Genomic DNA, 55,587 nt, shown 5'->3' with positions numbered 1-55,587 from the left:
CCACGGTGGCAAGGACCGGCGCAGGCGCGGCCGGAGCCGGCGCGGGTTTGGCCGCTGCCTTCTCGCGCAATGCCGGCTGATGGCGACGCGGCTCGGGTGTCGTGGCCGCCTCGGGCTTTTCGATGCTGGCCTTCTCGACCACTGGCTTATCGCCGGCCTTGGCCGGGGCCGATTCGGGCAGATTGGCGAGGTCGGCAGAATTCTCGGCGGGCTTGGCTGTCGCTGCCTTGGTGTCAGGCTTCGGCTCCGCAGACGTCGATGCGACAGCCGCAGCGGGGCGATCCGGGCTCGCCTTCGGGATGATGTAGTGATTGACGATATAGGCACCCACGATCGTCGCCAGAATCGACGGCAAGATATCGATGGTGAACTTCGAGAGATACTTGTGCAGCATGAACCGGCCTCTTCCCCAAGCTGCTTCATGCTAGGAATTTGAGGCTGATTCAGGGATCAATCGCGACGGATCGAAGGCAAAGTTCCAATCCGTCGCATTGAATTGTTTCAGGTCGTCCTCAGCAGGCTAAGCACGATGAACCGGCAGCCGCTGGAGGCAGACAAGGTTAAGCTTTCTTAACCTCGACCTCGAGAAACACGATTTCCTTGTCGGTTTCATTCAGAACGTCATGCTCGACGCCTGCCTTGCGGAAATAGGATTTGCCGGTCGTGATCGGCGCCTGCGAACGGGTGCCGTCCGGCGCAACGATGGTCATCACGCTCGTGGTGATCGGAACGATCACATAGTCCATCCCATGGGTGTGGTGACCAGTCGCCGCGCCAGGCGCGAGTCGCCATTCGGTGACGCGAACTTCGGGCGTGTCCTGCTGAACGTCGGACTGGGCAGCGAGCATCGTCTCATTCTCCAAAGTGGTCACGGCACAAACACCATGAAGATGAATACCGCAAACACTACCAAGTGAACCAGCCCGAACAGGATGTTTGTGCGTCCGGTGCCAAAGGTCAGCATGCTCAGCACGAAGGTCATCACCAGCAGCACCATCTTCTGCGCACTGAGACCGAGCACCAGTTCCTTGTTTAACGCATAGGCTGCCACCGCAACCGCAGGTATCGTCAGTCCGATGGTGGCGAGCGATGAACCGAGTGCGAGGTTGATGCTCTTCTGCAGATCGTTGCCACGCGCGGCAGAAATGGCGGCGACGCTTTCCGGCAGCAGGATCAGCAGCGCCACGAGAATACCGGCAAAGGCTTCCGGCGCGCCGATCCGTTCAATGCCGGCATCCACCACCAGCGAGAATTTCTTCGCCAGCAGCACCACCGCCAGCAACGAGACCAGCAGCAAAACGGCGCTGACGGCCAGAAGACGGTTGGAAACATGCCCGCCTGCGGCACCTTCGCTACTTCCGTCTGCAACGAAGTAATCCTGATGTCGGATGGTCTGTGTGTAGAGAAACACCGCATAGAGCATGATGGTGGCAACGCTGACGAAGGCGAGCTGTGCGTTCGAATAGAAAGGTCCCGGAGTGGTCAGGGTGTAGTTCGGCAGGATCAGTGTGATCGTCGCCATCACAATCAGTACGCTGAGATAAATATTCGACCCCGTGACCTGAAAATCCTGCTCTCGGTAACGCAACCCTCCGACGAGGATGCAGATGCCAACCAACCCGTTGCAAACGATCATCACCACCGCGAAGACAGTATCGCGCGCCAGCGTCGGGACGGCCTTGTCACCCAGCATGATGGAGGCGATCAGCGCCACCTCGATGATAGTCACGGCCAGTGTCAGCAACAGCGTGCCGAACGGTTCGCCGATCTTGTGTGCGATGACTTCGGCATGATGCACGGCGGCGAACACCGTGCCGAACAGGATGACCAGCAGAACGACCGCGAACACAATGCCAGCAGTCGTCTCCGTGAATCCGATCCCGAGCGAAGGAATCGACGTCGCGACAAAAAGCAGAACGGCCAACGTGGGGAAAATCCAGGACGATCTGGGCATGGGATGTGCTGACATCAAGCAAGTGTCCTGATTGAAAACGGGTTCGGCAGCAAGCGACACGCCGCTATTGCAGACCCATAAAACCGATTGCGCGGCGGGATCATGCCGTCTCGCCAAACTGCATATGATGCGTATAGTTGCGTATCACCTGAAGGTGAGTTTGCAAGAAAGTGGGAGAGGAAGCGAGATGTTTTCACATGTCATGATCGGCACCAACGACCTCGAAGCCGCGAAGTCGTTTTATGACAAGCTGCTCGGCACGCTGGGCGTCCCGCCCGGCGCCGTCGATCGCCACCGGGTTTTCTGGCGGACCAAGACCGGTACTTTCTCGGTGTCGAAGCCGATCAATGGCGAGCCTGCTTGCGCTGCCAATGGCGGCACCATCGGCTTTCTCGCCAAATCGCAGGAAGAAGCCGATGCCTGGCACGCCGCCGGCATCGCCAATGGCGCCACCACCTGCGAAGAACCGCCGGGCATCCGCGAAGGCGGCGTGAAGCTTTATCTGGCCTATCTGCGCGACCCCGACGGCAACAAGCTGTGCGCGCTGTATCGCTTGCCAAAGGAAGACGCTGCGAGCTGACCTTTCAAACAAAAAACGCCCGGCTTGTAGCCGGGCGTTTTGATGAAGGTCATCAGGGTGGGACTTACATCGCCTTCACGATGTTCTCCGTCACCTTCTTCGCGTCGCCGAGCAGCATCATGGTGTTGTCGCGATAGAACAGCGGGTTATCGATGCCGGCATAGCCGGACGCCAGCGAGCGCTTGATGAACATCACGGTGCCGGCCTTCCACACCTGCAGCACCGGCATGCCGTAGATCGGCGAAGTCTTGTCGTCTTCCGCCGCCGGATTGGTGACGTCGTTGGCGCCGATCACGAAGGCGATGTCAGCCTGCGCGAATTCCGAATTGATGTCCTCGAGTTCGAACACCTCATCATAAGGCACGTTGGCTTCCGCCAGCAGCACGTTCATGTGGCCGGGCATACGGCCTGCCACCGGATGAATGGCGTATTTCACCTCGACGCCTTCCTTCTTCAGCGTGTCGGCCATCTCTCTCAAAGCATGCTGCGCCTGCGCCACCGCCATGCCGTAGCCGGGCACGATGATGACCTTCTGCGCATTCTTCATGATGAAGGCCGCGTCGTCCGCCGAGCCGAGCTTGGCCGGCTTCTGTTCGCCCGAGCCACCACCGGCCGCCGCGGTCTCGCCGCCGAAGCCGCCGAGGATGACCGAGATGAAGGAACGGTTCATCGCGTGGCACATGATGTAGGACAGGATCGCGCCGGACGAGCCGACCAGCGCACCGGTGATGATCAGCGCGGAATTGCCCAGCGTGAAGCCAATGCCCGCGGCTGCCCAGCCGGAATAGGAGTTCAGCATCGAGATCACGACCGGCATGTCGGCGCCGCCGATCGGGATGATCAGCAGCGCGCCGAGCACCAGCGCGATGACGGTGATGAGCCAGAAGTCGACGGCACTGCCCGAACGGACCAGACCGAAGATGAAGAACACTAGCGCCAGGGCAAGCGCGATATTGATGATGTGACGCGCCGGCAGGATGATCGGCGAGCCGCTCATGCGGCCGGAGAGCTTGGCGAACGCGATCACCGAGCCGGTGAAGGTCAGCGCGCCGATGGCGACGCCGAGCGACATTTCGACGAGGCTGGCGCCGACGATCTTCTTGGTTACCGGATCGAGAATGCCGAAGGCTTCCGGCGCATAGAACGCGCCCGCGGCAACCAGCACAGCGGCCATGCCGACCAGCGAGTGGAAGGCCGCGACCAGTTCGGGCATCGAGGTCATCGGCACGCGCTTGGCGATGACCGCGCCGATGCCGCCACCGATGGCGATACCGAGGATCACCAGGACCCAGCCGAGCCCATCGGCCGGCGGATGCGCGGCCAGCGTGGTGCCCACGGCGATGACCATGCCGGCCATACCGAGGAAATTGCCCTGGCGGCTGGACGCCGGGCTGGACAGCCCGCGCAGCGACAGGATGAAGAGGATGCCCGCGACGAGATAGAGCAGTGCGGCGAGATTGGCGTTCATCGGGCTGCCCTTACTTCTTTTTCTTCTGGTACATCGCAAGCATGCGCTGCGTGACCAGGAAGCCGCCGAAAATATTGACGCATGCAAAGATCAGCGCGACGAAGCCGAAGCCGCGCGCCAAGGCGCCGCCACTGCCGACCATATTGACGCCGACCGCGAGCAGTGCGCCGACCACGATCACCGAGGAGATCGCGTTGGTCACCGACATCAGCGGCGTATGCAGCGCGGGCGTCACCGACCACACCACGAAATACCCGACGAACACGGCGAGCACGAAGATCGAGAGCTGAAAGACGAACGGGCTGACCAGCGAGGCATGATCCATGGCAGCGCTCCTTAAGCGGTCTTCGGCTGAAAGTTCGGATGAATGACGGCGCCGTCCTTGGTCAAAGCCGTTGCCTTGACCAGTTCGTCGTCCCAGTTCACCGCGAGCGCCTTGGTCTCTTTGTTGACCAACGTTTCGATGAACGAGAACAGATTGCGCGCATAGAGGCTCGACGCCGAGGCGGCGACGCGGCCGGCGACATTGGTATAACCAACGATCTTGATGCCGTTGACGTCAGCGACTTCGCCGGGCTTGGCGCCTTCGACATTGCCGCCGCGTTCGACCGCAAGATCGACCAGCACCGAACCGGGCTTCATGGACGCCACCATCTCGGCGGTGACCAGACGCGGCGCCGGACGGCCCGGGATCAGCGCGGTGGTGATAATGATGTCCTGCTTCTTGATGTGCTCGGCGGTGAGCGCGGCCTGCTTGGCCTGATATTCCTTGGACATTTCCTTGGCGTAACCGCCGGCAGTCTGCGCGTTCTTGAACTCGTCGTCTTCCACGGCCAGGAATTTCGCGCCGAGGCTCTCGACCTGCTCTTTGGTGGCCGGACGCACATCCGTCGCGGTGACCACCGCGCCCAAGCGGCGCGCGGTCGCGATCGCCTGCAGGCCGGCGACGCCGACGCCCATCACGAATACCTTGGCGGCCGGAATGGTGCCGGCCGCGGTCATCATCATCGGGAAGGCGCGGCCGAAGCTCTCGGCGGCCTCGATGACGGCGCGGTAGCCGGCGAGATTGGCCTGGCTGGACAGCACGTCCATCACCTGCGCACGGGTGATGCGCGGCATCAGCTCCATCGCGAAGGCCGACACGCCGGCATCCGCCATCGCCTTCAGCGCCGCGTCGTTGCCATAGGGGTCCATGATCGCGATCACCAGCGCACCGCGCTTGTAACCGGCTAGTTCGGACACCTCAGGACGCTTCACCTTGATGACGATGTCGGCATCCTTCACCGCATCGGCGCTGATGGTGGCGCCGACGGCCGTGTATTCCGAATCCGGCAGGCCGGACTTGATGCCGGCGCCAGGCTCAATCGCCACATCGACGCCGAGCGCCTTGAACTTCTTCACCGTGTCGGGCGAGATCGCCACGCGCGGTTCGGACGGATCGATTTCCTTGGCAACGGCAATCTTCATGGGGCCTCCGGCGGCGCAAGGCACGCGCGTGAGCAAACAGGACAGGACGCCACCCGAGTCGGGCGGCGCAATCGGCGATAGATCAGGTGAGGAAGATGCCCATCAGGGCCACGATGGCGATGACGCCGATGGTGCCCCACTTCACCAGCATGAGAAAGCCCTCATAGGTCTGCTCATGCGCCGGATAGTCGTTGCCATCGGCCGTGGTGTAAGCGACTTCGCTGTGATCGGACATCAGGGTCTCCCGCCTCGTATTTCGTATGTTGCCACGGAATTAGCGCAATTGGATATGGAGAGCAACGGTTCGTGGCATACCACGGCAATCTTTACATACCGCAGTGCATTAGGCGGGCCAGTTGTCCCGAATCCAGCGCGTGAGCGATTGCTCGCTGACTTCGCCGGCAGCAAGGGCAAGGATGATCTCTGTAGCTTCGCCGGGATCTGGGGCGAACGAGATATCATTCATGCGCAAGAACACCATCATCGCATGAAAGGCGATGCGTTTGTTGCCATCAACGAACGCATGATTTTTGGCGAGACCGTATCCATAAGCTGCAGCAAGCGCCGCCATATCAGTCTCGCCGTAATGCCATTGATTGATCGGCCGTAGCACTGCCGACTCAAGGAGGCCGTGGTCCCGAACACCTTCGGGACCACCAAACATAGCAAGCTGTTCCGCGTGCATGTCGATTACTTCATCGACATCAAGCCACAATGGCTCGAATGTCGCGTTCATTTGGCCAGCGCGGCGAATGTATCCCTGTATTCGTGCATCACCTTGCGGGCGATTTCCATCGTCCGCGCATGCTTCGGATTGAAGGGAGACAGCCGCAAGCTTCCGTCTGGCTGTTCAACCGGATAGAATTTGTCGCCCTCCTTCAAATTGAGGCGCGCGAGCAATTCCTTCGGCAAAATCACTCCCACCGAATTACCAATTTTACGAATTTGAAGCGCCGTTGCCTCGAATTCGGGATTCCGGGCAGCTCCATTCATAGGTCCAGCTCCCTGTTGTACGGAATGTATAACAGAAAGCTCGCGTACGTACAACAAATGTTTTACGTACGCCTACCCCATCGCTTCAAGCTCATCGATCATCCCGGCGATGACTGACAGGCCGCCGTCCCAGAAGGTCGGGTCCTTGGCGTCGAGGCCGAAGGGCTTGAGCAATTCGGAATAGTGCTTGGTGCCTCCAGCGGCGAGCATCGCGAGGTAGCGATCCGCAAACCCTTCCTGGGCGTTCTCGTAGACCGCATAGAGCGAGTTCACCAAGCAATCGCCGAAGGCATAGGCATAGACGTAGAACGGCGAATGGATGAAGTGCGGGATGTACATCCAGAAGTTCTCGTAACCCGGCTTGATCTCGATCGCGGGCCCGAGGCTTTCGGTTTGCACGCTGAGCCAGAGTTCGCCGAGCCGCTGCGCCGTGAGTTCGCCGTGGCGACGCTCGGTGTGAACAGCGCGCTCGAATGAATAGAACGCGATCTGCCGCACCACCGTGTTGATCATGTCCTCGACCTTCCCCGCCAGCAGCGCCTGACGCTGCTTGGCGCTCCTGGTCTGCGACAGCAGTCGCTTGAAGGTCAGCATCTCGCCGAACACGCTGGCGGTTTCGGCCAGCGTCAGCGGCGTCGGCGCCATCAGCGCGCCGTTGCGGGCGGCGAGCACCTGATGCACGCCGTGGCCGAGTTCGTGGGCGAGCGTCATGACATCGCGCGGCTTACCCTGATAGTTCATCAACACATAGGGATGCGCCGACGGCGTGGTCGGATGCGAGAACGCTCCGGGCGCCTTGCCCGGGCGCACCGGCGCATCGATCCAGCGATCGGTGAAGAAGCGCTTGGCGATATTGGCCATGTCGGGTGAAAACGCGCCATAGGCGGTCAGCACCATGTCCTGCGCGTCCGACCATGGAATCGTGCCGGTCGGTGCGAATGGCAGCGGCGCGTTGCGGTCCCAATGGGCGAGCTTCTTCTTGCCGAACCAGCGCGCCTTCAACTGATAGTAGCGATGCGACAGCCGCGGATAGGCCGCGCGCACCGATGATACTAGTGCGTCCACCACTTCGCGCTCGACGCGATTGTTGAGATGGCGGGAATCCGCAATGTCCTGGAAACCGCGCCAGCGGTCGGAGATTTCCTTGTCCTTGGCCAGCGTATTGGTGATCAGCGCGAAGGTGCGCTCATTGGCCTTGAAGGTTTTCGCCAGCGCTTGCCCGGCCGCCTTGCGCTTGGCCGGAGCGCGGTCCTGCAGCATGGTCAACGTTGGCTCGATCGCCAACTCCTTGCCGCCGAGCTTGAAGCGAAGCCCCGCGATTGTCTGATCAAACAGGCGGTTGAAGGCGCCATAACCGGTCTGGGACTTTTCGTGAAACAGCTGCTCGACGCGGTCTTCGAGCTGATAGGGCTTGTCCTTGCGGCTGTCTTCGATCCACGGCCGGTAGTGGCCAAGCTCGGGCGTCTGCATCGCCTGCTCGATCACGGCATCGTCGACACGATTGAGTTCGAGGCCGAAGAAGAGGAGATGCACCGACGCCGCGGTGATGCGCTCGGAGACGTCGCCGTAGAATTTCGAAATCGCAGGATCGACGCTGTCGCCGGCATGGACGAGACCGGCATAGGAGCCGAGCCGGCCGGCCAGATCGTCGATCGCCTCATAACGGCGAACAGCGCCCGCGAGCCACACACCGCCGCCGGGCTTAGCCGTCTCTTCCGCGAGCTTGCCCTTGTAATCGGCTTCGAATGCCGCGCATTCGGCGTCAATCTTGTCGAGATCCCCGGCAATCTCCGGCGCGTCGATCGCCGTGTAGAGATCCGCAAGATTCCATTCCGGCAGCTTGCCCCCCGGCGATTTGGCCGATGATTTCGACGCCAGCTTGCTCACCGCTTTTTTGGCCGGAGCGGATTTGCGCGAAACAGTTTTGCGAGAAGCGGTCTTTCGAGCAGGCTTGGCAGTCCGAGCAGTCGCAGATTTCGTCATGAATACTTTCGGTTGGATGCAGCCGTCACACGAAAGCAGCGAGCTGCGGAGCGAAATGGACAAGCAGTTCTTCGCCCTCGGTCATCAAGGGTTCGATCTCGTCATGAAGCATATGGCGAATCGTACACCACACCATGACAATCCGTGCGACAAGCCACCATCGCGTCCCGCGCAGCGCAGTGCGGGCATGCGCCGCCACCAGCGGCAGGCTGCGATGCTCGAACAACAGGCGCCCGGTGCCGTCTTCGAGAATGTACTGGCCATCCACGCGCGATACGCACAATTCGCAGGCCTGCTCCGGCTGCGGTCCCAGCAGATAGAGCTGCGCATCGCCGTTCTCAGTGATGCCAGTCTCCCATTCGCGGCCGCGATGCCCGAGATTGATCGTGTCGGCAAGCGTTGCGAGCTCGGTCTCGCTCCACGCGCCCTGCAGCGGTTTGCGCTGAAATGCGATGACGTTCATTTGGGTGCTCCAAACAGCAGCCGGTGCAATTCCGGCTCGTAATAGACCAGCAAATGTTTTGCGAAGGCGGCCGGCTCCAGACCGAGCTGAATGGCCCATGCTTCCATCGTTTCGGTGGGCACCCGACTGAAGCCGTTCTCAACCTGCGAGATGAACGTGTAATATTTGAGACCAAGTTTTGCGGCGAGATCGACCTGCGACAACCCGGCTTCCGCTCGCCGCGCCTTCAGCCAATCCCCAGCCTGTTTTCGCAACTGCCGCGCTTCCGGCAAGGCTTTGCCGCGCTGCACTCCAGCGAAATCCTCTTGATTTTCGCCACGTTTCATGATTACGAAACTATCCAGTGTGAATTAAAGATCTGACGACTTCCTGTAGCACGACTATCGAGCTGCAAGAACGTTGCGGACGGGATGAAACGATACCCGACAGGACAACGATGGCCTTTACGGATCGCAACAGCATTGGCCGCAATTATGCGCCTCCTGCCCCTCACCGGGTCAAGGAGCTGTTTGCCGCAACCCTTTTGCTGGCGCTGACCGCGGCACTGGCCTTGCGCGCATTTGTCTCGCTCGATGCGCTGGCGCCGATGGTCGCCACCCTGCTATTCGCACTTGCAGCATTGATGGCCGGTGGCGCGCTGATTCCGCGGAACTTCGCGCGGCGCGCGACCTGGTTCGATGTCGCCGGCGTCCTGACCTTCATCGGGGTCGGAATCAGCATCTTCATTGAGCCCGACCAGATGGTTCGGCTCGTCACCCTCTCCGATCAACCCGAGTAACGGATCGGATCAAGCGCGGGATCAAACCCGCATGTTTTGCAAAGTACGACTTTTAACAAGCACGTCCTGGCCCGGGCCCCTCTGGCAGTTCACCCGAACTGTGATGTCGGACTGGACGTTCATACGGAGTGGCCCACATGACAGACTTCTTCACCGCTGAAGCTATGACTGCACTTTTCCAGGTCGTGATGATCGACCTGGTCCTCGCCGGCGACAACGCCATCGTGATCGGCCTTGCGGCCGCCGGCCTTCCCAAGGAACAGCGCGGCAAAGCCATCCTGATCGGCATCATCGCCGCCACCATCCTGCGCATCGGCTTCGCCAGCATCACCGTCCAACTGCTGCAGATCATCGGCCTGCTTCTGGCCGGCGGCATCCTCTTGCTGTGGGTGTGCTGGAAGATGTGGCGCGAATTGCGCGCCGGCCATGAGCACGATCTCGACGCGCTCGAGAACCAGCTCAATGCCGATGGCACGGCCAACGGCCCGCGCAAGACGCTGGGCCAGGCGATCTGGCAGATCACCGTCGCCGATGTGTCGATGTCGCTGGACAACGTCCTCGCGGTCGCGGGTGCTGCGCGTGAGCACCCGAGCATCCTGATCTTCGGCCTCGTGCTGTCGATCGCGCTGATGGGTCTCGCCGCCTCCTTCATCGCCAAGCTGCTGCAGAAGCACCGCTGGATCGCCTATGTCGGCCTCGCCATCATTCTCTATGTGGCGGGTGACATGATCTATCGCGGTGCCCGCGAAGTCTGGCCCTATGCGACGGCTTACCTCGCCCCGGTGTTATGAAAGCATTAAGGCTTTGATCGCCATGGTGGCTCAAATCGGGACATACCCGCTCTGGAGTTGCCATGGCCGAACGAATCCTCATCGCAGATGACGACGCCGTCCAGCGCCGCCTCCTCGAAAACATGGTGCAGCGCTGCGGCTATGAGGCCATCACGGTCGATAGCGGCGACGCTGCCATGGCCCGGCTGATTGATCCCGAAGCGGCCGCCATCGATGCTCTGGTCCTCGACCTGATGATGCCCGGCCTCGACGGCATGGGCGTGCTCGACAAGATCCGCGATAGCGGCCTCAGTATCCCCGTCATCGTCCAGACCGCCCATGGCGGTATCGAGAATGTTGTGTCCGCCATGCGTGCCGGCGCACATGATTTCGTCGTCAAACCTGTCGGCGTCGAACGTCTGCAGGTGAGCCTGCGCAATGCGCTCAATACCAGTGCGTTGAAAGGCGAATTGCAGCGCATCAGGCACAGCCGCGAAGGCAAGCTCACTTTTGCCGACATCGTCACACGCAATGCCGGCATGGACGCCGTGCTGCGCACCGCACGCAAGGCGGCGACCTCCACGATCCCCGTGCTGATCGAAGGCGAGTCCGGCGTGGGCAAGGAATTGATCGCGCGCGCCATCCACGGCTCGGGCGAACGCAGCAGCAAGCCGTTCGTAGCTGTGAATTGTGGCGCCATTCCTGACAACCTCGTGGAGTCGATCCTGTTCGGCCACGAGAAGGGCGCCTTTACGGGCGCTACCGACCGGCATCTCGGCAAGTTTGTCGAGGCGCACGGCGGCACGCTGTTTCTCGACGAAGTCGGCGAGCTACCGCTATCGGCACAAGTGAAGCTGCTGCGCGCGCTTCAGGAAGGTTCGGTCGAGGCCGTGGGCGGGCGCAAGCCGGTCAAGGTCGATGTCCGCATCATTTCGGCTACCAACCGCAAGCTGCTCGATCTCGTCAAAGCCGGGCAATTCCGCGAAGATCTGTTCTATCGCCTGCATGTGCTGCCGCTGACGGTGCCGCCGCTCCGGGCGCGCCGCGAGGACATTCCATATCTGCTGCGGCATTTCCTGGCGCGTTTCTGCGCCGAGGAGAACAGGCCGATTACCAGCATCGCCGGCGACGCCATGACGATGCTCACGCAGCTCGACTGGCCGGGCAATATCCGGCAGCTGGAAAATGCCGTCTACCGCGCCGTGGTGATGAGCGAAGGCGATCAACTCGGACTGGCCGACTTCCCGCAAACGACCGCGTACGCTCCATCGATCGTGGCATCGGCGGTCGCGCCGCTGATTGTAGACCCCGTCTTCCACACGATGGCGCCGACCATGGTACCGGGCATCGACGCAGCCCCGATATCGCTCGCCGCCGGAAGCCTGTCCATGCTGACAGCGGAGAACGAGGTAAGGGCACTGGAAGAGCTCGAATCCGAGATCATCCGCTTTGCCATTGCGCACTATCGCGGTCAGATGTCGGAAGTTGCACGGCGCCTCAAAATCGGCCGGTCGACGCTCTACCGCAAGCTCGATGAGGCAGCGGAGAAAGATTCATCGATTGCGGATTCCGCACCGTCGAACTGAACTTCTCGCCTCCCACGCGATTGAACATGTTGTTGCGATCGCTATGGAACTTGAACCGTTGCGGTCTGGTGACACACAAAGTCAAAAGCATCGGTGAAACCTCGGTATGCGTTGCAAACCGGGGAGGTTGAGGTCAGTTTGTTGTGACTTGTCCGACAAGCGCTAGCGCTTGTGCCGGGCGCGTGTATCGTCTGCACAGGAAGCGCTCTGAATCGGAGCGAGCAGGCAAAACAGCGCGACTGCTTCAACCGAAGCTGATGATGTCAGACTAGAACTGTTCCATGCCGGAACAGCTCACCTAACGAGGTGCGAGAATGCGAGACTATTCCAAGGGCCGCTCGGGATTCGACCGCGTGCTGATGGCCGTGGCCGCGACATTCCTGACGGTTTCCGCTGGCGCCGCAGCTGCTGCCCAGAGCGCAGCGCCCCGCGACAGTGTCTCCGAACTCGCCATCGATGCGGCGGTGCCGCGCCCCGAACCCGCCAATGTTGCCCCGCCGACCGCTGCCGACTTCAAGGCCGAGGCGCCGAAGGCCGACACCACGGCGTCCGTGCCCGATGCAACCAAGGCGTCCGAGAAGACCATTGGTTCGGTCTCGACCGATACGCCAAAGGCAACCGAGGCCGTGCAAGCGCCTGCGGATGTGAAGCCGAGCGAGGCTGTAACCGCGCCCGCCGCTGCGACACCGCCGGCCGCGACTGCTGTGGCACCTCCTGCGCCCGCAGCCGAGCCGCCGAAGGATGTCGCCAAGGACATCGCCAAGCCCGCGACCACCGTTGCGTCCAGCGATCAGCCCGTCGCCGAGAAACTGCGCGATATGTTCGGCGCCAAGTCCACGCGCTATTTCGACCGCAAGGGCGAGCGCGCCGCGGTCGAGAAGTTCTACACCGCACGTGACTTCGCACCGCTCTGGACCCAGGCTGGCGCAACGACCCCTGCCGCCAAGGGCGTCATTGCGCGCCTCAAGGACGCCGCTTCTGACGGCCTCGACACCGCCGATTATCCCGTGCCGGATTTCACCGCGGCGAATACGCCCGATGCGCTCGCCGAGGCGGAGCTGAAGCTCACCGCCAGCATGCTCGATTACGCCCGCCAGGCACAGAGCGGCCGCATGCACTGGTCGCAGGTGACTGGCGACATCATGTATCCGGAGCATCCGACCGATCCGGCGGAAGTGCTCGCCAATATCTCGACGGCGAAGAACGCTTCGGCAACCCTCGACGCCTACAACCCGCCGCACAAGGGCTATCAGGAGCTGAAGAAGAAGCTCGCTGAACTGCGCGGCGAAACCGCAATGCCCGTACAGCCGATCGGCGAAGGCCCGGCGCTGCGTTTCGCCAAGGCCACGAAGAAAAATCCGAACCCGACCGTGACGGACGACCCGCGCGTGCCGTTGCTGCGCGCTCGCCTCAACGTCGAAAATCCGGCCGAGACCAAATACGACGCTGCCGTCGCCGAGGCCGTTCGCAAGTATCAGGCCAGCAACGATCTGAAGGCCACCGGCGTGCTGGACGAGGCCACCGTGCGCGCGATGAATTCGCCGAAGCGCGACCGCCACATCGATACGGTGCTGGTCAACATGGAGCGTTGGCGCTGGCTGCCACGCCAGCTCGGCGCGTCCGCAGTCGGCAATGCCTATGTGATGCTGAACATCCCGGACTATACGCTGAAAGTGATGCAGAACGGCGCGCAGGTCTGGACCACACGCGTCGTCGTCGGCAAGCCGGGCAATCACGCCACGCCGCTGATGACCGAGACGATGAAGTACATCACGGTCAACCCGACCTGGAACGTGCCGCCGTCGATCATCTACAACGAATACCTGCCCGCTCTGCAGCAGGACCCGACGGTGCTTGACCGCATGGGCCTCAAGCTGACGCGCAATTCCGACGGCAGCATCCACATTGCGCAGCCCCCTGGTGAAGCCAACGCGCTGGGCCGCATCCGCTTCAACTTCCCGAACAAGTTCCTCGTCTATCAGCACGATACACCGGACAAGAACCTGTTCGGTCGCGACGAGCGCGCCTTCAGCCACGGCTGCATGCGCGTGCAGAATCCGGATCAATACGCCGCGACGCTGCTGAACATCACGATGCCGAACGAGCACTACACGCCGGAGAAGGTTCGCGGCATGTATGGCCGCAGCGAGATCGATCTGAAATTCCCGACGCCGATCCCGGTGAACATCACTTACCAGACAGCCTTCGTCGATGACGGTGGCAAGCTGCAGCTGCGCAAGGATATCTACGGACGCGACGCGCAGATGATGCAGTTGCTCCGCGGCGGCAAGAACAAGGATCTGGAACAGGTCGTCGCCCGGGCCCAGCCGAGCTATTCGCGCCCGCGCGCGGATATCCCGCAAGGCGTGGCCTTCAACGACAACGGCTCGCGCATGGCCAGCAATGGCGGCCTGTCCTTCTTCGAGCGCCTGTTCGGCGGCGGTGCCCCGGCACCTCAACCGGTGGCACCCGGCCAGAAGCCGCGCCGCACGGTAACCCGCTAAACTGCGACGTCGGCGCTAATATTCTGAAGACTTATCAAGGGCTTCACCTTCCGGTGGAGCCCTTTTTACGTTTCGCCCTTTATCCAGATTAACCATCGTCCATCTGGAACCCGGCAGAGGACTATTTTTCGCCATACTCAATGGGTTAAGTTTAATGGCTGGCTGAAAAGCCCGCTTGGGGGGATGGGTTGTAAATCTCGGTTAACCCTCCCGTTTTAAGAGTACGTTCACTCTCTGTCGCCGCATGGGGTAGCGAGAGAGTTGTCGACTTGGGTGGGTTCATACGTGCTGAGCGGTTTCGCACGCAAAACGAGATTGCGGACATCGCGCGCTGGCTTTCATGCCGGCCTCGCTTCTGTCCTGCTGATCGCAGGCGCCAGCTCTGTCCATAACGCCACCGCTCTCGACGAAACCCGCACCCTCTCGTTCCACCACACCCATTCAAGCGAAGACCTCACCGTCACGTTCAAGCGCAACGGCCGCTATGACGACGACGCGATGAAGAAGATCAACTACTTCCTCCGCGACTGGCGCAGCCAGGACCAGACCAACATGGATCGTCGCCTGTTCGACATCCTCTGGGAGGTCTATCGCGACGTCGACGGCAAGGCGCCGATCCAGATTATCTCCGCCTATCGCTCTCCCACCACCAACGCCATGCTCCGCCGCCGCTCGTCCGGCGTCGCTCGCGCCAGCCAGCATATGCTCGGCCACGCGATGGACTTCTTCATTCCCGGCGTGGCGCTGGAAAAGATCCGCTTTGCCGGTTTGCGCCTGCAGCGCGGCGGCGTCGGCTTCTATCCGACCTCCGGCTCGCCTTTCGTGCATCTCGACACCGGCAGCATCCGTCACTGGCCGCGCATGACGCATGACCAGCTGGCGCGCGTCTTCCCCGATGGTCGCACCGTGCATCTCCCCACCGACGGCCGTCCATTGGCAGGCTATCAGCTGGCGATGGCTGAGATCGAGAAGCGCGGCGATGGCGATAGTGCAGCTTTCGCCAAGAGCAAGCCGGGCCTGTTCGCCTCGCTGTTCCGTGGTGGCAAGTCGAATGACGACGAAGACGAGAGCGCAGCGGCCGCGATCGCACCCGCCAAGCCGTCGCCTGTCGGCATGATGGCCGCCGCGATGCCTGCGAAACCGGTCGATACGAAGCAGGCCGAAACGAAGCTGGCTGAGGCGAAGTCTTCGGACCCCGTTCCGATGCCGCGCTCCAAGCCGGCCGCAGCGGCAACCTATCAGCTCGCATCGGCTGACACCGAGACCGTTCCGGTACCGCGCCCGAAGGCACCGATTCCGGCGCCCGCAGCCAAGACCGACAACCGGCCGCAGACGCCGGCCGATATTATCAATGCCCGCGGCTTCTGGGATGATATGCCGGCGCCGAAACAGGCCACGCCGCAGCAGGTCGCCGCGATCACCGCACGGCAGGCCTTGGCCAATGTGGTCGATCCGCAGCCGGCCGCCACCGAGTCCAGCTTCGCCAAGGCGATGGCCTATGCGCCGCCGGCTAACTCCCCGGTCGATCGCGCCAATGTCGTTGCCGCCAGCGCGCCAATCCCACGCAGCATGCGTCCGGCCTCCGTGGCCAAGAACCCGATGGCGGTGAATAACATCACGACCGTCGTCGCGAAGGGCGCTCAGGGCCAGAACAGCACCGTCACCGTAGCGACCCGCCTGACCGCAGCAGCCATTCCCGACAACCATGTCTGGATGCGCGCGATGATCCTCGCGCCGAGCGCCACCACGTCGATGTCGGCCTCAGTAATGGGCGACGGCGACATGACCATCCTGCGCGCACACTTCGTCAAGCCGCAGGCGGTGGTGGCGATGACTTTCTCGGATGATCCGCAGCAGGGTCTGGTCTGTGAGCGCTTCACCGGCTCGGCAACAGCCTCGCTTGCGACGACAGCATTTGTGATGCGCACGGCGTCGCTGCGTTAAGCGCACGAATTTCTCAGACTACAATGGTGTCATGGCCGGGCTTGACCCGGCCATCCATCGCTATTTTTGGGCTAGATGGATACGCGGGTCGTTTAGCGCGAAGACGCGCTTCGCGCTTTTGCCCGCGTATGACACCTGAGTGTTTGGCTGAGTATTGGCGCGCTAAGCGCCTTACAGCATTCCCAAGGCCTGCAGATAGGTCTCGAGGATCGTCTCCTGCTCGGCACGCTCGTTGGCGTCCTGCTTGCGCATGCGGATGATGGTGCGCAGCGCCTTCACGTCGTAGCCGTTGCCCTTGGCTTCGCCATAGACGTCCTTGATGTCGTCGGAGATCGTCTTCTTTTCTTCTTCAAGGCGCTCGATACGCTCGACGATAGCCTTGAGCTGATCCTTGGCGAAAGAATGCGTCGCCTGATCGTCCAGCACGGACGCAGCAGAGGTGGCCATCGAAAACTCCTGGTGAACTGATGTTGCTTTAAGCGGATATGGGGTGGGTTTAGTGCGCAGCGTTATGCGCGCATTAATCTTAAGGAAATGACACTCAAGACCACGGCGCCTTGCGTCAAGGCGCCTTCGCGGTCATCCACAGCGCCCCCACAGCTTTGATTTCATGCCTCAAAAAGACCAGAAATCGTCAGTGCCCGCTGTGCACTTTCTTCATGGCCTCAATTTGTTCGGGTTTGGCCTCGGCCTGATGCAGCGATTTCCAGGTCTCGTAAGGCATGCCGTAAATCGCTTCGCGGCTCTCATCCTTGGTCATCGCCACGCCCTTGGCGTCGGCAGCGTCCTTCAGCCAGTTTGACAGGCAGTTCCGACAGAAGCCGGCCAGATTCATCAGGTCGATATTCTGCACATCGGTGCGACCGCGCAAATGGTCAACCAGCCGGCGAAAGGCGGCGGCCTCGAGTTCGGTCTGGATCTTGTCGTCAATCGCCATGAATGGTCTCGCTGTTGCACCCGATACCGGCCTGTCGTCTTCGTGTAACATGGGCGCTGTCACAGATTTTGCCATATCACAACGCAAACCGCCTGGCGGGACAGAATTGGTTCCGCGACCGTTGACAGGCCCGCCGGGTCAAGCGAAATCGTCAACGAATTGAGATAGCTTCGCCGCATGACCGCAAGAGATTCCCATTCCCGCCCCTTTCGACCCGTCCCCCTCGCCGGCCTGTTGCCGGTGCTGGCGCTGGCCCTGTCGTGCCTGTGGACGAGCCCCGCGGCGGCTGATTTCCGGCTGTGCAACAACACCTCGAGCCGGGTCGGGATCGCGCTGGGCTACAAGGATGCCGAAGGCTGGACCACCGAGGGCTGGTGGAATGTCTCATCGCGAGCCTGCGAGACCTTGCTGCGCGGAACCCTGGTTGCGCGGTATTATTATATCTACGCACTCGATTACGACCGGGGTGGTGAGTGGTCGGGTCAGGCCTTCATGTGCTCCCGCGACAAGGAATTCACTATCAAGGGCACCGAAAACTGCCTCGCACGCGGCTTTGACCGGACCGGTTTTTTTGAGGTCGACACCGGCGAACAGCGTGCCTGGACGGTGCAACTGACCGAAACCAACGAACAACCGCCGAAGCTGCCGGGCATTCCGGGGCCGACCGGACCGCCTCCGGGCGCCCCCGGCGCGGGCTTCCCCGGTCTGCCCAACACGCCAGGTGGCGCGCCCCCGGGCGGGTCAACGACCCTGCCGCCATCAGTACCGCCGGGAGGCAAACAATGAGACGTCAACGCCGCATCAAGATTCTGGCCACGCTCGGCCCCGCCTCCTCCGACAGCGCGATGATCCGCAAGCTGTTCGAGGCTGGTGCCGACGTGTTCCGCATCAATATGAGCCACACGCCGCATGACAAGATGCGCGAGCTGGTGAAGACCATCCGCAATGTCGAGAGCAGCTACGGCCGCCCGATCGGCATTCTGGTCGATCTGCAGGGCCCGAAGCTGCGCGTCGGCGCCTTTGCCGAAGGCGGTGTGCAGCTCAAGAACGGCGAGAGCTTCGTGCTGGATTCCGATCCTGCGCCCGGCGACGCCACCCGCGTGCACCTGCCACATCCGGAAATTCTCGCTGCACTTCGCCCGGGCCATGCGCTGCTGATCGACGACGGCAAACTGCGGCTGATTGCCGAGGAGACATCGAACGACCGCGCAGTGACGCGCGTGGTGGTCGGCGGCCGCATCTCCGACCGCAAGGGCGTCAGCCTGCCCGATACAGACCTGCCGGTGTCGGCAATGACGCCGAAGGACCGCCTGGATCTGGAAGCCGCACTCGAGACCGGCATCGACTGGATAGCCCTGTCCTTCGTGCAGCGCGCCGAAGACGTTCATGAAGCCAAGCGACTGGTGCGCGGCCGCGCATCCATCATGTCGAAGATCGAGAAGCCGCAGGCGATCGACCGTCTCGATTCCATCCTGGAAGCGTCCGACGCGCTGATGGTGGCGCGCGGCGATCTCGGCGTCGAACTGCCGCTGGAACGGGTACCAAGTCTACAAAAGCGCATGACGCGCATGGCGCGCCGCGCCGGCAAACCGGTCGTCGTCGCTACGCAGATGCTGGAGTCAATGATCCAGAGTCCGGTGCCGACGCGCGCCGAAGTCTCCGACGTGGCAACGGCCATCTATGAAGGCGCGGACGCCGTCATGCTGTCGGCCGAATCCGCCGCCGGCAAATTCCCGGTCGAAGCCGTCTCAACGATGAACCGCATCGGCGAGGAAGTAGAGCGCGATCCGACCTATCGCACCGTACTGATGGCCCAGCGCCCCGAACCCGAGCCGACCGTCGGTGACGCCATTGCGGACGCCGCACGACAGATCGCCGAGACGCTGGACCTGTCTGCGATCATTTGCTGGACCAGCTCAGGATCCACCGCCGTGCGCGTCGCCCGTGAGCGGCCGAAGCCGCCGGTGGTAGCGATCACGCCGAACCTCGCCGCCGGTCGCAAGCTCTCGGTCGTGTGGGGTGTACACTGCGTGGTGGCGGAGGATGCGAAGGACCTCGACGACATGGTCGATCGCGCCGGACGCATCGCCTTCCGTGACGGCTTCGCTAAAGCCGGCCAGCGGGTCATCATTGTCGCTGGCGTGCCGCTCGGCACACCAGGTGCGACCAACATGGTCCGCATCGCTTATGTCGGGCCAAACGACGCGGATATGTAGTTCACTGACACAATCTCTCCCCGCAAGGCGGGGAGAGATTGTGTCCGCCGCCTGAGGCTTAACCCACCAGCGTCGCGTCGAGCGTGATCTCGGCGTTCAGCACCTTCGACACCGGGCAGCCGGCCTTGGCCATCGCGGTGAGTTCATCGAACTTCGCCTTGTCGGCGCCGGGAATAGAGGCCGAGAGCGTGAGGTGCACTTTGGTAATGGCGAAGCCATCACCCTGCTTCTCGAGCGTCACATCGGCCTTGGTTTCCATATTGTCGGCTTTGAGCCCTGCTTCGCCAAGGATCAGCGACAGCGCCATGGTGAAGCAGGCGGCATGGGCCGCGCCGATCAGCTCTTCAGGATTGGAGCCCGGCTTGCCTTCGAAGCGGCTGGCGAAACCATACGGATAGTCGCTGAGCGCACCGCTCTTGGTGGAAATCGATCCCTTGCCGTCCTTGATGCCACCCTGCCATTTGGCCGAACCGAAAGTCGTGGTCATGCAATTCTCCTCAATTTGGGTTGAAGTCGATCGAGCGGGAGGTTAGCGCAAGGCGGCCTTCGGTTTTGTGTCAGCGGCCGAGATCATGCCCTCGATCTCCCTCATGATAAGATCAGGTGCAGCATTTTGCACCATGTGACCAACGTTCGGCAGCACGATTAGTTTGGCTCCCGGCACGGTTTTCGCGAAATGACGCGAATGAATCTCCGGCGATACGATGGTGTCGGTGGAGCCTGCGATCACGACGGTCGGAGCTTTGATATCGGCATAGCGGGATGCCTGTGCCACGACGGCGGATTTCAACGTTACCAGATCCCAGGCATTGGCGAGGAAGTTGCGCGGCCGCAGCACAAGTTGCGTCGCAGTCTGCGCGATATAGCCTTCCGGCATCGGCTGCGGCGCAAACACTGCGCGTCCGCCCATGTCCGTCAGGAAATAGCCGAGGGGCAGCGTGATCGTATACGCCAGCAGCTTGCCGATCACCGGTGTGGTAACAACCTCGTTATAGATGCCAACGCCACCGGGCCAGGGATGAGTGACACCCGCCAGCATGACCAGTCCTGCGACACGCTGCGGATAGTCCAGCGCCATCAGCGCGCCCAATGCGCCGGCAAGCGAATGCACCACGACGATCGCCTGATCGACACCGAGTTTTTCGAGCGCCTCGTCGATCATCCTCGCCTGCATCGCCGGAGAAGAGTTCGACAAATCGTCACGCAAGCTCCAGCCAAAGCCGGGACGGTCGATCAGGATGACGCGGTGTTTTTCTGCCAGCATATTGCCGAGCGGCAGCCGCATGGTCTCCATACTCGACGTGGCGCCGTGGATGAGGACAATCGGCGGGCCGGATGCATCGCGTCGTCCGATCTGCACCACATGCAGACGGCCGCCCGTGACGTCGACAAGCTCACCCGTTAGCGGATATTTACGCTCGAATACGAATACGCCAACCTGCGTGGCCACGGCCAGCGCGCATAGCGCGACCATCACAGTGACTGAGATCATCGCCAATATCCGGGGAATTTTGTGCACGATCCAGCTACGCGACGGTACCCTGGGGGTTTCGCGCCGCGCGCCACTTATGCGCTGACGCCAAGACGACCAATGCCCGGCAGTTTGATCGCGGGCCGGCGGATGTCGAGGCCGAATACGGCACCGAGCAGATTGAGCTCGATCCCTTCGACCCAGCCTGCGGTAACACCGAAATAGCCGCCCAGCGTGGCGCGCACGCCGGTGCCGGAGGGTGTCCAGCCGAAGGCATTGCCGGCATAGGGAAAATCCTTGCCGATGGCGGTGGGCGGCAATGCCACCTGCAACTCGGGCACGGCGGCCAGAACGGCTGCGACAAAGGTGTTGGAGTTCGGACCCGGCCACGCCCGATAGTCGCCATAGGAGCGCCAAGAATAGCTCGTGATCGCCGCCTGAATCTTCGGGATCATCGCCGTGGCCGCTTCACCATCGGCGGCTGCGATGGCGGTCGGCACGTCACCGAACCAGCGGCCGTCAGCGGCAAAACCATTCAGGCGGATCGGCTCGCCCCACGCCGTATAATCGTAGCGGGTATAACGCGACGCGCCCTTCTCCTTGAAGACGATCCAGCTATGGACGGCAAAGATACCGCGCCAACGCACGGTCCGCGCCACGAAGACGCGCACCAGTGCCTCGGGATGCGCGGCCGGCGGTGGCAACAGGCCGGCGCTTGAACGATCCGCGCTCTGCCAATCTACCGAGCGATCACCCATCCAGTATCTGGCTGCCGACACAACGATGGGAACGACGAGAAGCGCGAGCAGGACAATCACAAATTTTCTCACTGAGGAAAGGCCTGTGGCGGGAAACAATATTGTGGATATGGGGGCGTTTGGCGGCTTTGCCACGGCGGCCGCGACGAATGGCCAGCAAGAACTGTCCACACTATCCACAGGAACGCATTCATTCCCGCCCGGTTATCGCCATGATCAGGCGGCGGACTGACGCCATGATCTGAACTGGAGATAGTTCCATGACGCCCCGCCCCACCGATGCCGTGATCGACGAAATCATTTCTACCTGCAATGGCGACTTGCGCGGCGCGCTTAAGGCTTTGCTGATGGTCAACGAGCAACTGGAAGCGGAATTGCAGCAACTCTATGCCGCTTCACCCCAGTTCGGTGCTATTCGGCCCGGCAATAACGTCCTGCACTAGATCGACAGACCCACCTATTCTGGATCGTTTTTGTCTTCCGGCTCGTCCATCTGCCAGAGCGGCCGTGGCGGCATGGCGAATATGGCCGCCACTGCGCCCCACGTAGCCGCAACTTTAGTTGATCCGGAGCTGCAGCGATCTAGCCCGCGCGGCGCTGCACTGACTTGCTCTGCTGGATATCTGCGTCATTGTCCTCTGCAGCTTCAGTGGTCGGCGGGGGCAACTGCATCAGGACGGTCTGTCCGGGTGACGCGATCTCGATACCTTCTTCCTGGAAGCGGATTTTCACGCGGCGATTGAATTCGCGCTGCACCGCCCAGCGGCCAGAATCGGTACACCGGATCTGCCCGACGATCGTCGCCATCGAACCATCGACCTTGTCGACGCCCCACAATTCGAGATCGCTGCGGATCAGCGGCTTGAAAGCTGCCTCATTGCGCATCTGCTCGACGATGTCCTTCAGCAACTGGCCGGCGCGGTCGGTATCTTCCTTGTAAGCGACGCTGACGCTGACGGCCGCGTTGCCTGCACCGCGGCTGGCATTTGTGATGGTGGTCACCGCGCTGAAGGGAATGATGTGAACCGAACCATCGCCGGCACGCAGCCGGATGGTACGGATCGAGACGTTTTCGACGACACCCGACAGGCCCGACACCGTGACGTTGTCTCCGACCTGCACGGTGCTTTCCAGCAGCAGGAACAAGCCGGTAATCACGTCCTGCACCAGCTTCTGCGAACCGAAGCCGATGGCAATGCCGAGAATGCCGGCACCGGCGAGCAGCGGCGCAACATTGACACCGATCTCGCTCAGCGCCGTGAGCGCAACCACCGCAATGATTACGCCGAGCAATGTCGTTCGCAGCATCGGCTGAAACGTGCGCAGACGTGCCGCGCGGGCGAAATGAGCGTCGCGCGTCAGCGCCGCGAGCTGACGCTCCATCAGCGCATTGCTACCTTCCCACACAACCGCAGCGACAATGGCAGCGATGCCGACGGTAATGACAGCCGAGACGACCCGACTGCCGATTTGGCCACCATAGAACCAGACAATGGCATTGACGCCCCACACTTCCAGCAAGGCAACGAGGCCGATCACCGCGATGATCGTTGCGACGACCTTGCGCAAGAGTGGCAGATAACGATTGGCACGCGTCTCAAGACCCGGAAAGCGCTGCAGGATTTCCGGTTTGATGCGGAAACCGCGATCGATGAGGCTCAGCGCAATCATCGAGACGAGCCGGGCCACCAGCGCGACAATGATCGTGCCGACAATGTATCGCAGCAGCAATGCATAGCCGTTCTGGATATTGAGCGCCCAGATGGTCCAAGCCGCCATCACGACGACGATCGCCAGCACATGCCAGAGGCTGGCAAGGCGATTGCGCATCGCGCTCAGGAAGCCCGTGGCGCCGATCGGCGCGCGGAGTGCATCGGCAACGGGCTTCCGGCACTGCAAGACGATGACGACGACAAACAGATGCACGACCAGCATCACGAGCTTGATCAGCGCGAAATGCGCCGAGCGATAGAGGCCCATCATCAGGGCAACATTGGCAATTGCGATGCCGGTGGCGCCGACACCGACGATGCGACGCGTCCAGATTTCGAGATAGGCGGCGGTCTCCTCCTTCACCCTGAACAGAGCGAGCGGCCCGAACAAGGCGCGCATCGCGCAGATGATGGCGCGCGCCACCACATAGCTGTTTACGATCGCAAGGATCGCGAGGCGGGTGATCCCGGCATCGCCGATCTGGGTGCCGAGCAACAGCGACACCGTGCCGGTGAAGACGAAAATCGGAAACAATTCGAGGAGAAGACGCCCGACGACATAGGGAAGCCGCAGCAGCGATTGCCAAGCCCGGGTCAGACTGCGCCGTCGCTTGTTGAGATCGGGCGCCTCGGTGAAATCGGCAGTGGAAGACGGCGGATCAACGCGTTCAATCACCGCCGCCGGCGCGCGCGCGACAAAGGGAATGCGCGCTTCGAGCGCTGCCTGCGGCTTGCGCAGCAGCCAGACCATGAGCCATTCCGCCGCCAGCGCACCGCCGAATACGACAACAAGTTTCCAAGCGATGTCGAACAGGAGATGATAGGTGCCGGGATCGTTGGCGCTGCGCTGCAGCCAGTACCACAGGGCCGGAAAGCGCGTGACCGATTGCACGGCTGTCGAGACCTCACGCGTAATATCGCCGAGCTGATCGGAAATCGTCACCAGCAATTGCGCGCCAAGACTGTCGGCGTCGAGCGGAATGGCAGGCTTCTTCTCCGGCGATCCGGGTGTCGCCGCGGCGATCGCGCGCAGCGTATCGATCATCTCCTTGCGCTTGACGTCGTCTTGCAATGTGTCGAGCGCAGCCTTGGCCTGATCGGGGGACAGCGTCGAAGCTGCAGGCGCCGGCGGCGCATCAGCTTTCTGCGCCAGCGCAGGGCTGGTCACAGCAGCCATCGGTGCGGCCATCAACACACATAGCAAAGCGAATAGCGGAAATGACTTCGGCGCCAAAAGGTGTCCCTTCCTGTGGCTCGGAAAACGCCCTTTTCGCCCGTTTCCTGTGTCAGAAGTTTGATTCCCCCGCGACGATGTCTTGTTTTTCCATCGCGGGCAGCAGGGATGCATCAAAGCAGGGCGATGTTCCCGCGATGTCCAGCGAGCGCCCCAATTTTCAAGGAATCTCAGATATCGCGGCCTTCGACCTTTTCGGTCAGGGTCTTGACCAGCTCCGGCACCTTTTCGAGATGCGGATTGACCGCAAGCGCCTTGCGGAACGCATCAAGCGCACGCTTGTCGTCGCCCAGCTCCTGCATGATCATGCCGAGCCCTGCCAGAGCACCGAAATGCCGGGGTTCGCGTATCAGCACCTGCTCGATATCCTGCAGCGACCGGGTGTAATCGTTCTGCAGATAATACAGCGTCGCGCGCCGATTCCAGCCCTCGACGTAATCCGGGCGCAGCTTCACCACCGCGCTCAACAACTGCAGCGACAGATCGACCTGCTTGGCGTCCAGCGCCGTCTTGGCGCGGGTCATCAGCAGCGCGGTCGTGTCGCTCGTGGTCTGCGACCACAGGGCCCAGATCCGGCCTTCGACGTGTTTGGCGCTGGCTTCGTCCGGCGCCGCTTTCAGCGCACCAAACAGGAAATCAAGACCGCGCGTCTTGTCGGCATTGACCTTCGGCAGTTTGGCGGGTGGTTCGGGAATCTTCTTCGGCGCATCCGGGGTCACGACCTGCGGATCTTTGACCTGCGCATAGGCGGGTGCTGCGCCCAGAAATGCGCTCAGCAGAATTCCAAAACCTACGGCCGGGATTCTCAATGCCATGCCGCAAGTCTAGACACGAAAAAACGCGCTGCAAAGCAGCAGCGCGTCAAACACCTGTGATGTCGCGAGGCCCAGCCGGCAAAATCCCGGCCGAGAAGCAACTCAACCCTGGCGAGCCTTGAAACGGCGCTGGGTCTTGTTGATCACGTAGACGCGGCCCTTGCGGCGGACCAGGCGGTTGTCGCGGTGACGACCACGCAGCGATTTCAACGAGTTACGGACTTTCATCGGTCAATCCTGATAGCTTGCGATACTGACGTCAAAGGCCGTGCGCAGCAGGCCGAAATCAGCGAAAATGAGCTTAAACCCGCTGGCGACCAAGTCGCCCGGGACCCGCGGTTTCTAAGCCATCGAGCGCCGGACTGTCAATCCGATCCGGGCATCTGGCGACCACCGGATCGATATTTGCAGGTATTTTGGTGGCTTGAGGGTCCGGGAACAGCCACCGGACCCTCAAACCGGTACGGAATCACTCTTGCGGGACATTCGCGGTTTTCACCACGGCGTCCCACTTCTTGATTTCCGAATCGACGAAAGCCGTGAATGCAGGTCCCGTCAGCTTGCCCGGCTCGACGCCCTGGGTGGCGAATTTCTCGCGGGTCGCGGGTGCCGCCAGGATCTCCTTCATGGCCGCGACCAGCTTCGTATAGGCCGGGCTGCCATTGGCCTGCGGCATATACATGCCGAACCAGGCGGTCGCCTCGAACCCCTTTACGCCGGCCTCATCAAGGGTCGGGGCATTGGGGAGCGAGGCCGCTCGGGTCAGGCTGGTGACCGCGAGCACGCGGATGTTGCCCGCCTCGGCAGCAGGCAAAACGGTCGGCAACGTATCGAACATGATCGGAATATGGCCGCCGATCAGGTCGTTCATCGCCGGCGCGGCCCCCTTGTAAGGGATGTGCTCGATATTGATTCCAGCCATCTGCTTAAACAATTCGCCCGACAGATGATTGGCGCCGCCGACGCCGGCCGATCCGAAGGACAGCTTGCCGGGCTGCTTCTTCGCCAGATCGATCAACTCGGCGACCGACTTCGCCGGAAAGTCCCTGGTCACAACAAGCGCATTTGGCGCCGTCGCGATCAGGGCGATCGGCGAGAAGTCCTTCTGTGTCTCGTAAGGCAGACTCTTGCGCAGACTCGGATTGATCACGTGATGCGTGGCCGTGACCAACAACACGCTGCCATCGGCGGGCGACTTCACGACAACTTCCGAACCTATCGTGCCCGATGCGCCGGGCCGGTTCTCGACGATCGTGGTGACGCCGAGCTTCTCGCCCAGATATTGCGCAACGAACCGTGCGAGGATATCCGTCGTGCCCCCCGCTGGAAACGGCACGACGATCTTGATCTGACTGACTGGAAAATTCTGCGCCAGCGCGCCCGACAACATGACAAAAGTCATCGCCAGACACGACAGGGCGAGCCTCGTGAGCTTCTTCATTTAGGTCCCTTGCCTGTTCTTGTCCGGCGTGCCGACTATGCCGCACGCCGTTGCATTGAGCCACTAGGCTGTCAGCGGAAATTCAACCATCGCCTCGCCAACAGCGACCTTCTCGTCGTTCTGGTTCTTCACCAGCACGTCGATCAGCACCCAGCGCGACTTCTCGGTGGTCTGCTTGGCCTTGATGATGCCAACCGGCTGGATGGTGTCGCCGGGCTTCACCGGCTTGACCCAGCGCGTTTCGAGACGGCGATGGATTGCACCCGCAGGATAGGCCCAGTCGGTCAGCATCCGGGTGATCAGCCCGAAATTATTCATGCCATGCATGATGATGCCGCCGAAATTGGTCTTGCCGAACGAGTTCTTCATGTAGTTGTCGTCGAGATGCAGCGGATTGTAGTCGAGCGATCCATCGCAGAAGAGCCGGATCGACTCGCGCGACACTGCGAAGCTCGGACCGTCGATGGTGTCGCCGGTGGAGAGTTTGTCAAAGCTGGTTGTCATGGTTGATCTCCTTGCCACGCTCACATCGGGCGGATGGTCTGGCCGCGGCCAGAACAGATGACGTCGCCACGCTGGTTGAAGAACACGTTGTCGTGGACCACGAACAGCCGCTCGCGCTTGATGAACTTGTCGAGCGCGCGGGCCTGCAGGGTGATGGTATCTCCGGGCCGTGCCGGGACGTTGTAGCTCCAGGACTGGCCAGCGTTGACGGTCCCAGGTGTGCGCATCCAGTCGTCGGCCGGCGTGCAGGAGAACATCAGCAGAATGTGGATCGATGGCGGCGCGATCAGACCGCCATAGGGCGACGCCTTCGCGTAAGCCTCGTCGAAATACAATGGGTGGTTCTCGCCAACCGAGCGGCAATAAAGCTGGATCGCCTCCCTCGTCAGGACATAAGGCAGCGTCTTGCGTGGCTCACCCGGGACGATCTCGTCCCAGACCTTGCGCAGGTTCGCGTCCTTCCAGAAATCGGTTTCAAAAACTTCCGCTTGCGCCATAGCGCCTTCTCCACTAACGTTCACCAGGCGAACTTTATGGCCGCCTTACGAACAACTATAGGCGCGGTTTCCCGAGACTGACAAGTCCGAACCGGCAGGATGGTGCATGGCTAAAGACAGTGACGGTTTCGTTCGGGCGATCGCCCGTGGTTTTGCGGCCGTCGAAGCGCTGGGTCGCCCACCAGGTCGGCACACGCTCTCGGAAGTCGCCGCGATCGCGGGCCTCAGCCGCGCGACGGCGCGCCGGATGCTGGCGACGCTGATCGTGATGAAATATTGCGAAGCCGATGGCCGCTATTTCAGCCTACGCCCGCGGGCGCTGGGGCTTGGCCTTTCCTACCTCAATGCACTGCCTTACTGGGGCTATGCGCAACGCGCTTTGGAAGACCTGCGCAACGAAATCGGCGAATCCTGCTCGCTGGCCGTGCTGGACGAGACCGAGATCGTCTATGCGCTGCGATTGCCGGCGCAGCGCATTCTCTCGGCCAATCTCGCCGTCGGAAGCCGCCTGCCCGCCCACGTGGTGTCGCTCGGCCGGGTCCTGCTCGCAGCCCTGCCGCCGGACCAGCGCGCGCACTATCTCGCCACCACCGAATTCAAACATATCACCCCACGCACCATCACCGATCCCGTGCTGCTGGAACGCGAGCTCGAACGCGTCGAGGCCAAAGGCTATGGCTGGGTCGATGGTGAACTCGATCCAGCCATCTGCGGCATCGCCGTCCCCGTCCGCGACCACGGCGGCCGGGTCGTCGCGGCGATCAGCGTGAATGCCATTTCGGGCACAATGGACGAGGCGACGGCAAAGGAGAAATACCTGATCCCGCTCCGCCGCACCGCGCAGGATATCCGGACACAGTCCTTCTCCACCGGCTAGGTCGGCAGCGTTCCGCGCCTTTCATTCAGCAGGCCGGTTTGCTAGAGCAACCGCCAACGATAATGATGAAAGTGCGGGAGACGCGGGACATGAAATTGCTCAATCCGGACGACCTGGTCGCCATCGACATCCACACACATGCGGAAGAGCCATGCGGCTGCCACGCCGACGACGGCTATGATGATTTCCAGGCCCGCATGGCCGAGTATTTCAAGTCGCCGCATAAGCATCCGCCGACAGTGCAGGAAACAGCCGCCTATTACCGCGACAAGAAGATTGCCGCGGTGATCTTCCCGGTCGACGCCGAGCGCGAGACCGGCTTCCGCCGCTACAACAACTACGAGATGCTGGAGATCGCCAAAGAAAACGCCGACGTGCTGATCCCCTTCGCGTCGATCGATCCGCACAAAGGCAAGCTCGGCGTGCGCGAGGCGCGCAAGCTGATCTCCGAATACGGCGTGAAGGGTTTCAAGTTCCATCCGACCATGCAGGGCTTTTACGCCAACGACCGCATGGCCTATCCGCTCTATGAGGCGATCCAGGAAGGCGGCGCTATCGCGCTGTTCCACACCGGCCAGACAGGCGTCGGCTCCGGCATGCCAGGCGGCATGGGGATGCGGCTGAAATATTCCAACCCGATGTATATGGACGACGTTGCGGTCGACTTTCCCGACATGAAGATCATTCTGGCGCATCCCTCCTTCCCCTGGCAGGAAGAAGCGCTGTCGGTCGCGACCCACAAGCCCAACGTGTATATCGACCTGTCCGGCTGGTCGCCGAAATACTTTCCGCCGATCCTGGTGCGCTACATCAATTCGATCCTGCAGGATAAGATGCTGTTCGGCTCCGACTGGCCGGTGATCATGCCGGATCGCTGGATGGCCGACTTCGCCAAGCTCGACATTCGCGACGAGGTGCGTCCGAAGGTCCTGAAGAACAACGCACGGAAACTCCTGGGCATATGACGAACAACGATCTGCCGCGCAAACTTGCGGATGCCCGGCAGATCGCTGCCATTGCCACCGGCTTCTCGCTGCCGTTCTCAACCAGCGGTCAGGCTATCGCGGTGTCGATCTTTGCAGTGCTCGCGCTCCTGACACTCGACCGCGATCGTTTCATCGCCACGTTGCGGAGGCCGGCGGCCTATCTGCCGGTCGCGCTGTTCGCATTGATCCTGGTCGGCGTGCTCTGGTCGATGCAGCCGCTCAGCGGCGCGATCAGATGGGTTGGTCCCTACGCCAAGCTGCTGCTGATCCCACTGGTGATGGCAACGGCATTTACGCCGAAACAAGCATTACAGATCGCTTATGGCTTTCTTGCCGCCTGTATATGTCTTCTCGCCCTGTCATGGGCTGCGTTCCTGTGGCCCACGGGACCGTGGGGCTGGTTCAAGGCGCCAGGCGTGCCCTTCAAGGACAACGCGGTTCAATCCGGCTGCTTCGCACTTTGTGCCTTCGCTCTGGCGATCGGCGCGATGCGCATCTGGGTCCAGGACACCCGCCGCGCCATCGCGATGATCGCGCTCGCGCTTCTGTTCTTTGCCGACATTTTCCTGATCTATGTGTCGAAGACCGGCGCAATCATGGCCGCCGCATTGCTCGGTCTATTCGTCGTCCATGCCGGCGGCTGGCGGCGCTCTGCCATGGTCGCGGTCGCAGCCATGATCGTAATCGGCATCGCACTGCTGACCTCGCCACAAGCCCAGCGCCGGATTGCAGAGATCAACTCGGACATCAACGCCAATAGCGGCCAGACCGCAGGCGGCGAAACAATCTCGACTGCATCGCGGCTGGATTTCTGGAGCAAGGCAGTCGGCTTCGTGAAGGCCTCGCCCATCGTCGGCCACGGCACCGGGAGCATCAAGCCGCTGTATCAGAGCATGGAGGCGACGAAGCCGTCGCCCTATGGCCAGGCCACGCCCGATCCGCACAATCAAACGCTTCATACCGTGCTGCAGGTCGGCCTGATCGGCGGGCTGCTGCTATGGGCCATGTGGATCGCGCATGCACGGCTTTTTCTCGCGCGCGATTATGCAAGCATCCTCGGCCAGGCCGTTGTGTTGCAGAACGTGATTGGCTCTTTATTCAACAGCCACATCTCGGCGGTGACGCAGGGGATGCTGTACTGTCTGGCAGTGGGATTGCTCGGCGCGTTGGTACGCAATGCTCCATCCGGAATGACCGGCCGAAAGCCGCCAACTACTTCAGCTTCAGCCACCGCTTCAAATAACGCCGCCTAAACTTCTGCACGGCAAACTGTATGCGCAGCTGCAATTGCGCATGCCCTTTGCGATCAAGCGAGCTCTTGAACACGCCATTAAGCGAGCCTTGCTCGGCCAGCGGCGGTTCCGGCCACAGGAACGGGATGCCCATGGCAGGATCGCCGGTGTTAAAGGCGATGTCGATAGGCTCGTGCATGGGATGCTGCGCGATCCAGTCAAGTCGCGCCGAAGCCTCCGGCGCGCCCAGCACATAGGCTTCCATATTGCGCACGCGATTGCCGGGATAGACGATCTGGCCCGGGCGCAACTCCGACGCCGGGGTGTAAAAATTGGTCGCAGCGCCAAGATGCAGAATTCGCGGCCGCGGCCACTTTTCGGCTTCGTCGAGCACCCGCTTCAACTGGTCGCAGAAATCCGGCACCAGCAATGCGTCATCCTCGAAGATCAGCGCCAGATCCTGGCCGCGCTCGCGGATGCGCTGCATGGCGACCACATGTTTCAGCGCGCAGGATTTTTGCCGCAGCGTGAGGTCGGCGCCTTCGGCGAAATAAGCCCGATCGACATCGGAGGTGATCTCGTCGGCATCGAAATCCAGCACCCACTCGAACTTGATGCCCGCACGGTCGAGCTCGCGCTGGATATGCTCCGTGCGCTCGGGCAACGACTTGGCATGGATCACATAGGCCGGCAGCATCGAGAGGTAGGCTCCAGAACATCGCCCGGCACGGTCAGCCAGACAAGAGCCCGTATAAGGTCAAAACCGGCGTGAGGGAATGGCGCGGCAGCGCCGTCCCAGTTCCTCAATGCACGGATGTGACTTCACTTTGTCGGCGACATGTGAGAGGGCGTGGCGGTATGTCACCGAGACCGCATCATGAGCCTTGAGTCCGTCCGCGCCTTTCTCACCGCCAACGCCCCCGAATTATCCATCACCGTTACCGACAAAAGCTCGGCCACGGTCCTTCTCGCCGCCGAGGCATTGGGCGTCGAACCCGGCCAAATCGCCAAGACGCTGTCGGTGCGGGTCGGCGACCGGGTGGTGCTGGTGGTGACCAAGGGTACAGCGCGGCTCGACAATAAGAAGGCACGCGATGCACTTGGCGGCAAGCCCCGCATGCTGGGGGCCGATGAGGTCGTTGCCCTCACCGGCCATCCGGTCGGCGGCGTCTGCCCCTTCGGCCTGGCAACGCCATTACAAGTCTACTGCGACGTGTCGCTGAGGGAATTCGCCGAGGTGTGGCCGGCGGCCGGCTCGGTCAACAGTTCGGTGCGTATGTCCCCGGCACGGATGGCCGAACTGACCGGGGCCAGTTGGGTCGATGTTTGCCAGGAGCCGGCGGCAGTGCAGCAAGCTCCCGCGATGGGTTGAGGCAGCGAGAATAATTCACTGCCGTTCATTGCCGGCAGAGAACAAGCCGACCGCCATCCGGCACGAGAGCAGCGCGGGTATTGCTATTTTTGCCGGGGGATCGACTTCCCCCGCGCAAGGCACGATTTTCCGGGTGTCGTCCCTGAGGACGCTCGGCTGCGCAGCAATATGTGCGGCCCAACCGGACAAGACCATGCGCTTCAAAGCCTCGTCTCATCGCCCGCAGTCGTCGAAGACCTGGAAGCAGGTCGTGGCGTCGATCGTGGCCGCAGCTGCAGCCGGACTACAGTCCGCTGGCGCCTGAACGCGCTCTGTGGACGTCCGCTGGAGCGCAAACGCCGCTGGCGCCAAGTTCCCGCGTTATCGAAATCTTGAGGGTATATAGCTAGGGTTGCATCCGGCCGTGTGTAAATCGGCGGGGGGACCTCGAGATGCGGCTCGTGCCGATCACCGACGCCGACAGAAGCTGGGCTTCACTGAAGTCGCAGTGGCGGAAGGCTGCCGAGGCAGCCGAGGAAGACTTCTCCACTTACACCCAGGGTATTTTCGCGGCGTTGGACCCTGTCATGCAGGGCGGCAAGGGCGGGTTGTACGGTCTCTACGACGGCACCGTTCCGCAGGCTTTTTGTCAGGTAAGCAAACTTCTGATGCCCAAATTCGAGGGTCCCGTGCTGCGTTGCCGTTTCATGACCGTGTCGCCAACCTACGACTTCGGGAGTGCCGGTCTCGATAAATACGGACAACTGCTGATCGAGCTGTTTTCCGGCATGATCTGGCTGTCGCGCAACGCCCTTTCCGCCAGCCATATCCAGTTTCACCTCCGCAGCCCCGCCGACGCGCAGTTCCTCGCCCCATTGCAGGCACCGGTGCCCGACTCGCCGTTCCAGCGCTTCACCATTAACGGCGCCTGGGTCGAATGCGATCTCAAGCTGCCCGAACTCGAAACAATGTAAGAGCGTGCAGCGCAATGACGCGTGCCGCAAGCTTGCGCAGCGACATCGGCGATGATAGCCCGGTTGTACGATGACCGGACAAGCTAAGCCACGCACCAAGCGCAAGACAACCAATGGGGCCGCAGGCACGCCTTTGCTGCGACCGCTCAATCCCGTGCGCCGCCGTACTGAGGAAGTCGTCGAGCGCATCGCTGCCCAGATCATCGAAGGCCGCTTGCCCGCAGGCGCGCGTCTGCCGACCGAGCAGGCCATGATGGCGGCCATGGGCGTCAGCCGCACGGTCGTTCGCGAGGCGATTGCCGCACTCCGCGCCCGGGGCCTTGTAACCACCCGGCAGGGCGCCGGTGCCTTCGTCAACAGTGAGCCCGATCAGCAACCTTATGCCATCGACCCCGACGGCCTGGGCTCGCTTGGCAGCGTGATCGAAATTCTTGAACTGCGCACGGCCGTCGAGATGGAGGCCGCGGCTATAGCCAGCGAGCGCGCCACCGCTGCCCAGATCCGAGCCATTGCCAAGGCCGCGGCTACCTTCAGCCGCGCCATCGCCAATGGCGACCGCGCAGTGAAGGAGGATTTCGACTTCCACTTCGCTATTGCTGTCGCCACGCAGAATGCGCGCTTTGTCGGTTTTCTGGAATTCCTTGGCGGTCTTATCATCCCGCGCCAGAGCATCCGCACCTTCGATGGCAAAGTCGAATTGCAGAAGCGCTATCTCGAGAGTATCGAGAAGGAGCATCAAGTCATCGTCAATGCGATCAGCGCCCGTTCGCCGCGCAAGGCTCGCGATGCGATGCGCCGGCATTTGCTGAACGGCAAGGAACGCTATAAGCAGTTGTCAGTCGATCCGGTCCAGTAGCTCACCTGAAGCCGAACGCGTGCGGCAGCGCCATCGAGAACCACGGTACGTAAGTCACCAGCATCAAGACCGCGAACATCACCCAGTAAAACGGCCAGATCCCGCGCATCACCTCGTCCACCGAGACCTTGCCGATGGCGCAGCCCACGAACAGCGTGGTACCGACCGGAGGCGTCAACAGGCCGATGCCGAGATTGAGCAGCATCACGATGCCGAAATGCACGGGGTCGATCCCGAAACTCTTCACCACCGGCAGCAGGATCGGCGTGCAGATCAGCAGCAGTGGCGCGAGATCGAGCGCCGTGCCGAGGATCAGCAGCATGATATTGAGCCACATCAATAGCACGTATTTGTTCGACGAGATGGCGACGAAGAACTCGGTCATATGCGCGGGCATCCGCATCATCGCAGCGACATAGCCGAAGCATGACGCGGTCGCGACCAGCGTCAACACCATCGCCACCGTCTGGAGCGTCCGGTAGGTCAGCATCGGCAGCTCGGACCATTTGTAGTCGCGATAGATAAACATCGTGACGAAGAAGGCCCAGACGCACGCCACAGCGCCAGCCTCGATCGGCGTGAACACGCCTGTGAGAATGCCACCGAGCACAATTACCAGCGTGACGATTCCCCAGGTGGCATCCCCCAGCATCTTCAGCGCCTGCTTCACTGGCACCGGCTCGCCCTTCGGATGACCATCGCGATAGGCAAAGTAGAGACACAACAACATGATCGCGAAGCCAAGCAATAGCCCGGGCACGATACCTGCAAGGAACAGGCTGGTGATCGAGACCACGCCGCCGGTCGCCAGCGAATAGATCACCGCATTGTGGCTCGGCGGCACCAGGATCGCCTGGACCGAGGCGGAGATGGTCACATTGGTGGCGAACACCCGTGGATAACCCTTCGCCGCCATCTGCGGGATCATCACCGAGCCAATCGCCGACGTATCCGCGACCGACGAGCCGGAGATTCCGGACATGATGGTCGTAGCCAGAATATTGACCTGGGATAGGCCGCCGCGGATGCGCGTGAAGCCGACCACGACGGCTGCAAAATCCACCAGCCTTCGCGCCATACCGCCTTCTGCCATGATGGCGCCGGCCAGCACGAAGAACGGCACAGTCAGCATCGACACCTTGCCGACGCCGCTGGAGAGTTGCTGCATCACAGCTGCAACGGGCAGATCGATCCACAGTGCGCCGACCAGCGCGGAAAGCGCCAGCGCAAAGGCGATCGGCATGCCGACGGCGAAGAACAAACACATGCTGAGCAGAAGAACGGCGATGTCCATCTCGGATTTTCTTTGTTCTGGCTGGAGCTGATCGGTGAAGCTAGTCGAGGGGTATGTGTGCGTCGCTGCCATCCTGCGGCGGCGGGCCGATGGTCAAGCGTTCGACGACAAACAGAAACATCATCGCACCGGAAACCGGGATCGGCATGTAGGTGATCCCGACAGACAACCAGGGAAATTCATCTACCGAATTGCCCCAGGTGGTCATCACCAGCTTCATGCCCCAGATCACCATGAACAGTGCCACCGCAGCCATCAGCAACTCGCTGATGAAAGCAGCTACGACACGCGCGTGAGGCGGCAGCAGGTTGGTACCTACCGTCATGTTCATGTGGATGCGCTGACGATAGCAGTTGGCAGCGCCGATGAAAGTCACCGCTATCGTCAGCAACACCGCCAGAGGCTCCGGCCACGACGCCGCGCTGTTCAAAATGTAGCGGGTGTAAACCGCCCAAGGGATAATCGCGGAGATCAGCACAAGCGCAAGGCAAGAAAACACGGCACCGGTCCAGTACAGTGCGTTCATGGCGCGGCGGAATGCGTAAGCCGCACCATGGCTGGCCGTATCGGCGTGATGACTGGATGCAGCCGGCAGTTTGGAAACAACGTCAGACATGAAGACCTCAGGTAACGCGACGGAAGCGCAGGCCTATCCTGTCGTCCCCGCGAAAGCGGGGACGACACATTGAGAACATGCCGCTAGCTCACCGCAGCAATGCGCTTGGTCATCTCGGCGTATTTCGCGCCGTATTTGTCCCATACGGGTTTGACGGCATCGCGGAACGGCTGCTTGTCGATGGACGTGACGATGTCGGTGCCGACTTCCTTCATCTTGTCGAGCGCGGTCTTCTCCGCCTCATACCAGAGCACGCGCTGTTCGAGCTGCGCTTCCCGGCCGAATTTCTTCAGCAGCGCCTGATCGTCCGGCGTGAGCTTCGCCCATGACGCCTTCGAGAACACCAGCAATTCCGGAATGATCAGATGCTCTGTCATCGAGAAATACTTGGCGACCTGGAAGTGGTTCTGCGCCACGAAGGATGGCAGGTTGTTCTCGGCCCCATCGACGACGCCGGTCTGCATGGCGCTAAACACCTGATCGAAGCCCATGGCGACGCCGTTGCCACCGAGCGCATTCATGGTGTCGATGAACAAGGGATTACCGATCATCCGGATCTTGAGACCCTTGAGATCGGCGAGCGTCTTGATCGGGCGTTTGCTGTTATAGATGTTGCGCGAGCCGGCATTCATCCAGCCAAGCGCGACCAGGCCGGTTTTTTCATTGGCCGTGATCTTGTTCAGCAGCTCGGTGCCGATCTCGCCGTCGAGAACCGCTTCCATGTGCTTGGAATCGCGAAACACGAACGGCATGTTGAAGACGTTGACGTCATCGACCACGGGGCCGACCGCACCGACAGAGATACGGGCGATCTGCAGAGCGCCGACCTGGGCCTGCTCGATGGCTTCCTTCTCGCCGCCAAGCTGCATGGACGGAAACATCTGGACCGTGAGCCGGCCGCTGGTGGCGGCATCCAGCTTCTTGCCCATGCGGACCACGGATTCGACCGTGGGATAGCCGAGCGGATGGACGTCGGAAGCCTTCAGAACCATCTTGGTCTGCGCCCGCGCGGGCGTAAGCCGCCCGAGGCCGGTCGCTCCGACGGCAAGTGCGGCCAGTCCGCCTTTGACGACATCTCTTCTCTTCATGGACGAAATCCTCCCTGTGAATTTCCCGATGCGGCGCGTTGGCCATTATTCTCGTTCGCCCCTTTGCGGGGTCGATCTTGTCACAATTCTAGGAGCGTGCCGGCCCGCCGTCCATCAGCTTGTATCGGCAGCGCACCCCAAAAGTTGTACGATGACCCGACATCTAGCACCGACATCGGAGGCCGGCAAGCGCGTGCTCGAGCGGCCGCGCAGAACTAAAGTTCAACCCGAGGTGCAACGCGAAGAGAGCGGCAGCTCGGCCTCATTTTCGCAGGGGTGTTGGGTACCCGCTGATTGATTGGGTGGAATCGGTGTAGAAAGAGACATCTGTCCCGACAGGAGCCCACCGTGCCAACTGAACGCTTTCAATTCCCCGGCGCGGCCGGCCATATGCTGGCGGCGGCGCTAGACCTGCCCGATGGCGATGTCCATGCATATGCGCTGTTCGCGCATTGCTTCACTTGCGGCAAGGACGTGCTCGCGGCGCGGCGTATCTCTGCGGCGCTGACGCTCAAAGGCATCGCCGTGCTGCGCTTCGACTTCACTGGCCTCGGCTCCAGCGATGGCGATTTCGCCAATAGCACGTTCTCGTCGAATGTCGCCGATCTCGTAAAGGCCGCGGACCATTTGCGGGAAATACGCCAGGCACCGGCAATCCTGATCGGCCACAGCCTCGGCGGCGCAGCGATCCTCGCCGCCGCTGAACAGGTGCCGGAAGCCAAGGCCGTTGTCACCATCGCGGCGCCCTCCGATCCCGCGCATGTCACCGACATGTTCGCCGAACATGTCGACGCGATCCGCGAAAAAGGCGAGGTCGAGGTCAAGCTCGCCGGCCGGCCATTCAGCATCAAGCGTGAATTCCTCGACGATATCGCCGAGCACAATCTGATGGCCAAGGTCGCCAGGCTGCACAAGGCGCTGCTGATCATGCATGCGCCCACCGACGACACCGTGGGCATCGACAACGCCACGAAGATTTTCGTCGCTGCCAAACATCCCAAGAGCTTCGTCTCGCTGGCCGGCGCCGATCATCTGCTCACGCAAAAGCATGACGCGATCTATGTCGCCGATGTCATCGCCGCCTGGGCTGGGCGCTATCTCAATGCGGTCGCCGTCACGCCCGTAGCGAGCCCGCCCGATGAGCCGCGCAAGGTGGTGGTGAGCGAGACCCGCGCCAGCAAATTCCAGCAGGTCATCAATGTCGGCCCGCATCAGATACTCGCCGACGAGCCGATCGCGGCCGGCGGCGAGGACACCGGACCCGGTCCGTATGATCTGCTGCTCAGCGCGCTCGGCGCCTGCACCGCGATGACCATGCGGCTCTATGCCGAGCGCAAGGCATTGCCGATGGACCACGTTACGGTGACGCTGAACCACAAGAAGATCTACGCCAGGGATTGCGAGGAATGCGAGACCAAGGACGGCATGCTGGACCAGATTGAGCGCGTCATCACGATCGACGGCAAGCTCGACGCCGAGCAGCGCGCAAAGCTCATGGAGATCGCTGACAAGTGCCCGGTACACCGGACACTGACATCTGAGATCAGGATCGTGACCAAGGCGGCTGAGTAACCCGCGAACCTCTCCACGTCATTGCGAGGAGCCCTTGCGACGAAGCAATCCAGCCTTCGCTTGCGGCCTTCTGGATTGCTTCGCTACGCTCGCAATGACGGCGGAAAGTGGAGTGTGTGCCTTTACCTGTTAGGGTCCGGATAGACCAGGCTGCGCCAGCCAGAGCGATCGAACGGTGCCCACGCGCCTTCCTTTTGCGCGAGACGCTCCGCCACCGCATAGACGACGGCGGGGTGATGCCCCATCCCGCAATGGCTGCTCTCGACCTCGATGCTCTCCGACATCGCCGATGACTTCTCCATGCAGCCCTGCCAGGCACAGACGCCGTCGGTGCGGCTGTAGATCGCGGTGGTCGGGACCGGCGGCGTATCGGCGAGCGAACCACCGAAATCGTCGTCGGTGTCATCGGCGCGTTTGCCGCTGGCGAATTCATAGACGCGCCAGGCATTGGTGGATTTCGGATGGCCGGCAAACGGGCTACCCAGCGTGATCACCGAACGGACGCGGTCCGGCATCATCTTGGCGAGCTGGCGCGCATAAAGGCCGCCGAGACTCCAGCCGACCAAACTCACCTTGCGGCCGTGGGTCTCGTTCATCTCTTTCAGCAATTCGACCATGCTGCCCTGCACGCCGTCACGCAGCCCGAGATTGCGGCCCTGCTTCCAGCCGCTGACGGCATAGCCCCGACCCTTGAGGAAGGTGCGAAGCGGACCTGTCGAAACATCCGAGGCCACAAGACCCGGCAGTACCAGTACCGGATGACCATCACCACGCGGCGCGAGATTCAGCAGCGGCAGCGCGCCGAGAAAGGCGCCGAATTCGTGAACCGCACGGCCTTCAAGAAACATCAGGGTTTTCGATGGGGGACGTTGCGCCTGGGCCGTAGCCGACATCTGATTTCCTCTCGCCGGCGCGTTGGCCGGTCATATCGATTGATTTGAAAGCAGCCTCACGGGGAGGGAATCACACAACGCACCGAAGCAAGTATCAGTTCACTCAAGTTAAGGTCAGGTTTGTAGCAGTTCAAGCGCATCCCGATACCCCTCCGACGCCTCACTTCCGCAATGCGGAACTGCCATCACAGCAGTCGCAACAGATATTCGATCGTGTAGAGCGCCAGCCCGGCGAGCCCGCCGATCAGCGAACCGTTGAAGCGGATATATTGCAGATCGCGGCCTATATTGACTTCGATGACACCGATCAGCTGCTGCATGTCCCAGCCCTTCACCTGATCGGCGATAAAACTCGACACGCCGCTTTTCTGATCGGCGATGAACGTGCGCAGCACCACGACGATGCCCTGGTTGATCTCGCCGCGCATCTCGGCATCGGCGCGCAGCGCTGCGCCGGCCTCGACGAATACATTGGCGAGATGATGTGCCAGTACATTGCTTTCACCTGATGCGCTGCGCTCGATGAAGCTGCGCGCATTGTTCCAGAGATTACGTCCAAGTTCGGCAAGCTCGGGTCGCGCCAGCAGATCGCGTTTCAACCCATCGATGCGACCGGTGAAGCCGGGCTCGGTCTCCAACCGATCGACGAAGGATAACAGCATGCGGTCGAACTCACCACGGAACGGATGCGCTGGATCCTTGCGTACATCGTCAAAGAAGGTCGTGGCCGACGCGACGATGCGCTTCAGCAGGAACGCATCGGCGCGATAGAGTTTGAGCAACGTCGGCAGCTCGTCGCGAATCTTGTTCTTGATGACAGCCAGCGTGTCCGGCTCGGTCAGCGCGCCATGCATGGCGCCGAGCAGGTTATCGAGCAGGCCCTGATGGCGACCATCGCGAATGAAGCCGCGCATGGTGCCGGCAGCGATGGGCGCGAGATCAACCGACTGCAGCTGGGTCATCACGCGGCGCGTGATGAAGGTTTTGAGACCAGACGTTTCCGTCGCCGACATCGCCTCCGGCAACAGCCGCAGCAAGAAACGCGCGAGATCCGCGCTACGCTTTTTGTCGCTCAGCCAGTCTGCAACGAAACTCGCAAAATCCACCTCACGTAATTTGGCCTCGACCGGCCCGGCTTCGAGGAAATGCACCTCGATGAATTCACCCAACTTGTCCGCAATGCGATTTTGATTCGCCTGGATGATCGCGGTGTGCGGAATCGGCAGACCCAGCGGCCGACGGAACAGCGCGACAACGGCGTACCAGTCCGCCAATCCGCCAATAGTGGCCGCTTCCGCGAAGGCCGCAACGAATCCGAACGCGGGATGAATCGGCAGCAAGATTTTTGCACCGACAAACACGACCAGACAGCTCGCCAGCACCAGCGCCGCAATCGCCTTGACGCGGCGCAACTCTGCTGCGCGCGCAGCGTCGCCGGGACTCGCGAAAGACGAAAAACTGTTTGCGTCCATAGGCTTCCTCAACCGGTCAAGATGACCGGTTCCCGCTGTTAACATAATGTCGGACAATGTGAGTCACTGTCGTTAACCTTTCTTAAAGATGTCGCTCGCGGAACCTGCTCCGCGTGGTAAATCTCGATTCGAACTTGCGAGGCGCGCTTCGCTTTGATGCGCACCGAAGACCGTTTGGGAATTTCATGAGCGAATCATTGTCGTACCGCCCCGCCCGCGATCCGCTACCGGATCAGGAACAGAAGCAGGCCGCGCTGAGCTATCTCAACGAAGCCTGGGCGGAAGCACGGCATGACGGCGTCGATGGCGATTGCCTCGCGCAGGCCAGCCTGTTCGCAGCCTTTGCCGAGCTCGTCGGCACCTATGGCGAAGACGCCGTGGCGAAGTTTGTCGAGGGTCTTCCGGGCCGCGTGCGCAATGGCGAGTTCTCGCTGACACTGGCACGGCAGTAAGATTTCTTACCCTCGCCTGAAGGGGAGGGTCGGTGAGCAATCCGCGAAGCGGATGCGAGACGGGGTGGGGTGAGGCCACACACTACGTCGCTCGTGATTTCACCCCACCCCGCTGCGAGCTTCGCTCGCATCGACCCTCCCCCTCCAGGGGAGGGTGAAGAGTTCAAGCCTTCAGCGTTTCCAGGAATTTCACCGTCTCGCCCTGCGACGGCGTGACCAGCTCGCCCTGCCACATCACGCGGCGGCCGCGCACGAAGGTGCCGACGGGCCAGCCGGTGACTTTCACACCGTCATAGGGCGTCCAGCCGGCCTTCGAGGCTACCCAGTCATTGGTGATGGTCTCGGTGCGTTTCAGATCCACGATGGTGAAGTCGGCGTCATAGCCCGCCGCGATGCGGCCTTTCATGGCGATGTTGTAGAGCCGTGCTGGACCGGCACTCGATAGATCGACGAAGCGTGCCAGCGACAGGCGGCCGGCATTGACGTGATCCAGCATGATCGGCACCAGCGTCTGCACGCCGGTCATGCCCGAGGGCGACGCCGGATAGACTTTCTTCTTTTCCTCAAGCGTGTGCGGCGCGTGATCGGAACCCAGTACGTCGATGATGCCCTGACTGATGCCATTCCAGATCCCATCGCGATGGCTGGCATCGCGCACCGGTGGGTTCATCTGCGCCAGCGTGCCAAGACGCTCATAGCATTCCGGAGCCGCCATGGTCAGATGATGCGGCGTCGCTTCGCAAGACGCGACGTCCTTGTGGTCGCGCAAATAGTCGATCTCCTCTTTCGTCGAGATATGCAGAACATGAATACGCTTGCCGGTCTCGCGCGCAAGGTTGACCAGCCGCTGCGTCGCCATCAGCGCCGCAGTCTCGTCGCGCCACACCGGGTGCGAACGGGTATCGCCTTCGATGCGCAGATTCTTGCGCTCGTTGAGGCGATATTCGTCCTCGGCATGGAAGGCGGCGCGGCGCTTGATGACCTGGAAGATGCGGCGCAGGCTGTCGTCATCCTCGACCAGCAGTGCACCGGTCGATGAGCCAATGAATACTTTCACGCCGGCGCAGCCGGGCGCGCGTTCGAGCTCCGCCAGGTCCTGCACGTTCTCGCGGGTGCCACCGATGAAGAAGGCGTAATCGCAATGCATGCGATGATGACCCCGCTTCACCTTGTCGGTGAAGGTCGCCTCATCGATGGTCAGCGGATTGGTATTCGGCATTTCGAACACGCCGGTGACGCCGCCCATCACGGCGCTGCGTGATCCGGTCTCCAGGTCTTCCTTCTGTTCGAGGCCCGGCTCGCGGAAATGCACCTGGGTGTCGATCACGCCCGGCAGGATGTGCAGCCCCTTGCAGTCGATCACTTCAGCGGCCGAGGCCGCACCGAGCGATCCGATGGCCGCGATTCGGCCATTGCGAATGCCGATATCGCGCACACCCTCGCCGTCCTGATTGACGACGGTGCCGTTCTTCAAAATCGTATCGAATGTCTGGGTCATCTGGTCTCGTCACAGCCTGTGAATGCCGCGCAGGATGAGCGCGGGCCTTGTTGTCGGCATCTTAGCGGCTTAACTTTAGCTGTCATATCCGCCAGCCGTGATTCACCCTCGTTTCCTGGCTCGTTTATTGGATTTTTCGAGATTTTCCCAATGAAAGCAGCGTTTCTCCCCGATCGGGGTGTGGTGAAAATCGCCGGCGGCGACGCCCGCGGTTTCCTCAACAACCTCGTGACTTCCGAGATCGAGGTGGTGGCGCCTGGCATCGCCCGGTTCGGCGCGCTGCTGACGCCGCAGGGCAAGATCATCGCCGACTTCCTCATCACCGAAGCGCCGGCCGGCCATGGCGGCGGGCTCCTGATCGACTGCCCGCGCGAACTGGCACAACCGCTGGCCACCAAGCTCGGCTTCTACAAGCTGCGCGCCAAGGTGACGGTAGAGAATCTCTCCGACGCGTTCGGCGTGCTTGCGGTGTGGGATGGCGAGCCCGGCATGAAGCCGGACCTCGCCTTTGCCGATCCGCGCAATGCGGAGCTTGGCTATCGCATCCTCGTGCCGCCCGATCTCGTCCCGAAGACGGCCGCGCTGGTCGGTGCCGAACTGGTCGATGCATCAGCCTATGAAGCGCATCGCATCAGGCTCGGCGTGCCACGCGGCGGAGCTGATTTCGCCTATGGCGATGCGTTCCCGCACGAAGCCAATATGGACAAGCTCGCCGGCGTCGATTTCGACAAGGGCTGTTACATCGGCCAGGAGGTCGTCTCCCGCATGCAGCATCGCGGCACCGCGCGCACGCGCATTGTCGGCGTCACGCTGGATGGCGCGGCGCCGGCCGCCGGCACCGAAATCCGCGCCGCGGACAAGCCGATCGGCACCATGGGCTCGTCTGCCGATGGCCGTGGCCTCGCCATGATCCGCACCGACCGCGCCAGTGATGCTCTCGATGCCGATGCCGCTTTCCTGGCCGGCGACATCGCCATTCATCTCGCCGACGCCGCTGCCGTACGCGCACTGGCCACGAAGAAGACCCCCGCATGAAAAAGATCTCGGCATGAGCAAACCCGCGATCACGCATGACGACGGCAAGACGCGCTGCCCGTGGCCGGGTGAAGATCCATTCTATGTCGCCTATCACGACACCGAATGGGGCGTCCCGGAATATGACGACCGCGCGCTCTACGAGAAGCTGATCCTCGATGGCTTCCAGGCCGGCCTCTCCTGGATCACCATCCTGCGCAAGCGCGACAATTTCCGCAAAGCATTCGATGACTTTCAGCCGGAAAAAATCGCGCGCTACAGCGAGAAGAAAGTTCATACGCTGATGAACGATGCCGGCATCGTGCGCAACCGCGCCAAGATCGAAGGCGCGATCCTCAGCGCCAAAGGCTATCTGAAAATCATGGAGGAAGGCGCCAGCTTCTCGAAATATCTGTGGGACTTCGTGGACGGCAAGCCGCTGGTCAACAATTTCAAGACCCATGGCAGCGTGCCGGCCTCGACCCCGCTATCGGCCAAGATCTCCAAGGACCTGCAGGGGCGCGGCTTCAAATTCGTCGGCCCGACCATCGTCTATGCCTTTATGGAGGCCACCGGCATGGTCAACGATCATCTCGTGACCTGCTTTTGCCACGAGGCCTGCATGGGCCTGAAGCGCAAGCCGCGCCTCAAGGCGAAGTAGCAGCAAGAAACTCAAGACCAAGAACCGATGGCCCAATCGAAATTCGACCAAAGATTTTCCCGCGACGTCGCCACCCGCGCCTGGCAACGCATGCTGTCGGGCCGGCGGCTTGATCTGCTCGATCCCTCGCCGCTGGATATCGAAATTGCCGATATTGCCCATGGGCTCGCGCGCGTCGCGCGCTGGAACGGGCAGACCCATGGCGCGCATATTTTCTCGGTGGCACAGCACACGCTTCTCGTGGAAGCCGTGTTGCGCGAGCAGATGCCGCGCGCTGATGAGCGCGTGCGGCTCGCGGCCCTGCTGCATGACGCGCCGGAATATGTCATCGGCGACATGATCTCGCCGTTCAAGGCGGTGATCGGCGGCGATTACAAGGTGATCGAGAATCGCCTGCTCGGCGCCATCCACATCCGCTTCGGCCTGCCGCCGGCGCTGACACCGGAGATCACCAAACAGATCAAGGCCGCCGATATGGGCGCCGCCTATCTGGAAGCCACACGCCTTGCAGGCTTCAAGGAAGCCGAGGCAAAGCGTCTGTTCGGCAAGGATCCCGGCCTCTCGGAAGCCATGGTGGAAGATTACCTGACGCCGTGGTCGGCGGGGAAGGCTGAGAAGCGGTTTCTGGCAAGGTTTGAGGCGCTGCTGGCGTAATTTAAACTCCGTCATGCCCGGGCATGACGTGGAGAGAACGGAGCGTTATAACGACGCTCAACAAAAGGTTCCCCGATGATCCACGTCTGCTCGCTCGCCGATCTGCATCCCACCGTGAAGGACACGGCCGCGAGCCACGTGCTCACCATCATGGCCAATGTCGCGCAGGTGCAGCGGCCGCCGTCGATCAGCGAGGCCAATCATCTCAGGGTGCAGGTCGACGACATCACCGAGGTGATGGACGGCTTTGTCGCGCCCAACGAAGGTCACATCACGCAGGTGCTGGACTTCGTCCGCGGCTGGGATCGCGCCTCGCCGCTGGTGATCCATTGCTATGCCGGCATCTCGCGTTCCACCGCCAGCGCCTTTGCCGCCGCCTGCATGCTCAATCCGGACCGCGACGAGCGCGACATCGCGCTGCGAATCCGCGCCGCCTCGCCGATCGCCTCCCCCAACCGCCTGCTCGTGACTCTCGCCGACAAGGCGCTGGGCCGCGGCGGCCGCATGGTCCGCGCGCTCGACGAGATGGGCCCCGGCAATCTGACCGTGATCGGCAAGCCGTTTCGCCTCGATCTGGATTAATTCCAGCAATTACGCGCCAAATACACGGATTGCGTGAACTAAAGTTCTCCACGACAACACATAGAGTTGTCATGTCCCCGGACGTCGTTCCGGGGCATGATTGGCGCGCGTCCTGCTCTCTGAAGGTTTGATAGTCGATGTTCGATGATTTCGGTTTCGTCACGCTGGTGATTGCTATCGTTGCCTTCATCTTCGCGCGTAAGGCGCGCAATGAGGTGAAGGTGCTGCGCGCCCGACTCGACTCCTATGAGGCGACACCGCGTGTGGCGACCACGACTGCCGCAGCAACACCGGACCTCACAGCGACCGCACCGGACATTGCATCCGCGCCTGCTCTCTCAGAGACATCGACCGAGGCAATCCGCGAAGCTGCCCCCTCGATCCAGCCGGATGTCCCTGCTCATACTACGCCCGAACCCGCTGCGCCTGTGGAAGCCCCTGCGGCTGGCCCCGGCTTCGAGGAACGCATCGGCACGCGCTGGGTGGTCTGGGTCGGCGGCCTCACACTGGCGCTCGGCGGCTTCTTCATGGTGCGCTATTCCATCGAGGCCGGCCTGCTCGGCCCCGAAGTGCGCGTGCTGCTCGGCGGCCTGTTCGCCCTGGCATTGCTCGCCGTTGGCGAATTCGCCCGCCGCAAGGAAAGCCTCTCGGCAATCGCACCGCTGCCGATCGCTAATATTCCGGCGATCCTCACGGCCGCCGGCACTGCCGTCGCCTTCGCCACAGTCTATGCGGCCTATGCGCTGTATAACTTCCTCGTCCCCGGCACGGCCTTCGCCCTGCTCGGCATCGTCGCCATGTGCACCATGGCCGCGGCATTGCTGCACGGCCCGGCGCTCGCGGGCCTCGGCATTGCCGCCGCCTTCGTCACGCCGGTGCTGGTGTCGTCCGGCAAGCCGGACTACTGGGCGCTGTATATCTATCTCGCCATCGTCATGGCCGCTGCCTTCAGCCTCGCGCGTATCCGGCTGTGGCGCTGGTTGGCGCTGACCACCATCGTCTTCGCGACGCTGTGGACCCTGCCCGGGCTCAACGAAGGCCTGAAGAACGTCAACCCACACGCTTTCCACGTCCTCGCCGGATTCCTGCTCGCGTCCATGCTCGTGGTTTGCGGCTTCCTGTATGGTCCGCCGGCCGAAGAAGGCCGCATCGAAGGCATCTCGTCGGGCGCGCTCGGTGCAAGCCTGCTCAGCGCGACGCTGGTGGTGCTCTCCAGCTTCCATGCCGACATCGCCATGGTGACCTTCGCGCTGATCGTCGCTGGCACGCTGTTCGTCGCATGGTACGCACAAGCGGCCACCGCGGCGGTTGCCGTAGCCGCAGGCTTCGTCGCCGTGGTCTTCCTGGAGTGGGCCATCCAGGGCAATCTGGACATGCTGGTGCTGCCCGGCGGGCCACTGGCGGGCATCGGCGCCAGCCCGGTGGAAAGCTCGGTGTCGTTGCATCTCGCCTCCGCGGCGGTTTTCGCCCTCGGCTTCGGCGTGCTCGGCTTCCTCGCACAGGGCCGATCCGTTAGCGCCGTTATTCCGGTGATCTGGTCGGGCGCAGCGGTATTCACGCCGCTGGCGCTGCTGATCACGCTCTATGCCCGCATCGCGCATCTCGATCGCTCGATCCCCTTCGCCATTCTCGCCGTGATCATCGGCGCAGCCTTCGCGGCCGCCACCGAACTGCTCGGCAAGCGCGAGCCACGTCCGGGCCTCGCGATCTCCACGGCGCTGTTCGCCACCGGTACGCTCGGTGCGCTGGCGCTGGGGCTGACCTTTGCACTGGAGAAAGGCTGGCTCACCATCGCACTGTCGCTGATGGCGCTGGGCACAGCCTGGATCTCCATGCAGCGGCCGATCCCGTTCCTGCGCTGGCTCGCGGCCATCCTTGCCGGCATAGTCGTCGCCCGGATGGGATGGGAGCCGCGCGTGGTCGGAGATCTCGTCGGCACCACGCCGATCTTCAACTGGCTGCTATGGGGTTACGGCGTGCCCGCTACTTCGTTCTGGGCCGCCAGCATCCTGATGCGCCGGCGCGGCGATGATGCACCGCTGCGCATGGTGGAGTCCGCAGCGATCCTGTTCACGGTGCTGCTGGCCTTTATGGAGATCCGCCACTTCGTAAATGGCGGCGATGTCTATCGGTCCTCCTCGAGCCTCACCGAAGTCGCGCTGCAGGTCTGCGTCGCGCTGGCCATGGCAATCGGGTTGGAACGCCTGTGGGAGCGGAGCCGCAGCATCGTGCACAGCGTCAGTGCCGGGTTGCTGACGCTGTTCGCCGGCGTCGCAAGTCTCGGCGGGTTACTGTTCCTCACCAATCCCGGCATCTGGCACATCGATGTGGGCGGCGTGGTCATCAACCTGCTGCTGCTCGGCTATGCCCTCCCCGCGGTGCTCGCTCTGCTGCTGTCCTATGCCGTCGCCGGCCGTCGCAAGCCGGCCTACGGCAACACCATCGCCGGTGGCGCGCTGGTGCTAGCCCTGATGTATGTGACGCTGGAAATCCGCCGCATCTATCATGGCCCGATTTTCTACAACGCCGCGATCACCGATGCTGAGCAATATACGTTGTCGATCGCATGGCTCGGCTTTGGCGTCGTGCTGCTCGGCATCGGCATCCTGTTCAACTCGCAGCGCGCGCGGCTCGCCTCCGCCGTGGTCATCGCATTGACGATCCTCAAAGCGTTCCTAGTCGACATGTCGTCGCTGACAGGCGTCTATCGCGCGCTGTCCTTCATGTGCCTCGGCCTCGTGCTGGTAGCTATTGGCTGGCTGTATCAGCGTATCCTGTTCTCTAGACGCACACAGTCACCCGCTGCGGCCCCTGCAGCAGAAAGCTGACGCCTCTCCAGCGCAATTCCCACTTGCACATTCCCTGCGATCGTCAATGATACCGATCGCGGCGATCCCCGGCCTTAAACCGGGGATCGCCGCATAAAAGCATCCGCGCACCAAGCGCGAGAGCCAAAAAAAAGATCGGGAGCCCATGAACGTCCAGGGAAAGATCACCACAGATTCGTCCGTCGAAAACGCAGCCGAACATGTCGATGTCATAGTCGTCGGCGCCGGCATCTCCGGCATCGGCGCCGCCTATCATCTGACGAAGCAAAATCCAGATACGCGTTTTCTGATTCTGGAAACGCAGGGCAGTTTCGGCGGCACGTGGAATACCCATCGTTATCCTGGCATCCGCTCCGACAGTGACCTGCACACCTTCGGCTATCGCTTCAAACCATGGACCTCGGCACCCATCGCCACCGCCGCGGAGATCCTGCGCTATATGGGCGATGTGATCGCCGAGAACGGCCTCGACACGCATATCCGCTACAATCACAAGATCCTGTCCGCCAACTGGTCGAATGACGACAAGCTCTGGATGCTCACCGTCATTCGTCACGACACCGGCGAGACGCTGTTCTTCACCACGCGCTTTCTCTGGATGTGTCAGGGCTATTACAACCACAATCAGGGTTACACGCCGCAATGGCCGGGCATGGACCGGTTCAAGGGCCGCATGGTGCATCCACAGACGTGGCCAGAGGATCTCGACGTCACCGGCAAGAAAGTCGTGGTGATCGGCTCCGGTGCGACTGCAGCGACTCTAGTGCCGGCCATTGCCGACAAATGCGCTGAAGTCACCATGCTGCAGCGCTCGCCGACTTTCTTCATCACCGGCCGTAATGCCAACGCGCTGGCGGAGACGCTGCGCGAGCTGGATGTCGACGAAGAATGGGTCCACGAGATCGTCCGCCGCAAGATACTGTTCGATCAGCAGGCCTTCACCAAGCGGACGAACAGCGAGCCGGAGATGGTGAAAGAGGAACTACTGAAGGGCGTACAGGCCTATCTCGGCAAGGACTACGACATCGCCACCCATTTCACGCCGCGCTACCGGCCTTGGCGGCAACGCATCGCCTTCATTCCCGATGGCGACCTGTTCCAGAGCATCAAGGCCGGCAAGGCGAGTGTCGTCACCGATGAGATCGAGACCTTCACCGAACAGGGCATCACGCTGAAATCCGGCAAGACGATCGACGCCGACGTCGTCGTCACCGCTACCGGCTTCAACCTCAACATGCTCGGCGATATCGCCTTCTCCATCGATGACACACCGCTGAATTTCTCCGACACCGTGACTTATCGCGGCATGATGTTCACCGGCGTGCCGAACATGGTGTGGATCTTCGGCTATCTCCGTGCGAGCTGGACATTGCGCGTCGATCTCGTGGCCGACTTCGTCTGCGGGCTGCTGAAGCATATGGAGGCGACCGGCGTCACGACGATCACGCCGCAGTTGCGGCCCGAAGACCGCGACATGCCGCTGCTGCCATGGATCGACCCCGAGGACTTCAACCCGGGCTACATCATGCGCGGCATGCACCTATTGCCGAAGCGCGGTGACAAGCAGGAGTGGCAGCACAACCAGGACTACTGGAGTGACAAGGACGTATTTCCGGCCATCGACTATGGCGATCCGATCTTCCGATACACGTAACAAACGTTCAACACATCGCGCATTTCTCCAAGCATTGCGCAAACTTGATTGACCATCATGAAACCGTTTCGCGGTTCAGCTATTGCTGCAGTGCGACCATTCGGTTCCAATCACAATTGGACCGACCGCATAGCTGCATCAGCCCGCCTCCCGGCGGAGAGCCAATTCTAGAAATCGGAGCTCCCATGTCGAAAACTGTCGCAGATGAGATTGTCCATGTGCTTGAGACGATTGGCGTACAGCAGATTTTCGGCTTGATCGCCGACTCGCTTAATCCGCTGGCGGACTCGGTCCGGCGCAGCAAGATCGAGTGGGTCGGGGTACGGCATGAGGAAGGCGCGGCGCTGGCCGCCGCAGGCCAGGCCAAGCTCACCGGCAAGCTCGGCGTTTGCGCCGGCTCCACCGGGCCCGGCAGCACGCATCTCGTCGCCGGCCTCTATGAGGCTGCGCGCGATCACGCCCCGGTGCTGGCACTCTCGGGCGAAATGGCGCGAGCAGCAAAAGGCGTCGACTTTTTCCAGACCACCGAGCCGGACCTGCTGTTTCGCGACGTCGCACTCTACACCCAGACCATCACCACCGCCGCGCAGGCGCCCGGCGTGATCCATCAGGCCATCTCCACCGCCTATGCAGGGCCTGGCGTCGCGCATCTGACGCTGCCTGTCGACGTGCTGTCGTCGAAAGCCGAAGGGGCGACAGCGAGCCTTGCCACGCTGGTGCCACGCGGCGAGATCCTCCCGAATGATGCCGCCATACAGGAAGCCGCCCGCCGCATCGACGAAGCCAGCAGCGTTGTCATCATGTGCGGCCATGGCGCCATCGGCAGCGCCGAACTCCTGCGTGCGCTCAGCGATAAGCTGAAGGCGCCACTGGTGCATTCGGTGCGCGGCAAGGAGATCATGGCGTTCGATGACATCAGATGGATGGGCGGGCTCGGCATGATCGGCACCAAGGCCGTCTACAATGCCGTGCATGATTGCGACCTGCTCGTCATGGTGGGCACCGACTATCCCTATTCCAACTTCCTGCCGCGCAAGGGCAATGTCATCCAGATCGATGTGCGCGCCGAAGCACTCGGCAGGCGCACGCCGACGAGCCTCGGCGTCATCGGCTCGGCACGCCCCGCGTTGAAGATGCTGCTGGACACGGTGCAGACCAAGACCGACGGCCAGTTCTTCGAGACGACCAGTCACGCCCGCAAGAAGTGGGATGAGATGCTCGACAAGCAGGCCGATCCTGCGCGCAGCAAGAACAGGATCCACCCGCAGGCCGTCGCGCGCATCGCCAGCGATCTGGCACGGCCCGATGCAATCTTCGTGTTCGACACCGGATTGAACACCCTGTGGTCGGCGAACTGGATCCGCCAGAACGGCACCCAGCGCATCATCGGCTCGTTCAACAATGCCGCGGTCGGCACGTCCGTCGGCCAGGGCAACGGCGTGCAGATCCTCGATCGCAGCAAGCAGGTGATCGTGCTCACCGGCGACGGCGGCTTCAACATGCTGATGGGTGAATTCATGACCGCTGTGCAGCACAAGCTGCCTATCAAGGTGATCGTTTACAACAATTCGGCACTGGGTCTGATCACGCTGGAAGCCGAAAGCATCGGCCTGGCGCCGTTCCGCGAAGCCATCGAATTCCCCAATCCCAATTTCGCCGCACTGGCGCGTGCCTGCGGCGCACAGGGCTTTACGGCCAAGCAGCCGGGCGATCTGAAGAAGGCCATCGCCGACGCGCTGGCCTGTGACGGACCCGCCATCGTCGATTGCGTGGTCGCTGCCGACGAAATCCCAAACCTGCCGCATGTGGACGCCGCCATGGTCGGCAATTACGCACTGGCCAAGATCAGGGAAGCGGTGATGGCCGTCACGGGTTGATGCGCGAACTGTTCGCCAAAAATACACTTCGGCGTGCCTGCTCAATTTATCGCCGAGAATAATTCCAGCCTGCCCAAAGCCGGGGCAAAACACTTCAAGCCTCAAGCACTCAGCAGAAAACCTGCGCGATTGCTTGAGGCTTTTTCGTGCCCAAGATGGCACGCAGCTTGCGTATGTGCGGTACCCAGGAAACCGCATCATGTCGCCGAAACAAGTTCAACTCACCGTCCAGAACATCAGCAAGTCGTTTGCCGGCAAGGGCGGCGACGTCAATGTGCTCGACGATCTCTCTTTCACCATCAACGAACGCGATTTCGTCAGCATTATTGGCCCTAGCGGTTGCGGCAAGACGACGATCTTCAACATCATCGCAGGCCTGCTGGAGCCCGATGGCGGCACTATCACCTATCGCGGCAAGGAAATCGAAAGCCTGCGCGGCCGCGTCGGCTACATGATGCAAAAAGACCTGCTGTTTCCGTGGCGCACGGTGATGGGCAATGTGTTGCTCGGGCTGGAGACTCGCGGCGTCGACCAGAAGGAGGCCGAGGAGAAGGCGCGCGAATATCTCAAGCAGTTCGGCCTCGCCGGCTTCGAGAACGCCTATCCCAAAACCCTGTCCGGCGGCATGCGCCAGCGCGTGGCGCTGATCCGCACGCTGATCATGGATCCTGACATCCTGCTGCTCGACGAGCCATTCTCGGCGCTGGATTATCAGACGCGGCTGTATCTCGAAGGCGTGCTGAAGGATGCAGTCCAGAAATTCAACAAGACGGTCATCCTCGTGACCCATGACATCGACGAGGCGGTCGCGCTGTCGAAGCGCGTCGTCGTGCTGTCCGGCCGCCCGGCACGGGTGAAGGTCGTGCATGAGATCGACATCGAGGCAACCTCGCCCATCACCGCGCGCAACGACGTGAAATTCTCGACTTATTTCAAGACGCTTTGCGCCGAACTCGATATCCAGACGGAGACAACATCATGAGCCTCGTGATGTCCGGCACATCCGCGCGCAAGAAGACCGCACCGCGCAAGTCCCGCAAGAAGCGATCGACCTTCGACACCACGCTCGGCCGCGCGGTGTTACAGCTGCTCGCCGTCGCAGTGTTCTTCGCGCTATGGGAGCTCGGCGTCCATGCCGGCTATATCTCCGCCTTCCTGATGGGATCGCCCTCCGGCATCTTCGCCACGTTCTACAAGCTGATCCTGAGCGGCGAACTGCTGTCGGATTCCTGGTACACGCTATTCGAGGCCATTTTGGGCTTCATCATCGGCACCATCTTCGGATCGCTGTTCGGTCTGGCGCTGTGGTATTCGGTGTTCGTCGCGAAGCTGGTCGAGCCCTTCATCGTTGCCATCAATTCCGTGCCGAAGATCGCGCTCGCGCCCATCGTGGTGCTGTGGTTCGGCACCGGCCTGATCTCGAAGGTCGCACTCGCCGTTTCACTCACTGCACTGGTAGCGCTGATCGCCGCTTATCAGGCGGCCAAGGATGCCGACGTCGATCTGCAGTCGCTGATGATCTCCATGGGCGCCGACAAGCATCAGGTGTTCTGGAAGGCTGTGGTGCCATCCACACTGCCGTCGATTATCGCCACCTTCCGCATCAATATCGGTTTCGGCCTGGTCGGGGCCGTGGTCGGCGAATTCATCTCGTCGCAGCGCGGCCTCGGCCACATGATCTTCCTCGCCTCCAGCCTGTATGACCTAAATTCGGTCTGGGTTGGGCTATTCACGCTGATGATCCTCGGCTTCGTGCTCTATTACGTCATCGACATCATCGAGCGCACTTCGCTGCCGTGGAAGCAGGCGACCACCTCGCATCAGGTCCAGGTTTAATCCCCCTTTCCACCATAACGGAGACGTTCTATGTCGTTGTTGAAGCGTATCACCGGCGCGGTCGCGCTGGCTGGAGTCTTGCTCGCCACGCCAGCGATGGCGCAGAACAAGAAGGTGGTGTTGTCGCAGGCCTTCCAGTCGATGCTGTACCTGCCGCTCTATGTAGCCATCAATGAAGGCTTCTTCACCGCGCAGGGCCTCGACCTCACCAAGGAAACCGCAGGCTCGCCCACGGTCGCACTCTCGGCAGTGATCTCCGGCAGCGCGCAGTTCTCGATCCATGGTCCGGAATGGACCGCGATCGCCGCCTCCAAGGGTGCGCCGGTCGGCATCATCGCCAATGTCGTCAACGGCGCCGCGGTGTGGATCGCGACTTCGCCGGACTTCAAGTTCACTGACGTCAAAAGCCTGAAGGGCCAGAAGGTCGTTGTCGGCACTATGCCGACCACCAGCACGTCGCTGTTCCTGAAACTGCTGAAAGAAAACGGCATGGACGGCAAGACCGATGTGGAGATGATCCCAGTCGCGATCGGCAGCGAACCGGGTCCGTTCCTCGCCAAGCAGGCTGACGTCGCCGTGATGTATGAACCCGGCCTCGATCAGGTTGTCGCCAAGGGAATGAAGGTGGTCTACGGCTTCCCGAAGAGCTACGGCGCCTATGCATTTTCGTCGGTGACCGCACGCAACGACGTCAATCCGGATCTGGCGCAGCGCGTCACCAACGGTATGGAAATGGCGATGCGGTTCATGAAGAAAGATCCTGCCAGGACCGTGGCCATTGCGCAGAAGGAATTTCCAACGCTGGATCCCGCGGTGATCGAGTCTGCCGTCAAGCGTATGCTGGCCGACGGCGTCTATCCGGACAGCGTCGATATTTCTGCGCCATCGCTGAAGATCTCCATGGACACCCAGATCGCGCTCGGCAATCTCGCGGCCCAGCCCGACTATGACAAGTTTGTCGTGAAGAAATATATCGAGCCCGCACTGGCGATGAAGTAATATCGAAGGCGCGCAGCCTCGCGGCTGCGCGCCTCTCTTGATCCCAGAAGAAACGTTCAGGACGACACGACATGACGAATGCAACCGCGCGCACTGCAACATCTGGCGCGGGGGTTCTGGACCTGCTGCGGCTGTTCAAGGGCAACACATCTGCGGCAGATCACTACGCATCGGAGCGGCTCGCACAGGCCAAGGCTGCCGAACCCATACTGAAGGCCTTTGAGGTCCTCCCCACCGACACTGTGC

General features: G+C 61.7%; 58 protein-coding genes (2 of these 58 running past the window's edge). 28 read left to right on the top strand and 30 right to left on the bottom strand.

Annotated elements, in window-relative coordinates; translation table 11 throughout:
• The 3 genes from LPB73_RS00855 to LPB73_RS00845 all read right to left on the bottom strand — a co-directional run.
• Positions 1–394 carry the 5' end (the start) of a hypothetical protein gene (locus tag LPB73_RS00855; RefSeq protein ID WP_231079238.1) on the bottom strand. Its footprint begins 443 nt before the window's first position, so only the first 394 of its 837 coding nucleotides appear in the window; the start codon lies at positions 392–394; the stop codon falls past the left edge of the window.
• Positions 395–560: 166 nt separating this feature from the next.
• The gene (locus LPB73_RS00850) at positions 561–848 is read right to left on the bottom strand and encodes a cupin domain-containing protein (protein ID WP_068730343.1); all 288 of its coding nucleotides are present in this window, start codon (positions 846–848) and stop codon (positions 561–563) included.
• 20 nt (positions 849–868) lie between these two features.
• Positions 869–1,969: a calcium:proton antiporter gene (locus LPB73_RS00845; protein WP_231079237.1), complete on the bottom strand. Its 1,101-nt coding sequence runs from the start codon at positions 1,967–1,969 to the stop codon at positions 869–871.
• A gap of 172 nt (positions 1,970–2,141) precedes the next feature.
• Here LPB73_RS00845 and LPB73_RS00840 point away from each other — a divergent pair, with 172 nt between their 5' ends.
• Positions 2,142–2,534, top strand: coding sequence for a VOC family protein (locus LPB73_RS00840; protein WP_089265890.1), 393 nt, complete (start codon positions 2,142–2,144; stop codon positions 2,532–2,534).
• A gap of 64 nt (positions 2,535–2,598) precedes the next feature.
• Here the strand turns inward: LPB73_RS00840 and LPB73_RS00835 are convergent, their stop codons facing one another.
• The 9 genes from LPB73_RS00835 to LPB73_RS00795 all read right to left on the bottom strand — a co-directional run bounded on the left by LPB73_RS00835 (position 2,599) and on the right by LPB73_RS00795 (position 9,198).
• Positions 2,599–4,002, bottom strand: coding sequence for an NAD(P)(+) transhydrogenase (Re/Si-specific) subunit beta (locus tag LPB73_RS00835; RefSeq protein ID WP_089265889.1), 1,404 nt, complete (start codon positions 4,000–4,002; stop codon positions 2,599–2,601).
• A gap of 10 nt (positions 4,003–4,012) precedes the next feature.
• Positions 4,013–4,327, bottom strand: coding sequence for a proton-translocating transhydrogenase family protein (locus LPB73_RS00830; protein WP_089265888.1), 315 nt, complete (start codon positions 4,325–4,327; stop codon positions 4,013–4,015).
• An 11-nt stretch (positions 4,328–4,338) separates the two neighbouring features.
• On the bottom strand, positions 4,339–5,469 hold the full coding sequence (locus LPB73_RS00825) for a Re/Si-specific NAD(P)(+) transhydrogenase subunit alpha (protein WP_120287134.1): 1,131 nt from the start codon (positions 5,467–5,469) through the stop codon (positions 4,339–4,341).
• An 82-nt stretch (positions 5,470–5,551) separates the two neighbouring features.
• Positions 5,552–5,704: an aa3-type cytochrome c oxidase subunit IV gene (locus LPB73_RS00820; RefSeq protein WP_089265886.1), complete on the bottom strand. Its 153-nt coding sequence runs from the start codon at positions 5,702–5,704 to the stop codon at positions 5,552–5,554.
• A gap of 108 nt (positions 5,705–5,812) precedes the next feature.
• Positions 5,813–6,205, bottom strand: coding sequence for a type II toxin-antitoxin system death-on-curing family toxin (locus LPB73_RS00815; RefSeq protein ID WP_120287135.1), 393 nt, complete (start codon positions 6,203–6,205; stop codon positions 5,813–5,815).
• A complete protein-coding gene (locus LPB73_RS00810; protein WP_120287136.1) occupies positions 6,202–6,462 on the bottom strand; it encodes an AbrB/MazE/SpoVT family DNA-binding domain-containing protein in 261 nt (86 codons plus the stop codon). Before LPB73_RS00810 ends, LPB73_RS00815 begins: the two co-directional genes overlap by 4 nt.
• 72 nt (positions 6,463–6,534) lie before the next feature.
• Positions 6,535–8,445, bottom strand: coding sequence for a M3 family oligoendopeptidase (locus LPB73_RS00805; RefSeq protein WP_231079235.1), 1,911 nt, complete (start codon positions 8,443–8,445; stop codon positions 6,535–6,537).
• Positions 8,446–8,470: 25 nt separating this feature from the next.
• Positions 8,471–8,908, bottom strand: a complete 438-nt coding sequence (locus tag LPB73_RS00800; protein WP_089265883.1) for a hypothetical protein — start codon at positions 8,906–8,908, stop codon at positions 8,471–8,473.
• The gene (locus LPB73_RS00795) at positions 8,905–9,198 is read right to left on the bottom strand and encodes a helix-turn-helix domain-containing protein (RefSeq protein ID WP_210210671.1); all 294 of its coding nucleotides are present in this window, start codon (positions 9,196–9,198) and stop codon (positions 8,905–8,907) included. The genes LPB73_RS00800 and LPB73_RS00795 overlap by 4 nt, the downstream gene beginning before the upstream one ends.
• A 146-nt stretch (positions 9,199–9,344) precedes the next feature.
• Between LPB73_RS00795 and LPB73_RS00790 the strand changes: the two genes are divergently transcribed.
• From LPB73_RS00790 to LPB73_RS00770, 5 genes are all read left to right on the top strand, one after another.
• Complete coding sequence (locus LPB73_RS00790) at positions 9,345–9,686, top strand: hypothetical protein (protein ID WP_231079234.1); 342 nt, start codon at positions 9,345–9,347, stop codon at positions 9,684–9,686.
• A gap of 137 nt (positions 9,687–9,823) precedes the next feature.
• Positions 9,824–10,477, top strand: coding sequence for a TerC family protein (locus LPB73_RS00785; RefSeq protein ID WP_231079233.1), 654 nt, complete (start codon positions 9,824–9,826; stop codon positions 10,475–10,477).
• 62 nt (positions 10,478–10,539) lie between these two features.
• Complete coding sequence (locus tag LPB73_RS00780; RefSeq protein ID WP_184512015.1) at positions 10,540–12,042, top strand: sigma-54-dependent transcriptional regulator; 1,503 nt, start codon at positions 10,540–10,542, stop codon at positions 12,040–12,042.
• A gap of 314 nt (positions 12,043–12,356) precedes the next feature.
• A complete protein-coding gene (locus LPB73_RS00775; RefSeq protein WP_231079232.1) occupies positions 12,357–14,546 on the top strand; it encodes a L,D-transpeptidase family protein in 2,190 nt (729 codons plus the stop codon).
• Between the two features lie 285 nt (positions 14,547–14,831).
• Positions 14,832–16,490, top strand: a complete 1,659-nt coding sequence (locus LPB73_RS00770) for a DUF882 domain-containing protein (protein ID WP_414716839.1) — start codon at positions 14,832–14,834, stop codon at positions 16,488–16,490.
• A 171-nt stretch (positions 16,491–16,661) separates the two neighbouring features.
• On the opposite strand, the gene LPB73_RS00765 is transcribed toward LPB73_RS00770, so the two are convergent.
• Positions 16,662–16,937, bottom strand: coding sequence for a DUF2312 domain-containing protein (locus LPB73_RS00765; protein ID WP_068728829.1), 276 nt, complete (start codon positions 16,935–16,937; stop codon positions 16,662–16,664).
• 187 nt (positions 16,938–17,124) lie between these two features.
• Positions 17,125–17,427 carry a DUF1244 domain-containing protein gene (locus LPB73_RS00760; protein ID WP_089265876.1) on the bottom strand — a complete coding sequence of 101 codons (303 nt, stop codon included), beginning with the start codon at positions 17,425–17,427 and terminating at the stop codon, positions 17,125–17,127.
• A gap of 177 nt (positions 17,428–17,604) precedes the next feature.
• On the opposite strand from LPB73_RS00760, the gene LPB73_RS00755 reads away from it, so the two are divergent.
• Together LPB73_RS00755 and pyk are read left to right on the top strand one after the other, a co-directional pair.
• Positions 17,605–18,213: a DUF1036 domain-containing protein gene (locus LPB73_RS00755; RefSeq protein ID WP_231079229.1), complete on the top strand. Its 609-nt coding sequence runs from the start codon at positions 17,605–17,607 to the stop codon at positions 18,211–18,213.
• Positions 18,210–19,643, top strand: coding sequence for a pyruvate kinase (gene pyk / locus LPB73_RS00750; protein ID WP_089265874.1), 1,434 nt, complete (start codon positions 18,210–18,212; stop codon positions 19,641–19,643). The genes LPB73_RS00755 and pyk overlap by 4 nt, the downstream gene beginning before the upstream one ends.
• A gap of 58 nt (positions 19,644–19,701) precedes the next feature.
• Here pyk and LPB73_RS00745 read toward each other — a convergent pair whose 3' ends face one another.
• The 3 genes from LPB73_RS00745 to LPB73_RS00735 all read right to left on the bottom strand — a co-directional run bounded on the left by LPB73_RS00745 (position 19,702) and on the right by LPB73_RS00735 (position 21,932).
• The gene (locus tag LPB73_RS00745) at positions 19,702–20,130 is read right to left on the bottom strand and encodes an OsmC family protein (RefSeq protein ID WP_231079227.1); all 429 of its coding nucleotides are present in this window, start codon (positions 20,128–20,130) and stop codon (positions 19,702–19,704) included.
• Between the two features lie 42 nt (positions 20,131–20,172).
• Positions 20,173–21,135 (bottom strand): alpha/beta fold hydrolase, encoded by a 963-nt coding sequence (locus LPB73_RS00740; RefSeq protein ID WP_231079224.1) that lies wholly within the window; start codon positions 21,133–21,135, stop codon positions 20,173–20,175.
• A 74-nt stretch (positions 21,136–21,209) separates the two neighbouring features.
• A complete protein-coding gene (locus LPB73_RS00735) occupies positions 21,210–21,932 on the bottom strand; it encodes a DUF3750 domain-containing protein (RefSeq protein ID WP_349768798.1) in 723 nt (240 codons plus the stop codon).
• 200 nt (positions 21,933–22,132) lie between these two features.
• On the opposite strand from LPB73_RS00735, the gene LPB73_RS00730 reads away from it, so the two are divergent.
• The gene (locus tag LPB73_RS00730) at positions 22,133–22,315 is read left to right on the top strand and encodes a hypothetical protein (protein WP_231079223.1); all 183 of its coding nucleotides are present in this window, start codon (positions 22,133–22,135) and stop codon (positions 22,313–22,315) included.
• A gap of 139 nt (positions 22,316–22,454) precedes the next feature.
• On the opposite strand, the gene LPB73_RS00725 is transcribed toward LPB73_RS00730, so the two are convergent.
• The 6 genes from LPB73_RS00725 to LPB73_RS00700 all read right to left on the bottom strand — a co-directional run bounded on the left by LPB73_RS00725 (position 22,455) and on the right by LPB73_RS00700 (position 28,075).
• A complete protein-coding gene (locus LPB73_RS00725) occupies positions 22,455–24,761 on the bottom strand; it encodes a mechanosensitive ion channel domain-containing protein (RefSeq protein WP_231079222.1) in 2,307 nt (768 codons plus the stop codon).
• A gap of 227 nt (positions 24,762–24,988) precedes the next feature.
• Positions 24,989–25,633, bottom strand: a complete 645-nt coding sequence (locus LPB73_RS00720; protein WP_231079215.1) for a tetratricopeptide repeat protein — start codon at positions 25,631–25,633, stop codon at positions 24,989–24,991.
• A gap of 102 nt (positions 25,634–25,735) precedes the next feature.
• Positions 25,736–25,861 (bottom strand): type B 50S ribosomal protein L36, encoded by a 126-nt coding sequence (gene ykgO, locus LPB73_RS00715; RefSeq protein ID WP_055038661.1) that lies wholly within the window; start codon positions 25,859–25,861, stop codon positions 25,736–25,738.
• Positions 25,862–26,102: 241 nt separating this feature from the next.
• Positions 26,103–27,074: a Bug family tripartite tricarboxylate transporter substrate binding protein gene (locus LPB73_RS00710; RefSeq protein ID WP_231079212.1), complete on the bottom strand. Its 972-nt coding sequence runs from the start codon at positions 27,072–27,074 to the stop codon at positions 26,103–26,105.
• Between the two features lie 63 nt (positions 27,075–27,137).
• Entirely contained in the window at positions 27,138–27,578 is a 441-nt protein-coding gene (locus LPB73_RS00705; protein WP_068728848.1) for a MaoC family dehydratase, read from the bottom strand.
• A 20-nt stretch (positions 27,579–27,598) separates the two neighbouring features.
• Positions 27,599–28,075, bottom strand: coding sequence for a MaoC family dehydratase (locus LPB73_RS00700; protein ID WP_089265867.1), 477 nt, complete (start codon positions 28,073–28,075; stop codon positions 27,599–27,601).
• 106 nt (positions 28,076–28,181) lie between these two features.
• On the opposite strand from LPB73_RS00700, the gene LPB73_RS00695 reads away from it, so the two are divergent.
• The 3 genes from LPB73_RS00695 (at position 28,182) to LPB73_RS00685 (ending at position 31,191) form a co-directional block, all read left to right on the top strand.
• On the top strand, positions 28,182–28,952 hold the full coding sequence (locus tag LPB73_RS00695; RefSeq protein WP_089265866.1) for an IclR family transcriptional regulator domain-containing protein: 771 nt from the start codon (positions 28,182–28,184) through the stop codon (positions 28,950–28,952).
• 89 nt (positions 28,953–29,041) lie between these two features.
• Positions 29,042–29,917, top strand: coding sequence for an amidohydrolase family protein (locus LPB73_RS00690; RefSeq protein ID WP_089265865.1), 876 nt, complete (start codon positions 29,042–29,044; stop codon positions 29,915–29,917).
• A complete protein-coding gene (locus LPB73_RS00685; RefSeq protein ID WP_231079211.1) occupies positions 29,914–31,191 on the top strand; it encodes an O-antigen ligase family protein in 1,278 nt (425 codons plus the stop codon). Before LPB73_RS00690 ends, LPB73_RS00685 begins: the two co-directional genes overlap by 4 nt.
• On the opposite strand, the gene LPB73_RS00680 is transcribed toward LPB73_RS00685, so the two are convergent.
• Positions 31,151–31,867 carry a glycosyltransferase family 25 protein gene (locus LPB73_RS00680; RefSeq protein ID WP_231079209.1) on the bottom strand — a complete coding sequence of 239 codons (717 nt, stop codon included), beginning with the start codon at positions 31,865–31,867 and terminating at the stop codon, positions 31,151–31,153. The genes LPB73_RS00685 and LPB73_RS00680 overlap by 41 nt on opposite strands.
• Positions 31,868–32,047: 180 nt before the next feature.
• On the opposite strand from LPB73_RS00680, the gene LPB73_RS00675 reads away from it, so the two are divergent.
• The 3 genes from LPB73_RS00675 to LPB73_RS00665 all read left to right on the top strand — a co-directional run bounded on the left by LPB73_RS00675 (position 32,048) and on the right by LPB73_RS00665 (position 34,351).
• On the top strand, positions 32,048–32,542 hold the full coding sequence (locus tag LPB73_RS00675) for a YbaK/EbsC family protein (RefSeq protein ID WP_231079208.1): 495 nt from the start codon (positions 32,048–32,050) through the stop codon (positions 32,540–32,542).
• Between the two features lie 431 nt (positions 32,543–32,973).
• Positions 32,974–33,495, top strand: a complete 522-nt coding sequence (locus LPB73_RS00670) for a hypothetical protein (RefSeq protein WP_175367806.1) — start codon at positions 32,974–32,976, stop codon at positions 33,493–33,495.
• 70 nt (positions 33,496–33,565) lie between these two features.
• On the top strand, positions 33,566–34,351 hold the full coding sequence (locus tag LPB73_RS00665; RefSeq protein ID WP_089265861.1) for a FadR/GntR family transcriptional regulator: 786 nt from the start codon (positions 33,566–33,568) through the stop codon (positions 34,349–34,351).
• A gap of 1 nt (position 34,352) precedes the next feature.
• On the opposite strand, the gene LPB73_RS00660 is transcribed toward LPB73_RS00665, so the two are convergent.
• From LPB73_RS00660 to LPB73_RS00650, 3 genes are all read right to left on the bottom strand, one after another.
• Positions 34,353–35,645, bottom strand: coding sequence for a TRAP transporter large permease (locus LPB73_RS00660; RefSeq protein WP_089265860.1), 1,293 nt, complete (start codon positions 35,643–35,645; stop codon positions 34,353–34,355).
• A gap of 40 nt (positions 35,646–35,685) precedes the next feature.
• Positions 35,686–36,261 (bottom strand): TRAP transporter small permease, encoded by a 576-nt coding sequence (locus LPB73_RS00655; protein ID WP_089265859.1) that lies wholly within the window; start codon positions 36,259–36,261, stop codon positions 35,686–35,688.
• Positions 36,262–36,344: 83 nt separating this feature from the next.
• A complete protein-coding gene (locus tag LPB73_RS00650; RefSeq protein ID WP_231079206.1) occupies positions 36,345–37,349 on the bottom strand; it encodes a TRAP transporter substrate-binding protein in 1,005 nt (334 codons plus the stop codon).
• 348 nt (positions 37,350–37,697) lie between these two features.
• Here LPB73_RS00650 and LPB73_RS00645 point away from each other — a divergent pair, with 348 nt between their 5' ends.
• Entirely contained in the window at positions 37,698–38,921 is a 1,224-nt protein-coding gene (locus tag LPB73_RS00645) for a bifunctional alpha/beta hydrolase/OsmC family protein (protein WP_231079205.1), read from the top strand.
• 122 nt (positions 38,922–39,043) lie between these two features.
• On the opposite strand, the gene LPB73_RS00640 is transcribed toward LPB73_RS00645, so the two are convergent.
• Both LPB73_RS00640 and LPB73_RS00635 read right to left on the bottom strand, forming a co-directional pair.
• Positions 39,044–39,814, bottom strand: coding sequence for an esterase/lipase family protein (locus tag LPB73_RS00640; RefSeq protein WP_120287155.1), 771 nt, complete (start codon positions 39,812–39,814; stop codon positions 39,044–39,046).
• Positions 39,815–39,999: 185 nt separating this feature from the next.
• Positions 40,000–41,286, bottom strand: a complete 1,287-nt coding sequence (locus LPB73_RS00635; RefSeq protein WP_231079203.1) for a DUF445 domain-containing protein — start codon at positions 41,284–41,286, stop codon at positions 40,000–40,002.
• A gap of 185 nt (positions 41,287–41,471) precedes the next feature.
• On the opposite strand from LPB73_RS00635, the gene LPB73_RS00630 reads away from it, so the two are divergent.
• Positions 41,472–41,738 (top strand): hypothetical protein, encoded by a 267-nt coding sequence (locus tag LPB73_RS00630; protein WP_068730348.1) that lies wholly within the window; start codon positions 41,472–41,474, stop codon positions 41,736–41,738.
• A 163-nt stretch (positions 41,739–41,901) separates the two neighbouring features.
• Here the strand turns inward: LPB73_RS00630 and LPB73_RS00625 are convergent, their stop codons facing one another.
• A complete protein-coding gene (locus LPB73_RS00625; RefSeq protein WP_175367799.1) occupies positions 41,902–43,236 on the bottom strand; it encodes a dihydroorotase in 1,335 nt (444 codons plus the stop codon).
• Between the two features lie 150 nt (positions 43,237–43,386).
• Here LPB73_RS00625 and LPB73_RS00620 point away from each other — a divergent pair, with 150 nt between their 5' ends.
• From LPB73_RS00620 to LPB73_RS00570, 11 genes are all read left to right on the top strand, one after another.
• Positions 43,387–44,271, top strand: a complete 885-nt coding sequence (locus LPB73_RS00620) for a YgfZ/GcvT domain-containing protein (RefSeq protein ID WP_231079202.1) — start codon at positions 43,387–43,389, stop codon at positions 44,269–44,271.
• A 13-nt stretch (positions 44,272–44,284) separates the two neighbouring features.
• Positions 44,285–44,911: a DNA-3-methyladenine glycosylase I gene (locus LPB73_RS00615; RefSeq protein ID WP_231079200.1), complete on the top strand. Its 627-nt coding sequence runs from the start codon at positions 44,285–44,287 to the stop codon at positions 44,909–44,911.
• Positions 44,912–44,938: 27 nt separating this feature from the next.
• Positions 44,939–45,565, top strand: a complete 627-nt coding sequence (locus LPB73_RS00610; RefSeq protein WP_231079199.1) for an HD family hydrolase — start codon at positions 44,939–44,941, stop codon at positions 45,563–45,565.
• Between the two features lie 75 nt (positions 45,566–45,640).
• Positions 45,641–46,147, top strand: coding sequence for a tyrosine phosphatase family protein (locus LPB73_RS00605; RefSeq protein WP_231079197.1), 507 nt, complete (start codon positions 45,641–45,643; stop codon positions 46,145–46,147).
• Positions 46,148–46,284: 137 nt separating this feature from the next.
• Complete coding sequence (locus LPB73_RS00600; RefSeq protein WP_231079196.1) at positions 46,285–48,975, top strand: DUF2339 domain-containing protein; 2,691 nt, start codon at positions 46,285–46,287, stop codon at positions 48,973–48,975.
• A 145-nt stretch (positions 48,976–49,120) separates the two neighbouring features.
• Positions 49,121–50,629: a flavin-containing monooxygenase gene (locus LPB73_RS00595; RefSeq protein ID WP_231079195.1), complete on the top strand. Its 1,509-nt coding sequence runs from the start codon at positions 49,121–49,123 to the stop codon at positions 50,627–50,629.
• A gap of 185 nt (positions 50,630–50,814) precedes the next feature.
• Positions 50,815–52,506 (top strand): thiamine pyrophosphate-dependent enzyme, encoded by a 1,692-nt coding sequence (locus LPB73_RS00590; protein WP_231079194.1) that lies wholly within the window; start codon positions 50,815–50,817, stop codon positions 52,504–52,506.
• A 199-nt stretch (positions 52,507–52,705) separates the two neighbouring features.
• Positions 52,706–53,488 (top strand): ABC transporter ATP-binding protein, encoded by a 783-nt coding sequence (locus LPB73_RS00585; RefSeq protein WP_231079192.1) that lies wholly within the window; start codon positions 52,706–52,708, stop codon positions 53,486–53,488.
• Positions 53,485–54,342 carry an ABC transporter permease gene (locus LPB73_RS00580; RefSeq protein ID WP_231079191.1) on the top strand — a complete coding sequence of 286 codons (858 nt, stop codon included), beginning with the start codon at positions 53,485–53,487 and terminating at the stop codon, positions 54,340–54,342. Before LPB73_RS00585 ends, LPB73_RS00580 begins: the two co-directional genes overlap by 4 nt.
• A gap of 30 nt (positions 54,343–54,372) precedes the next feature.
• Positions 54,373–55,341 carry an ABC transporter substrate-binding protein gene (locus tag LPB73_RS00575; protein WP_231079190.1) on the top strand — a complete coding sequence of 323 codons (969 nt, stop codon included), beginning with the start codon at positions 54,373–54,375 and terminating at the stop codon, positions 55,339–55,341.
• A 71-nt stretch (positions 55,342–55,412) separates the two neighbouring features.
• Positions 55,413–55,587, top strand: partial view of an amidase gene (locus LPB73_RS00570; protein WP_231079189.1) — the start only. The gene runs 1,163 nt beyond the window's last position; 175 of the gene's 1,338 nt are visible here — the first part of the coding sequence; its start codon is at positions 55,413–55,415; its stop codon lies beyond the right edge, outside the window.

It is taken from the genome of Tardiphaga sp. 37S4, assembly GCF_021044645.1.
GTDB classification, from domain to species: domain Bacteria; phylum Pseudomonadota; class Alphaproteobacteria; order Rhizobiales; family Xanthobacteraceae; genus Tardiphaga; species Tardiphaga robiniae.
Note: the sequence above shows the minus strand (reverse complement) of the source record. Positions and strands in the feature narration are given on the sequence as shown.

Coding starts and splice junctions, on each gene's coding strand:
- LPB73_RS00850 (WP_068730343.1), bottom strand. CDS start 848: ATGCTCGCTGCCCAGTCCGACGTTCAGCAGGACACGCCCGAAGTTCGC.
- LPB73_RS00845 (WP_231079237.1), bottom strand. CDS start 1,969: ATGTCAGCACATCCCATGCCCAGATCGTCCTGGATTTTCCCCACGTTG.
- LPB73_RS00840 (WP_089265890.1), top strand. CDS start 2,142: ATGTTTTCACATGTCATGATCGGCACCAACGACCTCGAAGCCGCGAAG.
- LPB73_RS00835 (WP_089265889.1), bottom strand. CDS start 4,002: ATGAACGCCAATCTCGCCGCACTGCTCTATCTCGTCGCGGGCATCCTC.
- LPB73_RS00830 (WP_089265888.1), bottom strand. CDS start 4,327: ATGGATCATGCCTCGCTGGTCAGCCCGTTCGTCTTTCAGCTCTCGATC.
- LPB73_RS00825 (WP_120287134.1), bottom strand. CDS start 5,469: ATGAAGATTGCCGTTGCCAAGGAAATCGATCCGTCCGAACCGCGCGTG.
- LPB73_RS00820 (WP_089265886.1), bottom strand. CDS start 5,704: ATGTCCGATCACAGCGAAGTCGCTTACACCACGGCCGATGGCAACGAC.
- LPB73_RS00815 (WP_120287135.1), bottom strand. CDS start 6,205: ATGAACGCGACATTCGAGCCATTGTGGCTTGATGTCGATGAAGTAATC.
- LPB73_RS00810 (WP_120287136.1), bottom strand. CDS start 6,462: ATGAATGGAGCTGCCCGGAATCCCGAATTCGAGGCAACGGCGCTTCAA.
- LPB73_RS00805 (WP_231079235.1), bottom strand. CDS start 8,445: ATGACGAAATCTGCGACTGCTCGGACTGCCAAGCCTGCTCGAAAGACC.
- LPB73_RS00800 (WP_089265883.1), bottom strand. CDS start 8,908: ATGAACGTCATCGCATTTCAGCGCAAACCGCTGCAGGGCGCGTGGAGC.
- LPB73_RS00790 (WP_231079234.1), top strand. CDS start 9,345: ATGGCCTTTACGGATCGCAACAGCATTGGCCGCAATTATGCGCCTCCT.
- LPB73_RS00785 (WP_231079233.1), top strand. CDS start 9,824: ATGACAGACTTCTTCACCGCTGAAGCTATGACTGCACTTTTCCAGGTC.
- LPB73_RS00780 (WP_184512015.1), top strand. CDS start 10,540: ATGGCCGAACGAATCCTCATCGCAGATGACGACGCCGTCCAGCGCCGC.
- LPB73_RS00775 (WP_231079232.1), top strand. CDS start 12,357: ATGCGAGACTATTCCAAGGGCCGCTCGGGATTCGACCGCGTGCTGATG.
- LPB73_RS00765 (WP_068728829.1), bottom strand. CDS start 16,937: ATGGCCACCTCTGCTGCGTCCGTGCTGGACGATCAGGCGACGCATTCT.
- LPB73_RS00760 (WP_089265876.1), bottom strand. CDS start 17,427: ATGGCGATTGACGACAAGATCCAGACCGAACTCGAGGCCGCCGCCTTT.
- LPB73_RS00755 (WP_231079229.1), top strand. CDS start 17,605: ATGACCGCAAGAGATTCCCATTCCCGCCCCTTTCGACCCGTCCCCCTC.
- pyk (WP_089265874.1), top strand. CDS start 18,210: ATGAGACGTCAACGCCGCATCAAGATTCTGGCCACGCTCGGCCCCGCC.
- LPB73_RS00745 (WP_231079227.1), bottom strand. CDS start 20,130: ATGACCACGACTTTCGGTTCGGCCAAATGGCAGGGTGGCATCAAGGAC.
- LPB73_RS00740 (WP_231079224.1), bottom strand. CDS start 21,135: ATGATCTCAGTCACTGTGATGGTCGCGCTATGCGCGCTGGCCGTGGCC.
- LPB73_RS00730 (WP_231079223.1), top strand. CDS start 22,133: ATGACGCCCCGCCCCACCGATGCCGTGATCGACGAAATCATTTCTACC.
- LPB73_RS00725 (WP_231079222.1), bottom strand. CDS start 24,761: ATGGCTGCTGTGACCAGCCCTGCGCTGGCGCAGAAAGCTGATGCGCCG.
- LPB73_RS00720 (WP_231079215.1), bottom strand. CDS start 25,633: ATGGCATTGAGAATCCCGGCCGTAGGTTTTGGAATTCTGCTGAGCGCA.
- ykgO (WP_055038661.1), bottom strand. CDS start 25,861: ATGAAAGTCCGTAACTCGTTGAAATCGCTGCGTGGTCGTCACCGCGAC.
- LPB73_RS00710 (WP_231079212.1), bottom strand. CDS start 27,074: ATGAAGAAGCTCACGAGGCTCGCCCTGTCGTGTCTGGCGATGACTTTT.
- LPB73_RS00705 (WP_068728848.1), bottom strand. CDS start 27,578: ATGACAACCAGCTTTGACAAACTCTCCACCGGCGACACCATCGACGGT.
- LPB73_RS00700 (WP_089265867.1), bottom strand. CDS start 28,075: ATGGCGCAAGCGGAAGTTTTTGAAACCGATTTCTGGAAGGACGCGAAC.
- LPB73_RS00695 (WP_089265866.1), top strand. CDS start 28,182: ATGGCTAAAGACAGTGACGGTTTCGTTCGGGCGATCGCCCGTGGTTTT.
- LPB73_RS00690 (WP_089265865.1), top strand. CDS start 29,042: ATGAAATTGCTCAATCCGGACGACCTGGTCGCCATCGACATCCACACA.
- LPB73_RS00685 (WP_231079211.1), top strand. CDS start 29,914: ATGACGAACAACGATCTGCCGCGCAAACTTGCGGATGCCCGGCAGATC.
- LPB73_RS00680 (WP_231079209.1), bottom strand. CDS start 31,867: ATGCTGCCGGCCTATGTGATCCATGCCAAGTCGTTGCCCGAGCGCACG.
- LPB73_RS00675 (WP_231079208.1), top strand. CDS start 32,048: ATGAGCCTTGAGTCCGTCCGCGCCTTTCTCACCGCCAACGCCCCCGAA.
- LPB73_RS00670 (WP_175367806.1), top strand. CDS start 32,974: ATGCGGCTCGTGCCGATCACCGACGCCGACAGAAGCTGGGCTTCACTG.
- LPB73_RS00665 (WP_089265861.1), top strand. CDS start 33,566: ATGACCGGACAAGCTAAGCCACGCACCAAGCGCAAGACAACCAATGGG.
- LPB73_RS00660 (WP_089265860.1), bottom strand. CDS start 35,645: ATGGACATCGCCGTTCTTCTGCTCAGCATGTGTTTGTTCTTCGCCGTC.
- LPB73_RS00655 (WP_089265859.1), bottom strand. CDS start 36,261: ATGTCTGACGTTGTTTCCAAACTGCCGGCTGCATCCAGTCATCACGCC.
- LPB73_RS00650 (WP_231079206.1), bottom strand. CDS start 37,349: ATGAAGAGAAGAGATGTCGTCAAAGGCGGACTGGCCGCACTTGCCGTC.
- LPB73_RS00640 (WP_120287155.1), bottom strand. CDS start 39,814: ATGTCGGCTACGGCCCAGGCGCAACGTCCCCCATCGAAAACCCTGATG.
- LPB73_RS00635 (WP_231079203.1), bottom strand. CDS start 41,286: ATGGACGCAAACAGTTTTTCGTCTTTCGCGAGTCCCGGCGACGCTGCG.
- LPB73_RS00630 (WP_068730348.1), top strand. CDS start 41,472: ATGAGCGAATCATTGTCGTACCGCCCCGCCCGCGATCCGCTACCGGAT.
- LPB73_RS00625 (WP_175367799.1), bottom strand. CDS start 43,236: ATGACCCAGACATTCGATACGATTTTGAAGAACGGCACCGTCGTCAAT.
- LPB73_RS00620 (WP_231079202.1), top strand. CDS start 43,387: ATGAAAGCAGCGTTTCTCCCCGATCGGGGTGTGGTGAAAATCGCCGGC.
- LPB73_RS00615 (WP_231079200.1), top strand. CDS start 44,285: ATGAGCAAACCCGCGATCACGCATGACGACGGCAAGACGCGCTGCCCG.
- LPB73_RS00610 (WP_231079199.1), top strand. CDS start 44,939: ATGGCCCAATCGAAATTCGACCAAAGATTTTCCCGCGACGTCGCCACC.
- LPB73_RS00605 (WP_231079197.1), top strand. CDS start 45,641: ATGATCCACGTCTGCTCGCTCGCCGATCTGCATCCCACCGTGAAGGAC.
- LPB73_RS00600 (WP_231079196.1), top strand. CDS start 46,285: ATGTTCGATGATTTCGGTTTCGTCACGCTGGTGATTGCTATCGTTGCC.
- LPB73_RS00595 (WP_231079195.1), top strand. CDS start 49,121: ATGAACGTCCAGGGAAAGATCACCACAGATTCGTCCGTCGAAAACGCA.
- LPB73_RS00590 (WP_231079194.1), top strand. CDS start 50,815: ATGTCGAAAACTGTCGCAGATGAGATTGTCCATGTGCTTGAGACGATT.
- LPB73_RS00585 (WP_231079192.1), top strand. CDS start 52,706: ATGTCGCCGAAACAAGTTCAACTCACCGTCCAGAACATCAGCAAGTCG.
- LPB73_RS00580 (WP_231079191.1), top strand. CDS start 53,485: ATGAGCCTCGTGATGTCCGGCACATCCGCGCGCAAGAAGACCGCACCG.
- LPB73_RS00575 (WP_231079190.1), top strand. CDS start 54,373: ATGTCGTTGTTGAAGCGTATCACCGGCGCGGTCGCGCTGGCTGGAGTC.